Annotated in this window: 48 protein-coding genes, 2 tRNA genes and 1 other RNA gene (1 of these 51 running past the window's edge); 37 read left to right on the top strand and 14 right to left on the bottom strand. The window is 44.7% G+C overall.

Annotated elements, in window-relative coordinates:
* Nucleotides 1-973, bottom strand: partial view of a Gfo/Idh/MocA family protein gene (locus BM243_RS10495; protein ID WP_074912328.1) — the 5' portion only. 20 nt of this gene lie to the left of the window's left edge; the window shows 973 of its 993 coding nt (coding positions 1-973); it begins with the start codon at nt 971-973; the stop codon falls past the left edge of the window.
* Nucleotides 974-1,083: 110 nt separating this feature from the next.
* Between BM243_RS10495 and BM243_RS10490 the strand changes: the two genes are divergently transcribed.
* Nucleotides 1,084-1,458, top strand: coding sequence for a hypothetical protein (locus tag BM243_RS10490; RefSeq protein WP_074912327.1), 375 nt, complete (start codon nt 1,084-1,086; stop codon nt 1,456-1,458).
* Here the strand turns inward: BM243_RS10490 and BM243_RS10485 are convergent.
* Genes BM243_RS10485 through BM243_RS10470 form a run of 4 tightly spaced genes read right to left on the bottom strand, consistent with a single transcriptional unit; the run spans nt 1,455 to nt 3,584 of the window.
* Nucleotides 1,455-1,889: a YaiI/YqxD family protein gene (locus BM243_RS10485; protein WP_074912326.1), complete on the bottom strand. Its 435-nt coding sequence runs from the start codon at nt 1,887-1,889 to the stop codon at nt 1,455-1,457. The two genes, BM243_RS10490 and BM243_RS10485, sit on opposite strands and share 4 nt — an antisense overlap.
* Before the next feature lie 58 nt (nt 1,890-1,947).
* Nucleotides 1,948-2,286, bottom strand: coding sequence for a DUF4234 domain-containing protein (locus BM243_RS10480; protein ID WP_074912325.1), 339 nt, complete (start codon nt 2,284-2,286; stop codon nt 1,948-1,950).
* Between the two features lies 1 nt (nt 2,287).
* Nucleotides 2,288-2,719 (bottom strand): DUF2752 domain-containing protein, encoded by a 432-nt coding sequence (locus BM243_RS10475; protein ID WP_177213508.1) that lies wholly within the window; start codon nt 2,717-2,719, stop codon nt 2,288-2,290.
* On the bottom strand, nt 2,703-3,584 hold the full coding sequence (locus BM243_RS10470) for a 2-hydroxy-3-oxopropionate reductase (protein ID WP_074912324.1): 882 nt from the start codon (nt 3,582-3,584) through the stop codon (nt 2,703-2,705). Before BM243_RS10470 ends, BM243_RS10475 begins: the two co-directional genes overlap by 17 nt.
* A gap of 173 nt (nt 3,585-3,757) precedes the next feature.
* Here BM243_RS10470 and BM243_RS10465 point away from each other — a divergent pair, with 173 nt between their 5' ends.
* The 17 genes from BM243_RS10465 (at nt 3,758) to BM243_RS10390 (ending at nt 20,725) form a co-directional block, all read left to right on the top strand.
* Complete coding sequence (locus BM243_RS10465; protein WP_074912323.1) at nt 3,758-4,246, top strand: DUF4358 domain-containing protein; 489 nt, start codon at nt 3,758-3,760, stop codon at nt 4,244-4,246.
* A 74-nt stretch (nt 4,247-4,320) separates the two neighbouring features.
* Nucleotides 4,321-5,715 (top strand): MBOAT family O-acyltransferase, encoded by a 1,395-nt coding sequence (locus BM243_RS10460; protein ID WP_074912322.1) that lies wholly within the window; start codon nt 4,321-4,323, stop codon nt 5,713-5,715.
* 9 nt (nt 5,716-5,724) lie between these two features.
* On the top strand, nt 5,725-6,843 hold the full coding sequence (locus BM243_RS10455) for a DHHW family protein (protein WP_074912321.1): 1,119 nt from the start codon (nt 5,725-5,727) through the stop codon (nt 6,841-6,843).
* A gap of 177 nt (nt 6,844-7,020) precedes the next feature.
* Nucleotides 7,021-7,470 carry a MarR family winged helix-turn-helix transcriptional regulator gene (locus BM243_RS10450; RefSeq protein WP_074912320.1) on the top strand — a complete coding sequence of 150 codons (450 nt, stop codon included), beginning with the start codon at nt 7,021-7,023 and terminating at the stop codon, nt 7,468-7,470.
* 61 nt (nt 7,471-7,531) lie between these two features.
* Nucleotides 7,532-8,449 carry a VOC family protein gene (locus BM243_RS10445; RefSeq protein WP_074912319.1) on the top strand — a complete coding sequence of 306 codons (918 nt, stop codon included), beginning with the start codon at nt 7,532-7,534 and terminating at the stop codon, nt 8,447-8,449.
* Nucleotides 8,446-9,054, top strand: coding sequence for a flavin reductase family protein (locus BM243_RS10440; RefSeq protein WP_074912318.1), 609 nt, complete (start codon nt 8,446-8,448; stop codon nt 9,052-9,054). Before BM243_RS10445 ends, BM243_RS10440 begins: the two co-directional genes overlap by 4 nt.
* 50 nt (nt 9,055-9,104) lie before the next feature.
* Nucleotides 9,105-10,094 (top strand): ring-cleaving dioxygenase, encoded by a 990-nt coding sequence (locus BM243_RS10435; protein WP_074912317.1) that lies wholly within the window; start codon nt 9,105-9,107, stop codon nt 10,092-10,094.
* Between the two features lie 136 nt (nt 10,095-10,230).
* Nucleotides 10,231-11,187, top strand: a complete 957-nt coding sequence (locus BM243_RS10430) for a DUF697 domain-containing protein (RefSeq protein WP_074912316.1) — start codon at nt 10,231-10,233, stop codon at nt 11,185-11,187.
* 222 nt (nt 11,188-11,409) lie between these two features.
* Nucleotides 11,410-12,165 carry a DeoR/GlpR family DNA-binding transcription regulator gene (locus BM243_RS10425; protein WP_074912315.1) on the top strand — a complete coding sequence of 252 codons (756 nt, stop codon included), beginning with the start codon at nt 11,410-11,412 and terminating at the stop codon, nt 12,163-12,165.
* A gap of 17 nt (nt 12,166-12,182) precedes the next feature.
* Nucleotides 12,183-13,124, top strand: coding sequence for a 1-phosphofructokinase (gene pfkB / locus BM243_RS10420; RefSeq protein WP_074912314.1), 942 nt, complete (start codon nt 12,183-12,185; stop codon nt 13,122-13,124).
* Nucleotides 13,121-13,567 (top strand): PTS sugar transporter subunit IIA, encoded by a 447-nt coding sequence (locus BM243_RS15415; protein ID WP_074912313.1) that lies wholly within the window; start codon nt 13,121-13,123, stop codon nt 13,565-13,567. The genes pfkB and BM243_RS15415 overlap by 4 nt, the downstream gene beginning before the upstream one ends.
* A 36-nt stretch (nt 13,568-13,603) precedes the next feature.
* Nucleotides 13,604-14,959, top strand: a complete 1,356-nt coding sequence (locus BM243_RS10410; protein ID WP_074912312.1) for a PTS fructose transporter subunit IIC — start codon at nt 13,604-13,606, stop codon at nt 14,957-14,959.
* Between the two features lie 422 nt (nt 14,960-15,381).
* Nucleotides 15,382-15,522 carry a hypothetical protein gene (locus BM243_RS15270; protein WP_155953258.1) on the top strand — a complete coding sequence of 47 codons (141 nt, stop codon included), beginning with the start codon at nt 15,382-15,384 and terminating at the stop codon, nt 15,520-15,522.
* 143 nt (nt 15,523-15,665) lie between these two features.
* Nucleotides 15,666-16,883, top strand: coding sequence for an AI-2E family transporter (locus tag BM243_RS10405; RefSeq protein ID WP_074912311.1), 1,218 nt, complete (start codon nt 15,666-15,668; stop codon nt 16,881-16,883).
* Between the two features lie 84 nt (nt 16,884-16,967).
* A complete protein-coding gene (locus BM243_RS10400; protein WP_074912310.1) occupies nt 16,968-17,804 on the top strand; it encodes a PRD domain-containing protein in 837 nt (278 codons plus the stop codon).
* Between the two features lie 142 nt (nt 17,805-17,946).
* A complete protein-coding gene (locus tag BM243_RS10395) occupies nt 17,947-19,935 on the top strand; it encodes a PTS sugar transporter subunit IIABC (RefSeq protein WP_074912309.1) in 1,989 nt (662 codons plus the stop codon).
* 220 nt (nt 19,936-20,155) lie between these two features.
* A complete protein-coding gene (locus BM243_RS10390; protein ID WP_074912308.1) occupies nt 20,156-20,725 on the top strand; it encodes a hypothetical protein in 570 nt (189 codons plus the stop codon).
* A gap of 50 nt (nt 20,726-20,775) precedes the next feature.
* Here the strand turns inward: BM243_RS10390 and BM243_RS10385 are convergent, their stop codons facing one another.
* On the bottom strand, nt 20,776-22,011 hold the full coding sequence (locus BM243_RS10385) for an AI-2E family transporter (protein ID WP_074912307.1): 1,236 nt from the start codon (nt 22,009-22,011) through the stop codon (nt 20,776-20,778).
* A 124-nt stretch (nt 22,012-22,135) separates the two neighbouring features.
* Nucleotides 22,136-23,389, bottom strand: coding sequence for a serpin family protein (locus BM243_RS10380; RefSeq protein WP_074912388.1), 1,254 nt, complete (start codon nt 23,387-23,389; stop codon nt 22,136-22,138).
* Between the two features lie 211 nt (nt 23,390-23,600).
* Here BM243_RS10380 and BM243_RS10375 point away from each other — a divergent pair, with 211 nt between their 5' ends.
* The 3 genes from BM243_RS10375 to BM243_RS10365 all read left to right on the top strand — a co-directional run bounded on the left by BM243_RS10375 (nt 23,601) and on the right by BM243_RS10365 (nt 34,512).
* A complete protein-coding gene (locus BM243_RS10375) occupies nt 23,601-24,143 on the top strand; it encodes a DUF6512 family protein (RefSeq protein WP_074912306.1) in 543 nt (180 codons plus the stop codon).
* 151 nt (nt 24,144-24,294) lie between these two features.
* Nucleotides 24,295-25,377: an NAD(P)H-dependent flavin oxidoreductase gene (locus BM243_RS10370; RefSeq protein WP_074912305.1), complete on the top strand. Its 1,083-nt coding sequence runs from the start codon at nt 24,295-24,297 to the stop codon at nt 25,375-25,377.
* A gap of 303 nt (nt 25,378-25,680) precedes the next feature.
* Nucleotides 25,681-34,512 (top strand): GH36-type glycosyl hydrolase domain-containing protein, encoded by an 8,832-nt coding sequence (locus BM243_RS10365; RefSeq protein ID WP_242943544.1) that lies wholly within the window; start codon nt 25,681-25,683, stop codon nt 34,510-34,512.
* Nucleotides 34,513-34,626: 114 nt separating this feature from the next.
* Here BM243_RS10365 and BM243_RS10360 read toward each other — a convergent pair.
* From BM243_RS10360 to lgt, 4 genes are all read right to left on the bottom strand, one after another.
* A tRNA-Arg gene (locus BM243_RS10360) sits at nt 34,627-34,701 on the bottom strand.
* A gap of 154 nt (nt 34,702-34,855) precedes the next feature.
* A complete protein-coding gene (locus BM243_RS10355) occupies nt 34,856-35,272 on the bottom strand; it encodes a hypothetical protein (RefSeq protein WP_074912304.1) in 417 nt (138 codons plus the stop codon).
* Between the two features lie 17 nt (nt 35,273-35,289).
* Nucleotides 35,290-37,011: a DUF5050 domain-containing protein gene (locus BM243_RS10350; RefSeq protein WP_074912303.1), complete on the bottom strand. Its 1,722-nt coding sequence runs from the start codon at nt 37,009-37,011 to the stop codon at nt 35,290-35,292.
* Between the two features lie 174 nt (nt 37,012-37,185).
* A complete protein-coding gene (lgt, locus tag BM243_RS10345; RefSeq protein WP_074912386.1) occupies nt 37,186-37,968 on the bottom strand; it encodes a prolipoprotein diacylglyceryl transferase in 783 nt (260 codons plus the stop codon).
* 235 nt (nt 37,969-38,203) lie between these two features.
* Here lgt and BM243_RS10340 point away from each other — a divergent pair, with 235 nt between their 5' ends.
* Complete coding sequence (locus BM243_RS10340; RefSeq protein ID WP_074912302.1) at nt 38,204-38,857, top strand: FtsB family cell division protein; 654 nt, start codon at nt 38,204-38,206, stop codon at nt 38,855-38,857.
* A gap of 63 nt (nt 38,858-38,920) precedes the next feature.
* Here BM243_RS10340 and BM243_RS10335 read toward each other — a convergent pair whose 3' ends face one another.
* Complete coding sequence (locus BM243_RS10335; RefSeq protein ID WP_074912301.1) at nt 38,921-39,325, bottom strand: hypothetical protein; 405 nt, start codon at nt 39,323-39,325, stop codon at nt 38,921-38,923.
* Nucleotides 39,326-39,708: 383 nt separating this feature from the next.
* Nucleotides 39,709-40,371 carry a VTT domain-containing protein gene (locus BM243_RS10330; RefSeq protein ID WP_074912300.1) on the bottom strand — a complete coding sequence of 221 codons (663 nt, stop codon included), beginning with the start codon at nt 40,369-40,371 and terminating at the stop codon, nt 39,709-39,711.
* Between the two features lie 382 nt (nt 40,372-40,753).
* Here BM243_RS10330 and ord point away from each other — a divergent pair, with 382 nt between their 5' ends.
* From ord to ffs, 12 genes are all read left to right on the top strand, one after another.
* Nucleotides 40,754-41,785 carry a 2,4-diaminopentanoate dehydrogenase gene (gene ord / locus BM243_RS10325; protein ID WP_177213507.1) on the top strand — a complete coding sequence of 344 codons (1,032 nt, stop codon included), beginning with the start codon at nt 40,754-40,756 and terminating at the stop codon, nt 41,783-41,785.
* 16 nt (nt 41,786-41,801) lie between these two features.
* Entirely contained in the window at nt 41,802-42,101 is a 300-nt protein-coding gene (gene ortA, locus BM243_RS10320; protein WP_347499608.1) for a 2-amino-4-oxopentanoate thiolase subunit OrtA, read from the top strand.
* Nucleotides 42,094-43,518 (top strand): 2-amino-4-oxopentanoate thiolase subunit OrtB, encoded by a 1,425-nt coding sequence (ortB, locus tag BM243_RS10315; RefSeq protein ID WP_074912298.1) that lies wholly within the window; start codon nt 42,094-42,096, stop codon nt 43,516-43,518. Before ortA ends, ortB begins: the two co-directional genes overlap by 8 nt.
* A 22-nt stretch (nt 43,519-43,540) precedes the next feature.
* The gene (locus tag BM243_RS10310) at nt 43,541-43,912 is read left to right on the top strand and encodes an ornithine aminomutase subunit alpha (RefSeq protein ID WP_347499607.1); all 372 of its coding nucleotides are present in this window, start codon (nt 43,541-43,543) and stop codon (nt 43,910-43,912) included.
* Nucleotides 43,909-46,107, top strand: a complete 2,199-nt coding sequence (gene oraE, locus BM243_RS10305) for a D-ornithine 4,5-aminomutase subunit OraE (RefSeq protein ID WP_074912297.1) — start codon at nt 43,909-43,911, stop codon at nt 46,105-46,107. The genes BM243_RS10310 and oraE overlap by 4 nt, the downstream gene beginning before the upstream one ends.
* Before the next feature lie 21 nt (nt 46,108-46,128).
* Nucleotides 46,129-47,502, top strand: coding sequence for a GlmL-related ornithine degradation protein (locus BM243_RS10300; RefSeq protein WP_074912296.1), 1,374 nt, complete (start codon nt 46,129-46,131; stop codon nt 47,500-47,502).
* Nucleotide 47,503: 1 nt separating this feature from the next.
* The gene (locus BM243_RS10295; protein ID WP_074912295.1) at nt 47,504-48,616 is read left to right on the top strand and encodes an alanine/ornithine racemase family PLP-dependent enzyme; all 1,113 of its coding nucleotides are present in this window, start codon (nt 47,504-47,506) and stop codon (nt 48,614-48,616) included.
* Nucleotides 48,617-48,858: 242 nt separating this feature from the next.
* On the top strand, nt 48,859-49,947 hold the full coding sequence (gene serC, locus BM243_RS10290) for a 3-phosphoserine/phosphohydroxythreonine transaminase (protein ID WP_143093584.1): 1,089 nt from the start codon (nt 48,859-48,861) through the stop codon (nt 49,945-49,947).
* A 29-nt stretch (nt 49,948-49,976) separates the two neighbouring features.
* The gene (locus BM243_RS10285) at nt 49,977-50,888 is read left to right on the top strand and encodes a D-2-hydroxyacid dehydrogenase (RefSeq protein WP_074912294.1); all 912 of its coding nucleotides are present in this window, start codon (nt 49,977-49,979) and stop codon (nt 50,886-50,888) included.
* A 15-nt stretch (nt 50,889-50,903) separates the two neighbouring features.
* The gene (locus BM243_RS10280; RefSeq protein ID WP_074912293.1) at nt 50,904-52,151 is read left to right on the top strand and encodes a DUF1015 domain-containing protein; all 1,248 of its coding nucleotides are present in this window, start codon (nt 50,904-50,906) and stop codon (nt 52,149-52,151) included.
* Between the two features lie 190 nt (nt 52,152-52,341).
* Nucleotides 52,342-52,431, top strand: a tRNA-Ser gene (locus tag BM243_RS10275).
* Nucleotides 52,432-52,434: 3 nt separating this feature from the next.
* An RNA gene (gene ffs, locus BM243_RS10270) (signal recognition particle sRNA large type) lies at nt 52,435-52,699 on the top strand.
* Nucleotides 52,700-52,751: 52 nt separating this feature from the next.
* Here the strand turns inward: ffs and BM243_RS10265 are convergent.
* Entirely contained in the window at nt 52,752-54,407 is a 1,656-nt protein-coding gene (locus BM243_RS10265) for a Na/Pi cotransporter family protein (RefSeq protein WP_074912292.1), read from the bottom strand.
* 202 nt (nt 54,408-54,609) lie between these two features.
* Here BM243_RS10265 and dnaX point away from each other — a divergent pair, with 202 nt between their 5' ends.
* The 3 genes from dnaX to recR all read left to right on the top strand — a co-directional run bounded on the left by dnaX (nt 54,610) and on the right by recR (nt 57,328).
* The gene (gene dnaX / locus BM243_RS10260; RefSeq protein WP_074912291.1) at nt 54,610-56,277 is read left to right on the top strand and encodes a DNA polymerase III subunit gamma/tau; all 1,668 of its coding nucleotides are present in this window, start codon (nt 54,610-54,612) and stop codon (nt 56,275-56,277) included.
* Nucleotides 56,278-56,344: 67 nt separating this feature from the next.
* Nucleotides 56,345-56,674 (top strand): YbaB/EbfC family nucleoid-associated protein, encoded by a 330-nt coding sequence (locus tag BM243_RS10255; RefSeq protein WP_074912290.1) that lies wholly within the window; start codon nt 56,345-56,347, stop codon nt 56,672-56,674.
* A 54-nt stretch (nt 56,675-56,728) separates the two neighbouring features.
* Entirely contained in the window at nt 56,729-57,328 is a 600-nt protein-coding gene (recR, locus tag BM243_RS10250; RefSeq protein WP_031576695.1) for a recombination mediator RecR, read from the top strand.
* The last annotated feature ends 343 nt before the right edge of the window (nt 57,329-57,671 follow it).

Raw genomic sequence — 57,671 nt, 5'->3', positions numbered from 1 at the left:
ACACAAGACCGATCTGACTTCTTGCTTCGTCCATGATTTCATGGACTGTCAGTGCCAAGGCCTTGTTGCTCACTGGGGAGAAGGATGCCCCCCTTCGGATGGTTTCCGAAAACTCCAGTGCCTCATAGGCCATATCCTCTTCGTAGGTTTCAGGCCGGAAGACTTCTTTTTCTCCGGACCGTCTGATGAGAGTCAGTTCTGTAGGACTTCCAATACGGTCGATGAGGATACTGCCTTTTTCCCCTTGGATTTCGGAAGGCAGGTAAGAATGACTGATCTTGGAGTGCAGGATCACCGCTTCCATATCTTTATAGGACAGTAAAATGGAACCGGAGCCATCCACCCCTCCTTCCGGAAGGATTGTGGCCTGGGCGGAAATCTTCTCAGGTCTTCCAAAAAGATCCACTGCAATGTAGAGAGGATAGATCCCAATATCCAGAAGAGAACCATTGGAAAACTCCTTCTGAAAGGTGTTCACAAATTCACCAGCTTTATGCCTGTCATATCGGGAAGAGTACTGGCAGTAGTTGCCGATGTATTTCCGAACCTGTCCAATTTCTGGCAGCAGCTTTTTCAGGAGCACATAGGCTGGCATGGTCAGTGATTTCATGGCTTCCATGAAGACCAGATGATTTTTTTCAGCAAGGTCTAGCACTTCCTGCAGCTCTTTTTTGTTGGATGCGGCAGCCTTTTCCACCAGCACATGCTTTCCATGTGTTAGAAAGACTTTTGCCTGTGGGCTGTGCATGGCATTGGGGCTTGCAATATAAGCAGCGTCAATGAGCGGAGAGGAGGCCATTTCCTCTAAAGAGGTAAAGACCGGGACATTCAGATCCATAGAATGAAGAAACTTCTGGGCTTTTTCTTCATCCCGGGAGTAGAGGGCAGTAAGCTCCATAACCCCGCTTTTGTGTGCGCCTTTGATAAAGGCTTCGGTGATGAAACCTGTGCCAACAGTACCAAAACGTATCATAGAACTCAGTCCTTTCGATGTAAGATTGACAATAAACTAAACAAAGGGTTCAAAGGTCATTCATGAGGCATTCAGATTTCCATGCTAGAATGATAGGAGAGGTGAGAATATTGAGTACAGTCGTAAAAATCAACTATCTTCTGGAGATACCGATGAATGATCTGTTCAAAGAAGGATTCTTCAGGTTTCTGAAAGAGCATCATATCCAGGAGGAAGAGATCAAACCCTATCAGATGGAACGCTACCTGAAGTATGCTACGGAAGATGTGCTGAATACCCTGCGGGAAACCTACACGGACTTTCAAGGGAAATTCAGTGTGGATATCCGAAATGATAAAATCACCGGGATTTTCTTTGACAAAGCCCATGTGAACCAGGAAGAGGACGAGCCCTTAAGAAGAGCTCTTTTCGACCGGTTCAGCGAGCTTTTGGGTCATGATGATCTTAGGGTAGACATCAACCTCAGCTGCAATTTAGGCAATTAAGTTTCCTTAAGAAGCTTCAACAGAGCGGATTTGAAGAGTTCATCATCTTCAGCCGTTCTTTTTTTGTGCTTTGTGTAAATTTTCTTGGTCTGCCTCATTTTCTGGTTCACATGCCTGGCATCCAGAAGTCTCATGATATTGTGGTCCGTGATGAGGAGCCCGTTCTGAGTCAGAATCTTGCATTGTTTGGATAAAGCAAGGGCTGCAAGGCCATAGTCCTGGGTAATCAGTAGATCCTCCTTTTTCAGATGGTTGGCGATGTAGAAATCCGCTGCATCCCGGGAGATATCTACGGTGACAATCTCTGCATACTCGCTTTGAAGCTCATGGGCGTAATTTTTCACGACAGTAACAGGGAGGCTCATTTTTTGTGCCAGACGAATGGTTTCATTTACCACAGGACATCCATCCGCATCAATAAAGATTCGCATAATGTTCTCCTTTTGTTTAGATTGAGAAAAAGCGCGGAGAGTTCCTCCACGCTTCTCATTAGTAGCTGCCGGCTCCAGTACCCCTGTCCAGAAGGTCATTATAGGCCACCTGCATCAGGGCTAGGGAAACAAGACTCAGCTGGAATACGGCCAAAAGCAGGTAGATGATGCCTTCATTTCTTCCACCAGCCTTTTCAATCCGCTGACCCATTCGGTAGTTCCAGATGAGAAAGTAAATTCCGCAGGTGAGAATGCTCAGCAGGAGCACAGAAAGTCCGTCTTCCTCCTCCCCATTCATTCTCTGCACATCGTTGTTCAGAGAAACGGTCCAGATGATGGAATAGATTCCACAGGTAAGAATACTGAAAATAATAGCAGTGACGACATTTCTTTTCAAATTAAAACACCTTCCCCAATAAATTTATTATTCGTCCCCACAAAGAGTGCCTATGATAGAGCATGGGCTCTGTATGTGGGAAATAAACAATCATACGGTATATGTATACAAGAAGAAAAAGGATAAAGAGGCCAACCATCAGTTTCTTTTTCTGGAACAGAAACGCATAGAAGAGAACGGGCACCAGAAAAAACAAAGGATGGTACAGAAGTGCACTGCTTAAATCCCCGTGAAAGAGTGCAAGATAAGACCTGGTCATCCCGCAGGTTGGACATGGAACCCCGGTGGTGTTATAGATGAGACAGATGCTTCCAGTCCCATAGGATTCTGAAAGAAAGCTCATTCCGGTGAAGAATCCAAGAAGCAGCAGAAACATCACTGCATGTTTTTTGGAACCCACCGTTTTCTTCCAGGAATCAGGAATTCTTCTCATGATGCATATTCTCAAAATAGGTAAAGAGAGCGCTGTGGTCCATTTCACCAAGACCTTCCTTGCTGAGAGTCTCATACAGGGAAGAGGTGAGATCTGTAATGGGCATATGGAGTCCCAGTTTTCCTCCGGTAATCTGTGCGTTTTTCAGGTCCTTGATATGAAGATCAATCTTAAAGCCAGGTTTGTAGTCTTTCTTTAGAATCTTCGGAGATTTTGTTTCAAGAACAGCAGAACCTGCAGATCCTCCCCGGATGGCATCCAGCACTTTCGTAAGGTCTGTACCGGACTCTTTGCACAGCATCAGCGCTTCGGAAAGGATGGCAATATTTCCGGCCACAATCATATTGTTTGTGAGCTTTGCGGTGTTTCCGCTGCCAAGAGGTCCCACCAGGACATAGGAGCTGCCCATGGCCTTAAACAGCGGCAGGGCTCTTTGAAAGGCGCTTTTTTCACCGCCTGCCATGATGGCCAAGGTTCCGGCAATGGCGCCGAGATCGCCTCCGGACACTGGGGCATCCAGCATATCGATTCCCTTTTCTTTCAGAGCACTGCCCACTTCTTTGGAAACCTCCGGCAGGATAGAGCTCATATCGATATAAAGAAGTCCTTTTTTCGCGTAGTTCACGACCCCTTCTTCGCCGATCATGACAGATTTGACATCTGGAGAGTCGGGAAGCATTGTGATGAGGGCGTCCACTCCTACAGCCGCATCTCCATGGGATATGGCCTCTTCTGCACCTAACGCCACAAGTTCCTTCACGGCGCCCTTAGATCTGTTGTAGACCTTGAGGCTGTGACCTGCCTTCATGAGATTCATCGCCATGGGTTTTCCCATGATACCAAGCCCAATAAAACCAACTTTCACTGTTACACACTCCTTTGTCTTTTTTACTATGAAAATAGTATAACATAGCCTATGGAATATTTTCAGGAAAGAATTTTGTCACTTTGATGTTACGGCATTGTAACCCATGGATGGAAGAGGACACCGTATAATACATCTTGTATCTTGAAGAATAATAAATATTGGAGGATCTTATGAAAAAGAGATTACTGGGACTGGTTTTAGCCAGTATAATGGTACTTGGGCTGACAGCCTGCGGAGAAAAAACAGAAGAAACACCTGGAAACGAAGAAGTGAATGTGAAGGTGGAGGAAATCACCCAGAAGGTCACAGAAAAATTGGAGTATGGCTCTATGATCAAACTGGACGCTGAAACCCTGCAGCAGTTTTATGGACTGGATGCATCCATTCTGGAAGAATATGATGCCAATGTGCCTATGATGAACGTCACGACACAGGAACATTCCGTGTTCAAAGTGAAAGATGTGAAAGACATGGAAAAAGTCATGGCTGCCATTGAAAAAAGAGCGGGAGATGTTCAGAAGAGCTTTGAGCAGTATCTTCCCGACCAGTATGAGAACGCTAAGAACTATTATGCGGAATCCAACGGCAAGTATGCTATTTTCATCATCCATGAAAATTCAGCGGACGCAAAAGAAATCTTCCAGGATTTCTTCAAATAAAATATAGAGAATGAATGAAGAAAAAAGCTTATATGGGAGTATAAGCTTTTTTTCACAGAAATGAGGAGCTCCTGATGGTTTTTTCCAGTATCACTTTTATCTTTTACTTTCTGCCCATCACCCTACTGCTTTACTACACTGTACCGAAGAGAGCCAGAAATGGGCTGCTGCTTCTGGTCAGTCTCATCTTCTATGGTTTTGGCGAACCCATCTACATTACCATGATGATTCTTTCCATCCTTATTGATTACACCAATGGACTGATGATTGAGAAGTTCCGAGAAAATAAGGTGCTGACCAGATTCTTTCTCATAGTGTCCATAACTTTAAATTTGGGGCTTTTGGGCTTTTTTAAGTATGGAGATTTTTTCCTGACCAACATGAATGCTGTGTTCGGATGGGAGATCCCGCTTTTGAGAGTCGCTCTTCCTGTGGGCATCTCTTTCTTCACGTTCCAGACCATGTCTTACAGTATTGATGTCTACCGTGGCAACACGAAAGCCCAGAAGAATCTCATCACCTTTGGCGCTTATGTGTCCATGTTTCCCCAGCTCATTGCAGGTCCCATTGTCATTTACAAAGATGTGGAGAAGCAGCTCATGAACCGCGAGATTACAGAGCGTACGCTGAGAGAAGGGATTGAACGGTTTATCTTTGGACTTGGTAAAAAGGTTCTTCTTGCAAACAGCATCGGGCTGCTATGGGAAGAGGTGAGGTCACTTCCCGTGGGGGATCTGACCTTTGTCACGTCCTGGCTTGGTGCAGCAGCCTTTATATTTCAGATCTATTTTGATTTCAGCGGCTATTCCGACATGGCTATTGGCCTTGGAAAGATCTTTGGGTTTGATTTTCTGGAGAACTTCAATTATCCTCTTACGTCCCAGAGCATCACAGAGTTTTGGCGCAGATGGCATATGAGCCTTGGCAGCTGGTTCCGGGAATACGTCTATATCCCCTTGGGCGGAAATCGGAAAGGGAAGGTGAAGACTCTTAGAAACATCGCCATCGTTTGGCTCCTGACAGGGTTCTGGCACGGCGCTGCCTGGAACTATCTGCTGTGGGGGGCAATTTTTGCGGTTGTTCTTCTTTTTGAGAAGACCTTTCTTCTGGAGGTGCTGTCCAAAACAAACTCCGCAGTAAGGCGCATCTATACCCTGACCATTCTGGGGCTCAGTTTTGCGGTGTTTGCCCTGGAGGACCTTTCTCACCTTTTCGGGTACCTGAAAGCGATGCTTTTCCAGAACGCTTTCAGCGACAGCCTGTTTCCATTTTATGTGTCCCGATACAGTCTGTTGTTATTACTGCTTGCTGTGGCCTCAACCCCATACCCTTACAGAGCCTACCGGAGACTCAAGATGAAAAAAGAAAGCCATGTGATTTTTGCAGCACTGGAAGGCGTTCTTTTTATTCTTTGTCTGGCATACATCGTGGATGGCGCATATAATCCCTTCCTTTATTTCAGATTTTAGGAGATTGCTATGATAAAAAACAAAAGAATCTATCTCATCATTCTGTTGGGCCTTCTGTTTCTGCCTCTTCTAAGCAATGTGCTGCTGGAGAAAAGGATATTCTCGGATCTTGAAAACAGATATCTGACCTCCACAGTGAAGATCGATAAAGACCTTCTGAAATCCGGAGTACTGGCAGAGCGGCTGGAAGCCTTTGTGCAGGACCAGTTTCCGCTGAGGGAGAGTTTCATCAATCTGAAGTCGGATCTTGAGGTCCTGCTTCAGAAAAAAGAGAATAATGGCATCTACTACGGGAAAGATGGATACCTTTTTGGGAAGGCAAAAAACTATCAGGAAACCATCTTCAAGAAGAATCTGGATGCACTGATTGCTGTAAGCGATGAAAGCAGTCTGCCCGTTGGCATCTTCATTGTTCCTCCCTCCCAGCTGGTGCTGACAGAACATCTTCCCAGGTATTACACCCCCTTGAAGGAGGGAAAGTATTACGAAGAGATCATGAAGATACTGAAGCCTACAGGAGCACCCCATGGCATAGAGGTGCTGTCGCCTCATCGGGGGGAAGGGATATATTTCAGAACAGATCACCACTGGACTCAGCGGGGAGCCTATGAAGGGTACAAAGCGCTCATGGAGAGCATGGATCTTCAGCCTGTAAAGCTTGCGTCCTATGAACCTGTTCTGGTGGAAGGATTCCAAGGGACGTTCTATTCCAAGTTCAGAGGAAACATCGCAGGCAGCGAACCCTTTATCTATTATGAAGCAGAGGCAGCTGATCTGAAGGTGTATTATCCGGCCACAGAAGTCCAGGAGGACCGGATCATCTTTGAGGAGAGGCTCAGTACCAGAGATAAATATGCGGCGTACTTAAACGGAAATGATCCCCTCATCGAAATCAGAAATGAGGATGCGCTCTATGACGAAAAGGTGCTGGTGCTCAAAGACAGCAATGCCAATGCCATGTCGCCATTTCTCGTGGACACCTTCAAGGAAGTCCATTATCTGGATCTTCGCTACTTCAATCTGCCTCTTTCTGAGTATCTGGAAGAGAATGGATTTGACCGGGTGCTTTGTATCTATGGTATGGACAGCGTGGGTGAAGATGAAAATCTCATAAAACTAGCAAAATAGAAAGAATACGCTGCACAGTGATAAACACTAGTGTGACAGAAGAGCTTGGCCTGCGCTGAGCTCTTTTTTACTTCAGTTTTTTATGTATGAAATAGGGCTTGACAGAATCTATCAAATTGGGTACAATTATCTCGAATCAAAGATAAATGAATTGAAGATAAAAAGGGGGGGATCCGTATGGGCATAGAGACCAGAAAAGAGGAGGAGATATCCTTGAAACTCTTTGTTGTTCTCACAAGAACCCTGGATGCCATCAAGAAAAGTGTGGAGAAAGACATACGACGTTATGGACTGAACACCACGGAGTTTGCAGTGCTGGAGTTCATCTACAGCAAAGGAGAGCAGCCCATCCAGAAGATTGGAGAGAAGGTTCTTATTTCCAGCAGCAGCATCACTTATGTGGTGGATAAGCTGGAGAAGAAGAATTTCTTAAAGCGAGTGCCTTCACCTGAGGACCGCAGAATTACCTTTGCGTCGATCACGGAGGAAGGAAAGAGGTTCATGGATGATATATTTCCCCAGCATCAGGAAACCATTGCAAGAATCATGGGAGGTCTTCCGCTGGAAGAGAAGGAAGTGCTGTTAACCCAACTGAAAAAGCTGGGATTTCATGCAAAAGAAGCATAAAAAATTTACCACAATATCTCGAATTAGAGATATACGAGTTTGAATTAATGGAGTGAGCACTATGAAAAAAACAAAAGGAATCCATCACATCACCGCCATCGTGGGAGATCCCAGGGAGAATCTTCACTTTTATGAGACGGTTCTGGGCCTAATGCTGGTGAAACAGACGGTGAACTTTGATGATCCTGGTACATATCATCTTTATTTTGGCAATGAGACAGCAGATCCAGGCACCATCATCACTTTTTTCCCTTGGCCTGGTGCCAGAAAGGGAAAAAGAGGTGGCGGACAGGTAGGTACCACTGTCTATGCGGTGCCAGAAGGTTCCTTGTCCTTTTGGGAGAAGAGATTGAGAGGCTTTGGCATCTCATTTCAGTATACGGAGCGTTTGGGAGAACGGTACCTTGGGTTTGAAGATGTCCATGGACTCCATCTGGAGTTTACAGAAAGAAAGCTGCCTCAGAGATCACAGGATGAAAGTGTTGGGATCCTAGGGTTTTCAGGTGCAGTGCTTTTATCCGTAGTCCCAGAGAAGACCATAAGAGCGCTTACAGAAACCATGGGTTATGAAAAAATACAAGAAGATGAGACCTATGTGAGGCTTCGCAGCGAGGCGGATCTGGGAAACATCATCGATGTGGATAAGAGACGCTATGAACGGGGTGAGTTTTCTGTGGGGACAGTGCATCACATCGCCTTTCGATCCCAGGACGACGAGGACCATCTTTCCTGGCAAAGTCATGTGGCAGATAAGGGGCATTATGTGACCGAAGTGAAGGACAGAAACTACTTCAACGCCATCTATTTTAGAGAAGGTGGAGGAATCCTATTTGAGATTGCCACAGATACCGCTGGTTTTTCAGTGGATGAACCTCTTTCCTCTCTGGGCGAGACTCTGAAACTGCCAGTACAGTATGAGAAAAGAAGAGAAGAGCTCACGAAACACCTCATACCGCTGAGAGAGAAGGTGACAAAATGATTGAAAAAGACTTGAGCACTCTATCGGAGCGGGAGGTATACAAGCTATTCACAGGCACCATAGTGCCTAGGCCCATTGCTTTTGTGACTTCCCTATCGGAGAAAGGAGTGCTTAACGGAGCACCTTTCAGCTATTTCAGTATTGTATCCACGGTACCGCCTTTGATTTCTCTTTCCATTCAAAGAAAAAACGGAGTTATGAAGGATACGGCCAGAAATATTCTGTGCCAGAAAGAGTTTGTGGTTCATGGTGTGGATAAGACGAATCTCACTGCAGTGAATGGGAGCGCCGCTTCTCTGCCGCCGGAAGAAAGCGAGATCGAGAAAACAGGTCTCAGCATCAAGAAGAGCAGGAAAATTTCCGTGCCAGGAGTTTCGGAGGCCAAGGTCCGGATGGAATGTATACTCTATGACCATCTGGAGATAAAAGAAGATAGAAAAACCACTGCGGATCTTCTTCTTGGTAAAGTGGTTTATGCGCATCTTTCCGAGGAGATCCATGACGAAGGAAGAATCCGAATGGATGCGTATGATCCTGTGGCGAGGCTTGCAGGAGCAAACTACAGCACTTTGGGAGAGACGATCCATTTGGAAAGACCAGAGTAAAGAATAATATGACAATATGTGATAAAAATGATAATTTGGAGGAATGAACAATGAATCAGTTAAAAGGAATACACCACGTCACCGCCATCACCAGCAGCGCAGAAAAAATCTATGAGTTTTTCACCTATACTCTAGGACTTAGGTTGGTGAAAAAAACCGTGAATCAGGATGACATCCAGACCTACCATCTGTTTTTTGCAGACGATAAGGGGAGTGCAGGAACAGATATGACGTTCTTTGATTTCCCAGGGATTTCCAAAGGAACCCACGGAACAAATGAGATCGCGAGGACCTCTTTTAGAGTTCCGACTGACGAGGCTCTGAAGTATTGGGCAAGCAGGTTTAGCAGGCTGAAGGTTTCTCATGAAGGGATCACAGAGTTCTTCGGAAAGAAAGTCCTCTATTTCTCAGATTTTGACGATCAGAAGTATATGCTCATTTCTGATGAGAAGAATGAAGGAGTTCCATCAGGAACACCCTGGGAAAAAGGGCCCATTCCACTGGAGTATGCCATCACAGGACTTGGTCCGATCTTTATCAGAATTCCAGAGTACAGCTATTTCAAGCAGATTCTGGAGCAGGTCTACATGATGAGAGAGATTGCTGCTGAAGAGGCTTTCCATCTCTTTGAAATGGGTGAAGGTGGAAATGGAGCCAGCGTCATTGTGGAAGAGGATAAAAAATCCGGTTTTGCAAGACAAGGCTATGGTACGGTACACCATGTGGCCTTCCGGGTAGAGGATAAAAAAGAGCTGGAGCAATGGATTGAACGGTATCAGGGATTTGGACTGAGAAACTCCGGATTTGTGGAGAGATTCTATTTTGGTTCCCTCTATGCCAGTGTGGACCGTGGGATCCTCTTTGAGCTTGCCACAGACGGACCTGGGTTCTTGCAGGATGAGCCTTATGAAACCGTAGGAGAAAAGCTGTCGCTTCCACCTTACTTTGAGGGGCAGAGAGAAGAGATTGAGCGTCTTGTAAGGCCGCTGGATACTGTGAGAAGCACCAAAACCTTTGAAAAAGAATATGAGAAGATGTAGTTAATAAGGCTTAAGAAAAGGAGGATGGTACGTTCATCCTTCTTCTTTTTTGGGGATCTTCTTCTTGTTTTTCCATTTATTGTGAAAAAGGCAGAGATTAGATTATACTGAAAGAAAATAGTGAGGATGTGATACATTGGAAGACTTGTGGAGCAGTTTGAAAAAAGGACTGACCTTCCTTTCACTTGCGCTTTTTCTTCTTTTTCTTTTGGTCCTTTTCAATGAAACGGGAGCACTTTACCGGAATGCATACAGCATACACCCTTATATCGGGTACACTGCTTTGGTCCTTGTGATCCTGCTCTTTGGGATCCTTTTGGGCGTTCCACTTTCTCTCTTTCTTTCTTTAAGAAGGAAACCTCAGTTTCCGGAAAGTACTGAAGGGGAAGAATACAGAAGATATCTTCTTCATCTGAAAGAAAGGATGAGAAAAAATCCAGCACTTCTCGAATCCGGGTTTGTCTTTGGAGAGGAAAATCAGATCGTGGAGGATGTCATAAGAGCTCAGGGCATCTTGAGACTGGAGGCTGATAAAAAAATACGGGAAGGGGCATCCTCCGTATTTCTGACCACTGCCATCTCCCAGAATGGGTCTTTAGACGGTCTTTTCATGATGGTAAGCCTCACGAAAATGATCTACCAGGTGGCTAGGATCTACTACCAGAAGCCGACAGCAAGAGAACTTATTTATCTTTACAGCAATGTTTTCGGCACGGTGATGCTGGCAAGATCCATTGAGGATCTAGATCTACTGGATGAGCAGCTGGAGCCTGTCCTTGCAGGGATCCTAGGCGGAAGCCTGGGAAGCCTTCTGCCTGGCACGGTCTATGTGACCAATCTTTTGGTGAATTCTATTACGGAAGGATCCATGAACACTTTTCTTTATCTTCGGGTGGGCGCCATGGCGAAAAAATATTCAGAGAGCCTTGTGAAAGCAGATAAGAAAGAGGTGCGCAGAAGCGCTACCCTGGAAGCGGTGTCTCTCATGGGCAGTATTGTAAGAGAAAATTCAGGGAAAGTTGTCAAAGCCTTCGCGAAGGCAGCCAAGGGAAGCGCAAAAAAGATTTTCCGCGGGAATCGGGAAACAGAATAGACATAGAAGCATCGGAAGACCGGTGCTTTTTCTTTGGAGAAAAGTGAACCTGTGATAGAATGAAAGAAATGAAAGAATTTGCTCGTTTATGCGTGAATGAGGAGAAAATATTTTGGAATTTTCGATGAAAACGTATTGACTAATCATAAACACGCATATAAAATAATCGTAACGAGCATAATCAATCACAAATAATAATAAACGAGCAAAGGATGGAAGATTATGTTTGCAGAAGAAAGACAAAACAAGATTGTGCAGATGGTAGAGAATGGAAGAAGTGTTAAGGTGCTGGAGCTGGCAGAACGTTTTGAGGTATCTGAATCCACCATCAGAAGAGATCTTCAGGAACTGGAAGAGAAGAATCTTCTGAAAAGAACCCATGGAGGAGCCGTAGGTGTTCAGAGAAAAAGCTATGAGCAGAGCTTTCAGGAAAAGAAAGAAGCACACTTTACCGAGAAAGAACGCATTGGAGAATTGGCAGCTTCCCTATTGGAAGATGGGGACAGCGTAATCCTGGATACAGGAACCACAACCCTAGAGATTGCAAAAAGAATCCACCATAAGAAACTCACCGTCATCACCAACGGACTGGATATTGCAGAAGAACTCAGCGGGATAGAAGGCATTGAACTGATTCTGACTGGTGGTGTGTTAAGAGGAAACACCAGAGCCATGGTGGGCACCCTGGCAGAAAATATGCTGAGAGGTTTCAAAGCAGATATGGCATTTATCGGAGCCAATGGAATCACTTTAGAGGAAGGCATCACGACGCCGAACTTTGTAGAGGCCATGACCAAGAAGAGCATGGTTTCATCTGCGACAAGAGTGTATGCAGTGCTGGATGCATCAAAATTTCAGCAGGTGAGTCTGGCTGTCATCGCTCCACTGAAAGAAATCACTGCAGTCATCACAGCAGGAGACCTGGAAGAGGAGCTGGCTGCACTTTATGAAAGTCAAGGGATAGAAATCAGAAGATAAGAAGGAGGCGCCATAAAATGATCATTACCGTAACCTTGAATCCGGCTCTGGACAAGACTCTGGTGCTGAAGAAAGTATCCATGGGAGAGGTCAATCGGGTGGACACCACAAGAAATGACATGGGGGGAAAGGGCATCAATGTTTCAAAGGTTCTGAAGGAGCTGGGGATGATCTCAGCTGCTACAGGTTTTCTTGGGGGCATCCTGGAGGAGATCTTCAGAAAAGAACTGAAGAGCATTGGCATCACAGATGAGTTTCAGAGCGTCACCGGAAGTACAAGAACGAATATCAAGGTGGTTGACGAAGAGAGAAAAGAATACACAGATTTCAATGAGCCTGGTCCAGAGATTCTTCCTGAAGAGCTCTCTGACTTTTATGAAAGATACCATGCTCTGGTGAAAGAAGGAGACCTGGTGGTGCTCTCTGGTGGAGTCAGCCAGGGTGTACCGAAAGAGATCTATGGAATCCTTACCAAAATGGCCAAAGAAAAAGGAGCACGTGTCCTTGTGGATGCAGAAGGAGAAGCTCTGGTTCAGGCCATTCAGGAAATACCGTTTTTGGTAAAGCCTAATGAGAAAGAACTGGCGGGAATTGTTGGAAAAGAATCATTGAGTGTGGATGAGATGATCCAGGAAGGAAAAAAGCTGGTGCAAAAAGGAATTCAGCTGGTGCTGATATCCAGAGGAGCAGAAGGCAGTATTTTACTTACAGGTGCTCATACATATGTGGCAGAGGGCTTGAAGGTTCCTGTGAGAAGTACAGTAGGAGCTGGAGATGCCATGGTGGCGGCACTGACCTTTGGGCTGGAAATGAACATGAGTCCCAAAGAGATGCTGACCTTTGCCCAGGCCAGTGGAGCAGCAGCGGTGATGAAAGAAGGAACCCAGGCTGCGACAAAAGAAGAAATTTATGCACATCTAAAAGAGGCAGAGAGAAAAATAAAGGAGTGGAACAAATGAATACAAAAGAGATGTTTTCGAAAAACCGTGTCACATTTGATCTGAAAGCCAAAGATAAGATGGGAGCCATTGATGAGCTCATCGCCCTTTTGGCAGCTGACGGAAAAGTATCTGATCCTGAAAGGTTCAAAGAAGCTGTCCTAAAGAGAGAAGAAGAGTTCTCCACCGGGATCGGTATGGGCATTGCCATTCCCCATGGGAAAAGTGATGCTGTTCTCGAACCTGCCATGGTTTTCGGTAAGAGCAAAGCAGGGGTAGACTATGAGAGCATGGATGACAAACCTGCCCATCTCTTTTTTCTCATTGCAGTTCCAGTGGAGTCCAGTGACCTTCATCTGCGGGCACTCAGTGAAATCTCCAGGAATCTCATGCATTCAGATGTTCGGGAAAAGCTCATGAAGGCTGAAAGTTTTGAGGAGTTTATCTCTGTCTTCGGTTCCTAATTGCACTTATATATATATTTTTGAGGAGGAGAAACGATGAAACTAGTTGCTGTAACATCCTGTCCTACAGGAATTGCCCACACCTATATGGCTGCAGAGGCTCTTCAGATTGCTGCTAAAGAGATGGGGCATGAAATCAAGGTGGAGACCCAGGGTTCTGTAGGAGCAGAAAATGTCATCACAGAAAAGGATCTTAGAGAGGCGGACGCAGTGATTCTGGCCGTGGACACCAATGTGGACAAGGACAGATTTCAAGGAATGCCTATGGTGGAAGCGTCTGTGAAAGATGCGATCAAAGATGCAAAAGGTCTTATTACCAGGGCACTGGAGGCACAACCTTCTGATGCTGACGTGAGTGAGTATCAGTCCAGTGGAGCGGAGAAGAAAAAGACTGGTGTGTACAAACATCTCATGACAGGTGTTTCCTTTATGATTCCCTTTGTTGTGGCTGGAGGACTGCTCATTGCCTTCTCCTTTGCCTTTGGTATTCATGCAGCTGACGAAGAAGAAACCCTTGCCTGGGCACTGATGCAGATTGGTGGATCCGCCTTTGGCCTTATGGTCCCAATTCTTGCCGGATACATTGCATACTCCATAGCCGACAGACCTGGTATTGTTCCTGGTATGGTGGGCGGAATGATTGCCAATACGGTGCAGTCCGGATTCTTGGGAGGTCTCATCGCTGGGTTCATCGCAGGATACACGGTCGTTCTTCTAAAAAAAGCAATACGACTTCCAAAGAGTTTTGAAGGTCTTATGCCTGTACTTATCTTACCTGTTCTCTCCACACTTTTTGTAGGGCTCGTCATGATCTTTATTCTAGGAGGCCCTGTGAAGTCCATCAATGATGGCTTACTCTCCTGGCTCAATGGCATGAGTGGTACCAATAAAATCCTTTTAGGGGGAATCATTGGTGTGATGATGGCTGCGGACATGGGTGGGCCCATCAATAAGGCGGCCTATGCCTTTGGAGCTGCGACCATAGCTCAGGGACAGCCTTCTGAGGTCATGGCGGCTGTTATGGCAGCCGGTATGGTGCCACCACTGGCCATCGCGCTTTCTACGGTCATTGCAAAGAACAAGTATACCCAGGAAGAACGACAGGCCGGTAAAGTGAACTGGGCTTTGGGTGCATCTTTTATTACAGAAGGGGCCATCCCCTTTGCGGCAGCGGACCCCATCCGTGTGATTCCTTCCTTAATGGCAGGGTCAGCCGTTGCAGGTGCACTGTCGATGATATTCAGCGCTACCCTTGCCGTACCTCATGGTGGGATCTTTGTACTTCCAATACCTAATGCTGTCGGGAACCTTCCCATGTATATGGTGGCGATAGCAGCTGGTTCTGTGGTAGGTGGTCTTCTGCTTACAGTACTCAAGAAAAAAGTTTCATAGTTCTATGGAAGGTCTGTTCTCATGATTTGAGAACAGACCTTTTTCATTTGGTTTGAATGTCTAAGAGATAGAAAATACATGGCTTCAAATGTGAACACGCGTGTATAAAACATCTATTTTGTATGTGCTACATGGATTTAAGAGGCCTATTCACTTCGTTGTATTGACGGAATATGATACCTGGATATTAAATTTTTCACAAAACAATGGGAGTGATGCCACAAAAATAAGTATTGCTATAGATGGGGTTTCCTTGGTATAATGTTTTGTCGGTTGAGATAGACTTATAAATATTTCAAGAAACACTATAACATTATGTGATGTACTCTTAACATTTCATGATATCTATAGTATAATGAATTACGGGAAATAGATTTCACTGAAATGGACGAAATCAATAATTATATAAAGGAGAATGCGTGATGAAAAATAAGGATGAAAAGACAAAGATTCTGTTCACTATGCCTGTGGAACTGAAAGAAGAACTGGCTAAGGAAGCAGAAAAAGATTTCAGATCTCTGAACAACTATATTCTTTGGGTACTTCTGAACAGAAATAAGTAAGAAGAGATGAAAGAGCTGAAAAGAAGTGTATCTTCTTTTTGGCTCTTTTTTTTAGCTGTCTGAGTGAATCTTCAGTATCCTTAAGCAAAATCATGGAAAAGTACGGTATAATTTATATATTATGTGTTTGGAGGCCGATCAGAGTGAAAATCGACTGGAACAGAAAATATTCAACCATAGCTGTCTATGCCTTTCTTGTCATCGCATCCTCAATTCTCTTTTTTCTCATTATGTCGGGACTGGATGGATTCCTGAATGCCATAGGCCGTTATATGTCTATTCTTTATCCGTTTATCTATGGGTTTGTCATTGCCTATGTCATCAATTTTCTAGTGGTATTTGCAGATAAATGGCTGAGTAAAACAGCTCTTGGCAAGCCGGAGCTCCGTAGAAGGAAAGAAGTTCTTTCACTGATTCTAGGATACTTTGCAGCCGCTGCTTTTATTGCGCTGTTTCTGGCATTCATTCTGCCACAGCTTGTGGCGAGTATTACAGGTCTTGTCATGGAACTGCCGAAATATATCACGAACATCAGTAATCTCATTGAGGATCTCAATGAGCGATATACCCTGGATCCAAGAGTGGTTACGTTCCTGCAGCAGCGCTGGGATGAGCTGAGCGTATCGCTCAACAATCTTGTGAAAGAGATCCTCCCTGCAACGGTGGGATTCATCAGAAGCACGGCCACTTCCATCTGGAATGTGTTCCTGGGTATTGTGGTATCCCTGTATCTTCTCAGTGACAAAAGAAAGTTCCTAGCCACAGGCAAGAAAGTCCTGTACGGCGTTCTTGCACCAAGACATGCGGAAAAGACCATAAAGCTTCTCACACGAACCCAAACGATTTTCAGTAAGTTTCTTGTGGGCAAAGTCCTGGATTCTCTTATCATCGGAATCATTGCGTTTGTCTGTCTGAGCCTCTTTAAGATGCCTTATACAGAGCTTGTGAGCTTCATCATCGGTGTCACCAATATCATTCCATTTTTTGGACCTTTCATTGGAGCCATTCCATCCTTCATCATCATACTGTTTGTCTCTCCTGTGAAAGCCCTGTGGTTCCTTCTGTTCATTTTCCTTCTGCAGCAGCTGGATGGGAATTACATCGGACCGAAGATTCTGGGAGAGTCCCTTGGCATCTCCTCCTTCTGGATTCTATTCTCTATTCTCGTGGCTGGAAAGTTTTTAGGGGTCATGGGTCTCATTGTGGGTGTGCCCATATTTGTGCTGGTATACTCCATTGTAAAGGAATATGTGGAACTGAAGCTGGAGGCGAAGGGGCTGCCGGTAAATACAGCCCAGTATGGAGAACCGGGAGTTCTGACGGAGGAGAAAAACAGCAAGGATCTGAATAAAGAAGAGTAAGAGATTCGGAAACATTTACATGAATGATTGACAATGGGATTCCCTCTTCTGTAGAATCAGTGTATTGAAAAGGAGGTGAGGTCTATGAAGAGTTATCTGGTCAAAAAGACATTCAACAACAATGCGGTTCTGGTGAGCCTTGGTCAGAACGAGTATATCCTCATTGGGAAGGGTATTGGATTCAACAAGAAAAAAGGGTCCATTCTTTTGGAGTCGAATCTCATCGAGAATGTGTTCATCCAGGTGGATGAGACCAATAAGAATCAGTACGAGCACCTCCTAGAAACCACTGACGAGAAGATTGTAAGGATTGTGGAAGAGATTGTGTCTATGGCTGAGAAGGAGCTTGGAGAAACGCTCCATGTGAACATCCATTTCGGGCTCATCGATCACATCAACTTTGCTCTATCAAGGATCCGGGAAGGCATAGAAATTGTGAATCCGTTTCTCCTGGAGACCAGGATGCTATACAAAAAGGAGTTTGCCATTGCGGAAAAAGCGGTGGAAATTCTGAAAGAGCAGATGAATATTGAGATTCCTGAAAGTGAAATAGGTTTTATCACGTTCCACATCCATGGCGGACGGATGGGTGGGAAAAAGTCCGACTCTTTGTCCTATGTGAAGGCCATCAGCCAAGTGGTTCCATACATTGAGGATAAGCTGGGACTCACTTTAGAAGAGAACTCCTTTGACAGCGTCAGACTGGTTTCACATCTTCGGGGCCTCATTGAGCGCTGTGTAAAAAATGAAACCATTGAGAATCTTCTCTTGGACAAAATGAAAAAAGATTTTCCCTTCGAGTATAAAATTTCGGAAAATATAGGCTTGCTTTTGAAGAAAAATATTGGTATAGTAGTTCCTGAAAACGAAATCGGGTATATCGCCCTGCACTTATATAAATTAAATCATAGCAAAAAATAGTTCCGTGTAACTGATTCGATCAGGCATGAGTTGATACAAAGAAAGAAGACCAAAGTTTATTTGGCCTTTGCTTTCTGTATGAGCTCATGCCTTTTTTATTCCCGGCGATACACCGTTTTCAAAACAAAAGGAGGAAAATCTAATGAAAACCAAGAAAAAATCCGGCGGATTCTTTGCGATCTTGCAGAAAGTCGGAAAATCACTGATGCTTCCTGTGTCTGTACTGCCAGCGGCAGGACTCATGGTCGCACTGTCCCGTATCATCGAGCAGCTGGCGGGTGCGGAAACTTTAGCAAACAGTCCTGTTCTGGATGTGTTTGTGAAGGTGCTTTTCAGCGGCGGCCTTATTGTATTTGAAAACCTGCCCCTTATTTTTGCCGTTGGTGTAGCCATAGGGTTCACAGCTGGAGAAGCTGTTTCTGGTCTTGCAGCTGTTGTAGGATATGTGGTGCTGATTAAAGTGCTGGATATCATGTCTGCAGCGCAGAACCTTGTAGACCCAATCAACATGGGAGTCTTCAGCGGAATCATCATTGGTATCATTGCTGCGAAAATCTACCAGAGATACTTCAAAACGAAACTTCATCCTGTACTTGGCTTCTTTGAAGGCAAAAGACTGGTGCCCATCATCATGGTCGTAGTTTCCATTCTTCTCGGCGTTGCCCTGGGATTTGTATGGCCTCCCATCCAAAATGGAATCAATGCCCTAGGACAGATGGCGATAGATGCAGAAATCTTTGGATTCCGTTTAGGTGGTGCAATTTATGCCTTTGGTAACAGAGCGCTGATTCCAACAGGACTGCATCATGTGTTTAAGACCCCGTTCACTACACAGTTTGGAACTTATGTGGCAGCAGATGGACAGACTTATGTGGGAGAAATTGCCAGATTCTTTGCTGGAGACCCTACTGCAGGAGCCATCACAGCGGCTGAATATCCCCTGAAGATCTTCGGTCTGCCAGCTGCTGCTCTTGCCATCTACCTGAGAGCACTGCCTAAGAACAAAAAGGCCATCGGAGGTGTGATGCTGACTGCAGCCCTCACTTCCATCATTACGGGTATCACAGAACCCATTGAGTTTGCCTTCATGTTTGTTGCTCCAGTGCTTTACATCGCGCACATCTCCTTGGCCTTTGTGGGTGGACTTCTGATGAACCTCTTTGGTGTAAGACTCACAGAAACCTTCACCTCATCTCTCATTGACTATGTGGTCAGCATTACCACAGGAAATGCGGGAAATCCATGGATGCTTCTTCCTGTAGGTCTTGTCATTGGAGCGCTTTACTTCGCAGCGTTCTACTTCCTCATCAAGAAGCTGGATCTGAAGACTCCTGGCAGAGACACCGACGAAATTCAGAAAGAAGCAGTTCCTGTCACAGAGAAAGCAGTGGAAGTTTTGAAGGCTTTAGGAAGTGCTAATAACATCAAAGCCATTGATGCTTGTATCACAAGGCTCAGACTGGAAGTTTTTGACACCAAGAAAGTAGACAAGAACCGTCTCAAGGCCCTGGGATCCCCAGGAGTTCTGGAAGTGGGACAGAGCGGAATTCAGGTCATTTTTGGCACAGAAGCTGAAGCGCTGAAAGATGAGATCAAAGTCATCATGGAAAATCCTGATTCAGTGACAGTGGTAGGTGTTGAGAGCAAGGCAAAAGAAGGCGTTGCAGGAAGTTCTGTCACAGAGACGATCATGGCTTCTCCAGTGAAAGGAAAGGTGCTGGATCTTTCTGAAGTTCCAGATGCTCTTTTTGCAGAAAAGATGATCGGTGACGGCTTCGCCATAGATCCACAGGAGGGGACCGTTGTTTCACCGGTCCGTGGAGAGATTGCCCATATTTTTGACACCAATCATGCATTGGCTTTCATCACAGAAAGCGGACTGGAAGTTCTTCTTCATATCGGTATTGATACGGTAAAAATGGAAGGACGAGGGTTCAAGAGATTGGCTGAGATTGGACAGAAAGTGGAGATCGGGACACCTCTTATGGAGGTGGACTGGGCACTTGTAAGACAGGAAGCCAAGTCCAGTATCACGGAAGTGGTGGTGACAAACATGGATCAGGTGCATGAGATGAAAGTCATTGCTTCTGGACTTGTGGATCCTTCCCAGGATGTGCTCATCGTAAAATAGATGTTTTCAGGGAGTTCTCAAATGAGGACTCTCTTTTCTTTTTAGTAAACAGTATTTAAAAAGTATTCAAAGAAGAATCTGCTTCATGAATGGTCTGTGAAGCCGTTTATAGTCCTTTTACCGAATCTTTGCCGTCTGTTGATGAAATGGTCATCCTACGTTTTCACTCCTTCTCTATAGTTATGACTAACACTATATTGAGAAATGCAGGAGGTAAGAAATGAATAAAATTGCAGGCATATTTGATACAAAAGATCGGGCGCTGAAAGCCGTGAAGAGGTTGAAAGAATCAGGATTTCAAGATCATGAAATCTCAGTGCTTCTCAAAGAAGGAGAATGGATTGATCCTTTGAAAAAGGAAATTCCCGGTGGTGTCATTGAAGAGTTGCCCATGGGAGACAGAGGAGAGGAAGATACAAGTACAGAAGAATTTTTCCTTGGTATGGGCGCCATTGCAGCACCTCTAGGAGGTCCTGTTCTTGCGGCGGGACCCATTGCGAATGCCATGAATCAGTATGCAAAAGGAAGAAGTCTTGATTTACGGGAGGTGCTGGAGCAGTATGAAGTGGATGAGGATTATACGGAGCTCTATCTGGAACGTCTTGAGAAAGGACATGTTATGGTTCTTGTGGATGAGGATGAAGTCCGCAAGGAAAAAGCGGTTTTAAGCTTTTATGAGGAGGAAGACTATGAGAAGGATGGTATCCGAAGAGGAGATCCGGGTCTTGATCTTCATGAAAAAGAAGTGGATCCCGAGGATCCACTAAAAGACCCACGTAGACTTTTATAGAATCACAGGCAAAAAGAAAAGCTCCCGGATTTTTCCAGGAGCTTTCTTCATTATGAAGCTTCAAAAATAGAAGGATAATGTTTTTTGAACCAATCGAGAATGGCCTCCAGAAGTACTTTAATGACTCCTGCCAGAGGTACAGCCACGAGAAGTCCCACAAGGCCCCAAAGGGCACCACCTACAAGCAGCACAAAGATGATCAGGGCTGGATGAAGACCAACACTGTGACCGACAATCTTTGGTGAAATGAGGTTTCCTTCCAGCTGCTGAATGATGAGGAAAGCGGCAATGACCCAAAGGGCTTTCCAAGGGTCGGTGGTTAAAGCAATGAAGACCGCAGGAACTGCACCCAGGAAAGGTCCGATATAGGGAATAAGATCTCCTATGCCAGCCAGCATACCAAGGATAAGCCAGTACTCAACGCCTAAAATCAGTAAGGCGATGGAGCTGAGCACTCCAATGAAAAATGCAACCAGAAGCTGTCCCCGGATGAAGCCCCCAAGAACTCCATCAATCTTCTCTGAGAGTGGGAACACCCAGCTTCTCCATCTAGGAAGCACCATCTTTTTAGCACCCTTTGCAATCTTATCGCCATCTTTCATGAAATAGAACATGATTACAGGAATGGTCACCAGATGGACAAGACTGGAAGCAAAGGAACCGATCTTCGAGAAAAGAGTGCCGGAAGAGCGGAAGAGCCAGTCGGTAATAGCTTCTACCTCAATATTCAGATACTCCAGGACGCCTTCAAAGGTTGTTGGCATATTGGGATTTGTGCCGATACTTTTTTCATACCAGGCCATGAACTTTTCATACCAGTTCTGGCTAAGGTCAGGCAGCATGGAAACCAGGCTGTTCACTTCTTTTACAATCATCGGGAAGAAGACCAGCGAGAATCCTACTACGGCTAGAATGATACCGATAAAAATGATGGCTGTGGAGAGGGTTCTCGACAGCTTCAGCGTCATGAGCTTCTTGACCAGCGGATTGAAGGCATAGGCAAGAACACCGGCCACTACAAAAGGGACGATGATGGGGATGAGAAGATCCTGATTGTTTAGGATCCACCAGAGCACACCAATTCCCAATAAGACAAAAAAGGTTAATTTCAGCTGCGGGATACCATACCGGAGCTTCTTTTTGTCGTCTACCTGCTTGTTGCCGATTTGAAAGAGGTAATAGATGATGAGAGCTATGAGAATCAGTATACCAAGCTTGATGAGGGTTTCTAAAGCGCTTCCAGCACCTGATAAGGTGAGAAGAAGTGCCGGGGGATTTTCATGCATAGGACCACACTCCATTTCTAACATTCTATATAAGTTCTATCAACTGTAACACAGGAAGTTTAAATTCACATGAATTTTTTGAAAAGTGAAAGGAACCTGAGTGAAGATCAGGTTCCCGAACTGTCTATTTGACATAGAGGGTGGTGCCAATAAAGAGCGGCAGGTAACTTTCTGTATCAAAAACGATATAGAAGAAAGGCCTGTCCAGGAACACCGTTTTTGGAAGATCAATTGCCGCAGATTTTTCATTTACTTCCACCACTGTGGCAGCACCAGCTTTTGTGCCTCTTTCATGAACTTCAATTTTTGCTTTGTGCAGGACTCTGTTGATATAGAGATTTCCACCTGCAGAACCCAGTCCGGATAGATCCGCAAGATCTTCATCAAAAGCGTGTTCCATCCCCATGCTCTTTAAAATATCGGACATTTCCACTGAATACTCTGTGGTGAACTTTGGCATCATGGTCTGAACAGAAGTTTCTATGGGGTTCTCCAGAATCTCACGCAGTTTATCTGGTGTGAGCCCTGAAAGATAGGCGGAGAGATGAAGGTCCTCTGGTGGCAAGATCGCTGCAAAGGCGTAGTTTCCATCTGCATACTTCTTGATGAATCCTTTTGCATCTCCATCTTCCAGGTAGAGCTGCTCTTGTGAATACATCATATCGGCATTCTGGAGAGTTCCGTCATCCGCATGAAAAGATTCTTGACGCACCTCATTTTCTTTATAGATGTTTTCCCACTCTGCATCAAAAGAGAGCGCATTGATGAGGTACATGACGGTGTCGCTGGAAATCTCATCAAGAATCTCTGGGATTTCTCCGTCTGTACGCTCTCGAACCCAACTGTTGATGTCCTTCACTGTGCTGTTATCAAAAGGGGATCGGTAGATTCCGGCATCATAGTAGTTTACTGTGGTCTGAAGAAACTCAGGGCGGATCTGAAACCGGTCTCCATCCCGAAACCATATGGAGTTGGCCATATGGACCTTCAGCTTGTCCTTTTGAGGAAGCTTTGATGTATAGAGGTACAGCAGCTGATTAAGTGATTCCCGATCCATCCCAAAAACTTCCTCCATCTGGGAAAGCGTATCGCCTTTCGCTCCATTGGCGGTCATACCAAGGGAAGTCAGTACGGATAGAGGCGAAATCAGTGTGTTTTCACATAGAAGATTCTTAGTAAAGAGATTGAAGGAGAAGGTCAGCGCTGGCATCGTCGCTTCTTTAGTGAACGAGCTGCTTTTCTCCACCGTTTCTTTTTTCAGATCATCGAGGAGGTTTCCGCCTTCAGCCGAAACGGCTTTTTTGCAGCCAGCAAAGGATAATACGAGACATATACTGAGCAGTAGTCCAAGTGATTGGGGCATCCTGTTTTTTTTCATAAGATATTCCTCCTGCTTCTCTTTTTCATTCATCATACACCACTCATACATGAATGGGTTACAACAGAGTGAAAGTTCAGGTGGTAATAGTTTTTATTTATCGTTAGGTGTTTTTTTGAAAATGTAATAAAACCATAATAATTCTGTGAAATCCAGTACGCATCTTTATTCTATAGTATATGTAGCGATGGAGACAAAAGGAGTGGATATCATGTATGGAGACATGGAGGAAATAAGGGTCATGAGGTTTGTCAGGTCCTATCATATTCTAGGGATCTTTGTGATTGTGATGATTGCTGGACCGCTTCATTTTGCCTATGAATGGTCTGGAGATAACTTTCTAGTGAGTCTTGTTGCTCCTGTAAACGAGAGCATCTGGGAGCATCTGAAAATGGTCTATTGGCCAACGGTGCTCTGGTGGGCAGCTGGCTATCTGATGTACAAAGAAAGAAAGAAGCTTTCCTTCAGAAGATGGCATCAGGCCATGGCCATCAGTGTGATCTTTGGTGTTTCTATTATTGTGGTCTGGTATTATGTGTGGGCTGGTGCCTTTGAAGTGGAAGCTTCCTGGGTGAACTTCTCCTCTATGGTGAGCATTCCCATTGCTCAGCTTCTGGCCATTCATGTCTATAGAGTTTCCAAGCCACGATGGATTTATGCAGCTACGGGAATATTCATTGTAATCTCGCTGTCTCTCATGATGGGATATTTCACGTATTATCCCCCAAACTTGCCCATCTTCATCTCGCCTTAAAAAGAGTTCGGATGCGTTCCATCAGAAGGAAAAAGGAGTGTATGACCGGACATGTTCCATCCCGATTTTCTTAATTCTATCTTAATATTTTGAGTATCAAAGTATACCTCTGTATAATGGGAATGAATCGAATTATGGGAGGAAACAACTATTGGAACTTTTAAATCATCTAAAAATCGGGAATCTATTGCCTAAGTGGCCTATTATACAAGGTGGTATGGGGATAGGGATATCACTTTCTTCACTGGCGGGAGCAGTGGCGAAAGAAGGTGGCATCGGCATCATCTCGGGAGTCCAGATTGGCTATCGGGAAGAGGATTTTTTAAAGAATAATCTCGAAGCCAATAAAAGAGCGTTAAGGGCAGAAATCAGAAAATCAAGAGACATTGCACCTGAGGGAATCATCGGCGTGAATCTTCTGGCTGCCATGACTACTTATGATGAACTTATTAAAACTGCTGTGGAGGAAGGCATTGATCTCATTGTCACTGGAGCGGGTCTTCCACTGGAGCTTCCAGAAATGGTCAAAGGGACAAAAACAAAGATTGCCCCAGTGGTGTCTTCCGGAAAAGCAGCAAAGCTGATTTCGAAGGTTTATGATAAGAAGTTCGGGATTCCTGCGGATCTTTTCATCGTGGAGGGTCCAATGGCAGGGGGACACTTAGGGTTCAAGAAGGAAGTCATGGAAAGTGGAAGCTATATGGATCTGAAGGACATCCTGAAAGAGGTCCTAGAAGAACTGAAGCCTTTTGAAGAAAAATACCAGGTGAAGATTCCTGTGGTTGTGGCCGGAGGTATTTATGACGGCAAAGATATTGCAGAGTACCTGAAACTCGGTGCATCAGGCGTACAGATGGGGACCCGGTTTGTAGCAACAGAGGAATGCGACGCGGATCTTGAGTTCAAAATGGCTTATGTGAATGCAAAAAAGGAAGACATCAGACTGGTGAACAGTCCAGTAGGCATGCCAGGAAGAGCCATCAGAAATACTTTTACCGATAAACTGGACGCAGGCAGGATACCTGTAAAAAGATGCTATAACTGCCTGATACCCTGTGATCCAAAGACTACTCCCTACTGCATTTCAGACGCGCTCATGCACTCAGTTCATGGAGAAGAAGGCCTTGTTTTTGCAGGTGCTAATGCCTATCGGGTGTCTGAAATTTTATCAGTGAGAGAGCTCATGAGGCAACTGGTCGTGGAAACCATAGATGAGATGAAGAAATATGTTTAATAGTTACGTGATAGAATGAAATTCAAGTGACAATCAAATATTGATATAAAGATTGAGTTTTAAATGTCTGAATTTCTACATTATTTTAAAAATAATACAATAAAATTAAAATTATTAGACAATAAATGTTCATAAGTATATTAAAGAAGAATAGAACATTGACTTTTATAATAAATTAAAGTATAATTAAAATAATAAAAAGAACTCGTGGTTAAAAATTAAATCAACAGGTACATGCAGCTAAAGTCGCTTTTTACGAAAGGCGACTTTTTTTATCTTGAAAATCCTAAGGAGGTAGTCCGATTGATCAGACTTGATATAGACTATAGAGTTATCCTAGGTGCTTTGGTTCTGGTGGTTTTGGTTTTTCTTGGCGTATTGTACAGAATTAGAAAAGTAAGGAATATAAAGATCAGAGATGCCTCCCTCAGCGTTGAGGAACTGGTGGAACATGCAAAAAGCATGTCATTGGAGCATTCCGTGGTACCACAAAGAAGCAAACGGAGCTGGCCTATTTCCCGAATGAATGACAATTTTAAATACATCCAACAGACTTATATGGAACTGAATGCGGAAGTGACTAAAAAAACCTCAGTACCTCCTGCTGCTGAGTGGCTGCTTGATAATTTTTATGTGCTGGAAGAACAGGTGAATGGACTTCGAAGAAACATGTCTAAGAAAAGCTATTTTGAGCTTCCGGTCTTAAGAAAAGGTCCATATCAAAATGTTACACGAATCTCAGTACTTATGATGGAGCTGGTCAGCCATACACAAGGCCGTATCGAGGAGGAGGTCCTGCTCCAGTATTTGGACGCATATCAGTCTCATAATGTGCTTTTGGAACGTGAGATTTATGCAATGCCAGTTATGTTAAAGTTAGCACTCCTGGAAAATATCAGGATGATATGTGAGGATATCATAGAAACAAAAAAGCAGTGGAATCTTGCAGATGAAATGGTTGAGGAGTGGGCTTTATTGGACCATACGACCTCCGACGAAATCAGCGCGTTATTTGAGAAAGGCAACAAAGCCGTCAGCAGTATGATAGAGACACCTAATTCCTCTTTTGTGGAACATCTCTTCTATAGACTGAGAAGATCTGGAAAAAGCTATTCTGATGTCCTGCGTTATATAGATGGGGTTCTAGGGAGGTTTGATACTTCAGCAGAACTCTTAGCCCAGAAGGAACACAATGCTCAGGCAATCAGTACGGTGGGGATTGGAAATTGCATTATAAGTCTCAAGTACCTTTCAGGGATGAACTGGACAGAGTTATTTGATGCTGCCAGCAATCTGGAAAAAATACTAGCGCAGGATCCTGATGGCACATATAGTCTTATGGATATTCAATCACGTTTCTATTACAAGAATAAGGTGGAGCATATAGCTAAAATGTTTGGGGTTTCTGAGCTTTATATTGGAAAAGAAGCGCTGTACCTGGCCAGAAGAGCCTTCTCTTCTGAAAATCCTGCCAGTGCTGATTCCGAGAACATGAATCATACCTGGCATATTGGATATTATATCATTGGGGATGGGCTGTCTTTACTGGAAGAAAGGCAGGAAAGAGAAATTAAATACTTCACCAGAATCAGAAGAAGGTTTGTAGCGAACCAGGGTGCGATTTATATGCTCTCTATTGTATCGTTCACAATTCTATTGACACTGATGGCAGTCTCATACTCGAGGACCTATGCAGATTCCAATGATATTTTAATCATGGTTCTCACAGCGATTGCGGTCATTATTCCAGTTTCTGATATCGTCATATCCATAGCCAACTGGATTGTGAACAGAGTAAAAAAGCCTGCAGTATTCCCAAGACTTGAGCTTAAAGAAGGAGTTCCAGATAGTATGCGGACCATAGTCGTAATTCCAGCAATCATCCCCGATAGGAAGAGGGTGCGGGAGCTTATGGAGAATATGGAGAACCACTATCTCGGAAACAGGGAAAAGAACGTATTTTTTGCATTAATTGGTGCGTTCAAAGACTCTGATTATGAGACCATCGATAGTGATGAAAGCATCATAGAGGAAGCGTCATTAAGAATAATGGAGCTGAACAGCAAATACTCAAATGGTGAGAAAGATATTTTTTACTTCTATAATAGAGATAGGATATTGAACGAAATAGATCAAACCTGGACGGGCTGGGAAAGAAAAAGAGGTGCTTTGATGGAGTTTAATGAACTCCTTCTTGGCTCTACAGAGACAAGTTTTTCCTATAGTTCCAATAAATTTCTTCCAGACAATGATATCAGATACGTCATCACACTTGATGCGGATACGGTTCTTCCTTTAGGTATGGCAAAAAAAATGATTGGAACAATGGCACATCCACTGAACAGTCCAGTGATTGACAAAGAAAAAGGCATTGTTACCAAAGGGTATGGCTTGATGCAGCCGAGAATATCTTTTGATAGTGACAGCTCAAACAGATCTGTTTTTTCAAGGATCTATACAGGTCAAGAAGGGTTGGATCCATACGCCAGTGCCATATCTGATGTTTATCAGGATCTGTTTGGTGAAGGAATATTTACCGGAAAGGGCATCTATGATCTTAGAGTGTTCCAGAAGGTATTAAAGGGAACTTTACCTGAAAATGCAATACTGAGTCATGACCTTCTGGAAGGATCCTTTGTTAGAGCGGCTTTGGTCTCAGATCTTGAACTGATAGACTCATATCCATCAAAATATAATTCTTTCATGGCAAGACTGCACAGATGGATCAGAGGAGACTGGCAGCTGGTACCATGGCTTTTCCGAAGTTTACATACAATGGATCATTCAACCATATCCAATCCTTTATCAGTAGTTTCAAAATGGAAAATCATAGATAATCTGAGAAGAAGCCTGATGGCTCCTTCGGTGATGTTTCTTTTCATTGTTGGATTCACTTTACTCCCAGGATCTGGTGTTTTTTGGTTCAGTCTTGGTATTCTGGCTTTGGGTACACCTCTGGGGCTTTCACTCATGGCTAGAATCTTCAGAGAGGGTCTCAGACCTGATACCATCAAAAGATATTTACCAGGATTTTTTGGTATAAAAGCATCCGTATTTCAGTTTTTACTCAGCATCATGTTACTCCCGTATCAAGCAGTGAAGGCAGTAAATGCTATCACAGTAACACTTGCAAGAGTGTTTTTCACCAAGAAAAATCTGCTCGAATGGGTCACATCCTCAGATGCGGACAAAGCGCAGCCGAATTCCCTGGAAAGCTATATAAGATCCATGGGGGCAAGCGCAGCTTCCGGATTGATCATAGTAATACTTACTTATTATTTCAAGCCTGAAAATCTCTTTTTAAGTTCATTATTAGCAGTGGTCTGGCTCAGTTCACCTGTTATTGCTTACCTCATCAGCAGGGATGAAAATAATAAATTAACCAGACTGAACAATGAGGCTTTACTGGAACTGAGAAAAACTTCTAGAAAAACCTGGAGATATTTCGAGGAGTTTTCCAATGCAGGAAACCATGATCTGGCTCCGGATAATTTTCAGGAAGAACCCTATCGAGGCATTGCCCATAAAACATCTCCAACGAATATCGGATTGGGGCTGATGGCTTCACTTACGGCAAGAGACATGGGCTATATAGGCCTCAAGGAAGCAATAGAGAGGATTTCTAAAACCATCACCACCATAGAGAAAATGGAGAAATGGAATGGACACCTATACAACTGGTACGATACGAGAACTCTAAAACCCATGAGACCCATGTATGTATCTACTGTTGATAGTGGAAATCTGGTTTGTTATCTGATCACATTAATAGAAGGACTTCAGGATTACATGGAAAAGCCTCTCCTTGATTCATCATTTGCGCGTGGGATCACAGATACCGTCATAGCGGGAATGGAAGAGCATAGAGAACTTCCTCAGGCATTACTGACCATAAGCTCTTTTGAAAAGCAGGAAATCATTGACCCGACGGCTTGGTTCAGAGCACTTAAGAGATTCACTGAGATTTCACATCAATCTGAATCATCCCGAAAGGAGTGGGCATTGAAGCTTCGGCATCAGGGAGACTCACTGCTGAAGGAAATGGAGCTGTTCATGCCTTGGTCCATGACCTCATCCCTATCGAATAGTCAAGTTACCCATGTTGAAATGAATCCAGTTTTTGTGAAGCTTATGGTTCTCATTGGAACCAATACCCCATTACATGACCTTCCTGAACTTGGGGAACGCATAGTGGGTTGTTGTGATCTGTTGCTGGATGAATTTGCTGAAAGTGATTTGGAATCAATGGAAGGAATTCTTGATTGGTTGAATGAAGTAAAGGAGGCAGCAATAAAATCCATTCAGTTTACCACGGAATTCATAGAACACTATGAAAAGCTGATCTTAAGAATATCAGAGCTATCCGAAGGTACAATGTTCAAGTCCCTATACAGCGAGCGAAGGCATTTGTTCTATATTGGATACAATGTGGAAGAGATGAAGTTGACGAACTCCTATTATGATCTTCTTGCTTCTGAAGCAAGACAGACGAGCTATTTAGCCATAGCAAGAGGTGAGGTGCCACCCAAGCATTGGTTTATGCTTGGGAGATCCCTTACGGTGGTCGACCGGTTCAAAGGCCTTGTCTCATGGAGTGGTACGATGTTTGAGTATCTGATGCCACTGCTTATCATGCGCAGCTACAAAAATACTCTGCTGGATGAAACCTATTCTTTTGCTGTAAAAAGTCAGATAAAGTACGGAAAACAGAGACAAGTACCTTGGGGCAGTTCAGAATCTGCATTTGGCGTCATTGACATCAATCTGGATTATCAGTATAAAGCCATCGGTGTACCATGGCTTGGGTTAAAAAGAGGTTTGGCTGAAGATAATGTCATTGCACCTTATGCTACAGTCCTTGCACTCTTGGTTTTCCCTGAAGAGGCATATAAGAATTTAACTCATTTAAAGGCAGAAGGGATGGAAGGAAGCTACGGGTATTATGAAGCTGTGGATTATACACTTGATCATCTTGAACCGGGATCCCATAAAAAAATCATCAGGAGTTATATGGCCCATCACCAAGGGATGAGTCTCATAGCACTTAATAATTATCTCAACGATGACATTATGCAGAAGAGGTTTGGTGAAAATCCTTTTGTGAAGTCAGCCAGACTGCTTCTGCAGGAAAAGGTCCCTCAAAACTTTATTTTCACAAAAGGAAGCAAAGAGAAAATCCCAGTATCAAAGGTGAAAATATACAATGAGGAGATTTCATGCAGAAAGTTTAGCTCACCAGATTTTGATTTGCCGAAGGTCCATATCCTTTCTAATGGAAACTATTTTGTTGGACTTACGGATCAGGGCACTGGATACAGCAGGACAAAGGACGTTGATATTTCAAGGTGGAGAGAAGATCCGATCACAGAAAACTATGGTGCTTTCTTCTATTTAAAAAATGTTGAAACAGATCAGATCTGGTCTTCAGCCTATGCGCCTCTAAACAAAACACCTGAGAAATATGAGGTGATTTTCACTTCGGATAAGGCTTCTTATAAAAGAACTGATGGAGAGATTGAAACGTTGACGGAGGTTGTTGTGGGATCTGGAGATAACGCTGAGGTCAGAAGGCTGAAACTAAAGAACAATGGAGGTTCTCCATGTATCATTCAGCTCACCAGCTACGTTGAACTTGTAGGTGCATCACACGGCAGTGATGTTGCACACCCTGCCTTCAGCAACCTTTTCATCAGAACAGAATATGATCATGAGCATAAGGTGCTTCTGGCAAACAGAAGAAGAAGGAGCGAACAGGACAGAAAACTTTGGATTGCCAGTATACCAGTAATAGAAGGAGAAACTGTCAGTGAGATCGAGTACGAAACAGATAGACTGAAGTTTATAGGAAGAAATCATCACACAGGAAACCCAGAAGTCATAGAAAGAGGAAAGCCTCTTTCCAATACGGTGGGATCTGTTTTGGATCCGATCTTCAGTTTAAGGACCAGTATTCGCATCAAACCGGGAGAGATCGCCAGAATCTTCTTCGTTACTGTTACTGCAGAGAGCAGGGAAGCTTTGATGGAACTGGTAGTAAAATACGGTAACGCTGAAGCTTGTGATGCTTCCTTCAGATTCGCACTGACAAGAAGTCAGGTGGAAGCGAAGTATCTTAACATAAAAGCCCATGATATGGAGCTTTATCAGGATATGATCTCAGACATTCTCTTTATCAGTCCTAGGCGAAGAGTTTATGAAGAAAAGATCAAGAGCAGTCATTTGGGACAGCCGACATTTTGGCGATATGGTATCTCCGGAGATAGGCCTATGGTATTACTTACAATGGACAAAACCGATGATGTGGAGCTTCTCCATGAGCTCTTGAAGGCTCACGAGTATTGGAGAGTAAAGGATCTTAAAGTGGATCTGGTCATTTTATGCAAAGAAGAATACAGTTATATCAATCCTCTTTACGCTCTGATTACAGAAGCTGTCTATAGTACACAGACTCAGGATTTTATGAATCTTCATCGGGATGTTTTTATATTGAAATCCAGTGATATGACATCGGAGGAGATTGATTTTTTCTATGCTAACGCCAGGATGATCTTTGAAGGAAGTCGAGGGAAGATGAGAAAGCAGTACAGTTCTTTTATTATGAAGGCATTAGGAGAGAAAAGTACAAGTACAAGTGAACTTGGTAACCGTACTGAGGTGAGAAATGCTAGAAAGTCTCAAAATGAAATACCCATGCTGGTTTCGAATTTAGAAACTGAAGAACACAAGGAGCTTCTATTTTACAATGGACTTGGAGGCTTTGGAGAGAATGGGAAAAGCTATGTGATTAGGCTTGAACATGGAAAGAGGACTCCTTTGCCGTGGGTCAATGTGATTGCAAACCCAAACTTTGGATTTATCGTGTCGGAGTCTGGTGGAGGATACACGTGGAGTGATAACAGCAGAGAATTTAAAATTTCAAAGTGGTCTAACGACGCAGTCGGTGATGAGCCATCAGAGATCTTTTATATAGGGGATGAGTCTGGAAACCTATGGTCTGGGGCATCACTCCCCATAAGGGAAGAAGAGCCGTATACCATAGAACATGGGTTTGGATATTCAAAGTTTCTGCACAAAAGCCACGGATTAGATCAAGAGCTTGTACAATTTGTCCCTGTGAATGATCCTGTAAAAATCAGCATGTTTCGTTTTCAAAATGAAAATCTGACACCTAAAATCATTACCGTGACTTTTTACATGAAGCCTTTACTAGGTGTAAGCACAGAGGAAACAGAGATGCATCTGGTCAGCTCTCAGGCATCGGGTGGTTCCCTTCTAATTGAAAACCCTTATAACAGAGAGTTCGCAGGTAAAGTTTGCTTTATTGACACCTCTGATGAGGATAGGACCGTTACTGGAGACAGAAAGGGGTTCTTTGGAAGAGGAGGCATGTTATCACCAGATGCTTTGGTGAGTCCTGGACTCAGTGGAGAAACAGGTGCAGGCTTTAACCCTTGTGGTGCCATGCAGATACAAATAAGGTTGGAACCTAAGGAAACGAAGGAATTTGTTTTTGTTATGGGTATCGGCAACAATCGGGAACAAGCTGATGAACTTGCTGTCAAATACAAGAATTTACTGAATGCAAAGGAGGCTTTGGACCAGGTGAAGCGCTTCTGGCATGAAAAGCTCGGTGCTATTGAAGTCTCGACACCAGACAGCGCCACGAACATTATGCTGAACGGATGGCTTCAGTATCAGGTGATCTCTTGCAGGTTATATGCTCGCTCTGGATTTTATCAAGCTGGCGGCGCATATGGTTTCAGAGATCAGCTTCAAGACACACTGGCTTTGGCGGCAACTTGGCCAGCTATAGCAAAGGAACAGATTATTAAACATGCAGGACATCAGTTTGAAGAGGGGGACGTACTGCATTGGTGGCATGAACCTTCTGGTAAAGGGACCAGAACACGGATATCAGATGATTTTCTATGGCTTCCCTATGTAACTGCAGAATATATCAGTATTACGGGAGACTTTGGGATATTGGATAGTATGGCACCCTATCTGGAGGAAGATCCTTTAGAGGATCATGAGAATGAACGATATTGCCAGCCGCGAATATCCACAGATAAATATTCTCTGTATGATCATTGTTTAAGAGCACTGAAAAATGCCATGAGGTTCGGAGTGCATAAGTTGCCCCTCATGCGAGGCGGTGACTGGAACGATGGCATGAATAACATAGGAATAGACGGGAAAGGAGAAAGTGTATGGCTTGGATGGTTTCTTTTTGATACGCTTCAGAAATTTATACCAATCGCAAGGAAAATGGGGGATGCTCTAATTGCAGACGAATTCACGCACATTGCGGCGGACTTGAAGGATGCTATAGAAAGCAGCGCCTGGGACGGCAGCTGGTACCTCAGAGCGTTCTTTGATGATGGCACGCCGTTAGGTTCTGCGATCAACACTGAATGTAAGATAGATTCACTGGCTCAAACATGGTCCGTGCTTTCTGGAGCTGGCGATAGGGATAGATCAGTAAAAGCAATGCAATCTCTTGAAAATTATCTGGTCATGGAAAACGAAGGGGTTGTGAAGCTATTGACACCTCCTTTTGACAGTGGAAACAGCAATCCAGGCTATATTAAAGGATATCTTCCTGGGATAAGGGAGAATGGTGGTCAATACACCCATGCAGCTGCATGGACAGTGGCGGCGTTCGCTAGGTTAGGAGAAGGCGAGAAAGCGTGGAATCTGTTTAAGCTTCTCAATCCAATCCATCATACCCGAACTGAGGAAGGACTGATGACATATAAGACGGAGCCGTATGTGATGGCTGCAGATGTATACAGTGAGTATCCTCATGTGGGACGAGGCGGATGGACCTGGTATACAGGATCTGCGGGGTGGATGTATAAAGCTGGTCTGGAGAATATACTTGGTATTTACAGACAAGGTGACAAACTGATTTTCAGTCCCAGCATACCCGGAAAGTGGCTTGAGTATTGTGTGCGTTATAGGTATCACCAAACGATATATGAGATTAAATTCAAAAATCCGAACGGTTTACAGACTGGAGTTTGTGAAATCTATGTGGATGGCAACCTAGAAACTGAGAACTATATTACGCTAATGGATGATGGATTTACTCATGAAGTGGAAGTGCTCATGAATGGTGCATTACAAACATAATAATGGATGGCTATAGAACGTAAAGGGGCGCTGTATAATCATTGCTTGTGCAATGGAGTATACAGCGCCCCTGTTTTTTATGGGTGTAATATTCCTTGAATGGTGAAAATAAAATGGTACCCTCAGCGGGAATCGAACCCACAACTAGCCCTTAGGAGGGGCTTGTTATATCCATTTAACTATGAAGGCTTGAACAATAGTTATTGTAATATATTCGGGGTTTGAAGTCAATGAAGGGAGACAAGGAGATTGTGGGTGTCTATGGTCGTAGCATCACAACCTCATAGCCCTATCTCCCTACTATGATCCAAAAACCTTTAATATAGGTCTCACGTAAAGATTTCTAGAGTTTCTCTACTTTTAGGTCGGTAGCGTTTAGGACATCTGCTGGAATCTCCCCAAGAACTTCAATAATCTGAAATACAATGTCACTGCCATGGAGTTCATACTGAAGGAGCTTTCCCTTCACCTTGTTTCGGAAAACAGAATAGGCAGCAAGATCCTCCCCTTCTGAAATTCTATAAATCTGCTTTTCTTTCAAAGGTTCTCTTTCTCTCTCAGAGGGTTCTTTCTCTAGAATTCGTTTCTCCAAAAGAAAACTCAGGTTTTTCTCGAGCAGAAGACCAATGAGGCTATGGGCTTGTCCTTTTTTCAGAACATCCAGGTTTACTATGAGCTTGTATTGAGGATAGAGGCTCATCAATGAGAGAATCTTCTTTTTCTGAAGATCCGATGCAGGTTCATTATGCCATTCTCTCATGAAAATTTACCACCACCTTATGGTTTTTGCCAAAGCTCCTTTGGTACCGCTGTAAAATCCGGGAAAGAAGGATCTGGTTCCCCTATGTAGATATCCCCTGTGTCTCTCTCCACAAAGAAGTATTCTGGAGACGAGAGTTCTTTGTTTCTTACTTCAAAAGCATAAAACATGGCTTCTTCTTCCGTACCAGGTTTTAAGAATCCGATTCCGTTCTGCAGTATGATCTCATTTCCAGGGAAGGTTTCTTCCATGAGCTTCAATGCGGACTCAAAGCTGTGGACCCGCACATACTCTGGCAGGTTCACTTCAAGGGCATGGGTGCTGTTGGGATTTACGGAATCTTTGATATAGAGATAGATTGGGTTTCCGACGTCGTACAGCTCTGCATAGAGCTGTAGTGTTTTGGATTCTTTTGGCTGCAGGACCATAGACTGAAGAAAACTTTCAGGCATCACATACTTCTTCTCACCACGTAAAAGCTCTTCATCCGCCTCATAAAAAGTATACCAGTAAATGGAAGGATATGCTTCATTGATGTCCAGAATATGCCCCAAAGTCTCATAGAGCTCCAGAGGTTCTTCCCCAAGATTTTCCGCGTTTATAGTGAGAAAGACGAAGGTGCCATCGGTCACAGAATCAAATATGGTGGATTCATAATTTGGATCCTCATTTTTGAGGATATTGGTGACATACACATCCTGCACCTTTACTTTGAGCTGATCCACTGTCACCTCCGCTCCTGCGTCATAGACCGCCAAAGCTGATTCAGCAGCAGGATTGACATATTCAAAGACCATCTCTTTTTCAGAGGCGGTATCTCGCAGAGTCTCCTTGATGGAAAAAGAACTGAAATCCATGGAAAGAAGACAAAGCCAGGAATCATGGGACAGTATGGAAATCACCGGCAATTCTTCCAAGACTTCTTTACTGCTGCCATCCAGGTTCATTTTTTTCAGCTCCAGCATGGATGCTTTTTCGGTGGTATTGCCATAGTAGATGACATCATTGGAGATGTGGAAGGATGAGAGCTTTTCCTCCGTAAGGCGTTTCAGGTCTTTCCCGTCCCGATCCATCACAAAGAGCTGATTTTTATCCTCAGACCCATCCATAAAGTAGAGTTTATCCCCATAAAGAATAAAATTTATGACCGATCCATCATGAAGCTTCACAGGATCTTTGCCATCTTGATCTGAAACGAAGAGACTGTGGTCCTCCTGGCGGATGTAATAGAGCCTATTTCCGGAAACAAAAAACTGCTGGATTTTGTCACCAAGAATTCTGGTCACCTCTTCACCACTCCTCTTCATCCGATGGAGTGTATAGGTTTTTTCCGGATCGGTTTCTTCGCCCATGGAGATGAAATAAAGGAAGTCGCCGCTGCACTGGAGACTCAACGCCTTCTCATCCGAGAGCACCGCGCGCTCCCTTCCGTCTTTCTTCATCGTCACAATGGCATTATTTTCTGTTCCGCTGAGAAAGTACAAAAGGTCTCCGGAAATGTTAAGAGAATAAGCAATTTCATCACTGACAGGGATGAGACCATCACCGCTCTGATCCATCTTGTAGAGCTTGTTTTGGTCACCGAAATGATTGAAGTAGATGGTATCTCCGTCACCGACCAGAATGCCGCCGTTCGCTAGATTGCCGCTGGTATTTCCGGAAAGGACAGTGCTTTTCTGAGAGGTGCCACAGCTGAAGAGAATCACAGAGAAACAAAGGAAGAGAGCGGCTTTCTGCATTTTTCTGAACCTCATTTCAAACACTTCTTCTCATATTATTTTTAAGGAGTCTTCCTGCCTTCAGTGTAGCACCTTCTTGTGAAATAACCAGAATATATATCTGAATATTGTGAAAATAAATCTGAAGAAAACAAAAAGGACCCGGAAGATTCCGGATCCAGTGATAGCAAGAGTTTATGCGTTTCTTGCCCGCTTCTTGGTGACATAGATCATAATGACGCCAAAGAAGATGGCCACCAGAGATATGAGCTGAGCCTGTCTCATGCCGAGAAACATCAGACTGTCTGTTCTTAAGCCTTCAATATAGAAGCGGCCGATGGAGTAAAGAATCATGTAGGCATAGAGAATGATGCCGTGCTCCTTTTCTTTCTTTTTACCGAACCAGATCATCAGCACGATAAAAACCAGCACATTCCAGATGGATTCATAGAGGAATGTGGGATGATAATAGGTGCCGTTAATGAGCATACCGTTTTGGATAAATTCCGGGAACTTTGAAATAAACGCTTCTGTCACAGGGCCACCATGAGCTTCCTGGTTCATGAAGTTTCCCCATCTGCCAATGGCTTGGGCAAGAATGATGGCAGGCGCTGCCGCATCAGCCATATCGAGTATTTGTGCCATGTTCTTCTTTTTGATGAGTTTATAAATGAATACACCTAAAGCTGCTCCGATGAGCCCACCGTGGATGGCAAGACCACCGCTTCGGAAATCCAGCATTTCCATAAAAGAATCATACTGGTCCAGCTCAAAGATGACATAATACACTCTGGCTCCAATAAGGGCTAAAGGAAATGCGTAAAGGAAAGCATCAGTGACATCATCAAAGCTGACTTTTCCGGCACTTCTTTTGGCATTGAAGTAAACAACAACGAAGGCGACAAGAACGCCTATGGTAATGAGCACACCGTACCACATGATCGGTGTACCAAATAATCTGAATGCAACTGGATCCATAATAGGTACCTCTTTCATTTTAAATTTTTCTCCATTATATCACAGGAAACCTAAGTTTTCTTTAACTCAAATCAGACAAGATTGCCCACGAAAGCACCACCCTCATAAATGGGGACAGTCCACGGGTGCTTTGCAGCTTCCGTAAATGTGAATTAAACAAATTGTCATATCTACAGATGGAATTTTGTTATAATATAGGTACAGAGACAATTTGAGACGAGAGGGAGGAGTACTGATGAAAAAGAATATGCTGAAGATTGTTGCCATCTTGATGTCCCTGACACTGTTGGCTGCATGTGGCAATAAAGAAAATGGATCTGCTGGAGTGAATGAGGATACAGTAAAGCAGCTGGAGGAGAAGATCGTTTCTCTGGAAGCGGACAATGCGGCGCTGAAGGAAGAGAATGAAGCATTGAAGGTGGAGATTGAAGAGCTGAAAGCTTCCGGTTCTGGAGAACTTATTGAAGAAGAGGAAGAGGAGCTTCCTGTTTTTGGGGCCGAAGAAGACGGCACCATGACTCAAGTAATCAGTGTTGTCGTGAAGACGGATGAGCCTCTTTTAACCAAAATGCAGATGCTTGGGGATAAGCTTGGAGAGGAAGTCTTTGGTGGACTGACCATGAAGGCTCTGGAAATCAAGGAAGAGGATGGAAAAAACATCCTTTATGTGGACCTTATTGAAGGATCTGGAGAAGTGGGTGCCAAGAGCTGGATTTATGATTACTTCCAGGGTTCCACTGGCGGAAATATGACAGAAACAGCCTTAACTGAAACCTTCCTTCAGAGAGAATATGCTGGAGTTTGGGTGGATGGTGTTCATTTCACTTTAGATGGTGAGAAGATCGAATTTGATCATGTACCGAATCTTTCGGATACGATTCTAAGATAAGAGACTGAAAATGAAAGGAGTTTTGGAGCACATGCTGGACATGTGGTTCCAAAACTCCTTTTGTTATTCTTTTTCCAGTTCCAGGATTCTATTGTGCATGTCCTTGGACAGGGGGTACTTTGGAGAGTTCTCATCTCCAGTGTCCTGGTTTTCGATGATCAGAACTTCTGCATCCTCGCAGAGCGTATGGGTATGCCATACCCCCTTCTTCACATTATAGACCTCATGCAGTCTCATCTCGGTCTTCACGATATCACCTGGGATTTCTTCGCAGCCTGCGGTGTACAGGGCGCATTTGCCACTCAGCAGCACAAATACTTCATCGGTATAGAGGTGCTTCTGCAGATGGTTGAGGTTTTCCGGAAGAAGATCTTCACAGGGTCTTAAAACTGCGACTCTCCAGGACTCAAAATCCACAAGAGGATGGTATCCGGAAGGGGGAAAAGGTACAATTTCGATATCTTTCATGAGTATTCAGCCTCCATTTTATATCAGTTCAAGATCCATAGAATTCATGAAGGGCTTTTTTAGAAAGTGCCTCAAGATCCGCTTTCCTAAACTTTAGTATGCCTTCATGAGATAAATCCGGTTCTCTTTTATCAAGCCAAATCCGCCTAGGATTCTCTTAGAGGATGTTTCGTAGGCAGGTAACTTCTTTTACTTTGTAATTAAGAAGAGATAGGGCTTTTCTTATCTATTTAATCTTAAAGGACTTTACGGAGAATGGCAATAGAGTGGATGCTTTCCCTTCCCAGAACCCATCTGAAGCCAGCAGCGGAGAATGGAGATAAGGCAAGCTTTAAAAATGAGGGACCTCAATGTGATAGAGGTACCTCGTTTATTGATCAGTTTTACAGATTTTGCTTTTTAAGAAATCGGCTTCGGAAAAAGAAAACGCCAGCTGGAATCATGGAGATGAGAAAGACAATCCCCATTAGATAAATGAAGTTCCCTTCAAGAAATTCCATATTGCCCACAAAGAATCCGATCATGACATAGAGAACAGTCCACATGGCATTTCCAATGAACATGAAGAAGGAGATATCCAGGAAATTTACATTCGTAAAGCCAGCGATGAAAGGAGTAAGAGTTCTGGCAACGGGGATAAATCTCGAAATGAGAAAGGCCCTTCTACCCTTATGGGTGAAGAAATGATGAACCTTGTCAAAATTCTCTTTGTTGATGAACTTAAAAAGAGAACGGTCTTCAAAACGACTTCGATGGTACTTTTCCCCCAGATACTTACCAATCTTGTAGTTCAGCATATCACCAAGGAGAGTAGCCACATAGAAGCCCACCAGCAGCGCAACCACATTGAGGTCATCTGTTGAGGCAAAGGCGCCAGCGCCCACAAGCAAAGAGTCCCCAGGCAAAATGGCCAGAATCACTGCACCTGTTTCCAGAAAAATAATGAAAAACAGAATCAGGTAAGCGCCTATGCCAAAGTAGTCAATGAGATCCGTAATATGTGTATCCAGTTTTGTGAAAAAACTGATGAGTTCTGAAATCTCCATGGGATTCTCCTTTTTTCTTTAGTATCCTCATTGTACTGGAAAAAACCTTTTCAGTGGTGACCTTTTGCTTAAAAATGTTTGTCCATTTTCTAAATGTTTCAACATGTGATAGAGCACAGTGCAGGAAAACCAGGAAATCTCCTTCTCCTGTGGAACATAGACCAGATATGTGCACAGGGGGGTTACAAAAGAGGCTTTAATTTGTTATTCTATAATTAGATGAATAAAAAGGTTTACATTGCATAAACGGTATATCACATAGTTAATAATGATATTAATTCATAACAATACATAAATATAAATTGAAATCATCGTGGAGTTCCTGTGAACTCCACATTCTTAACTGATGTGCAATGAAATCCTGCATGAGGGAGGAATAATCATGGAAAAAATCAGAGTGGTACAGTGGGGCCTCGGTAATATGGGCAGAGGTATGGTGGAGATGCTTTTTGACAAGGAAGGTATTGAAGTGGTAGGTGCCATTGAAAAAAGAGTGGAAGAAACCACAGATTTAGGTGTTTTTTTAGGCAATGAAAAGCTGGGCATTCCGGTGATGAACGATCCGGACGCGCTTCTTGATCTGGTGAAGCCGGATCTTTGTATCTTGGCCATTCATTCTTTTGTGAAAGGTGTGGTGGAAGAAATCAGGCTTCTCACAAAGAAGAACATACAGGTGGTGACCATCGCGGAGGAAATGGCTTTTCCTTTTGTGACAGAACCGGAGCTTTCCAAAGAAATTGATGAAATGGCAAAAAGAGCGGGTGTCACAGTGCTGGGGACCGGCGTCAATCCCGGATTTGTGCTGGATACTTTGATCCTTCAGCTTTCCTTAGGGGTACGAAGAGTGGACCACATCTATGCAAGACGCGTGAATGATCTGTCTCCTTTTGGAAAGACTGTCATGGAAGAGCAAGGGGTAGGTCTCAGCAGAGAAGCCTTCCTTCAAGGAGTAGAGGATGGTTCTGTATATGGACATGTGGGATTCTTGCAGTCCATTCCTATGATCGCAAAGTCCATAGGCCTGACCTATGATGAGATCGTGCAGTCCAGAGAGCCCATCATGACCACCGTGGACCGAAAGACCAAAGATGTGTTTGTCAAAGCAGGCATGGTGGCAGGATGCAACCATACAGCCGTAGCCCTGAAAGACGGAAAACCTGTGATTACGCTAGAGCATCCTCAGCAGGTGCGTCCAGATCTTGAGCACATCGAAACAGGAGACTACATTGAGATCCACGGAGATCCTGATGTGTCCATGGTGATCAAACCAGAAGTGCCAGGGGGCATCGGCACCATTGCAGCAGCAGTCAATGTGATTCCCCATGTGCTGAACGCCAGAAGCGGACTTCTCACCATGGCGGATCTGCCTGTGACCCATGCCATCATGGATGATTTCACAAACCATTTGAGATAGAAAGAAGGAAATGGATATGAAAAAAGGAACATGGGTGGAAATCCATGACATCATTCTAAAGCCGGAAGAGCGTACAGGCATGATTCCGGAAGAAACGAAGAAAGTGCCTCTGGAGATGCGGATGAAAGGGTATCTTCTGGAGGACGCAAAGGAAGGAGAGCGGGTGCAGATTGAAACCCTCACGGGAAGAGTCGTAGAAGGTACGCTTCTATCAGAGAATCCCACCTATACCCATACCTACGGAGAGACCTTCATACCGGAGCTTCTTGCCATCGGCAGAGACTTAAGAAAAATGCTGGAGGTGGATCATGAGTAGAGACATGAGCTATGAAGCGGTCATGGGCCGAAAAAATGAGATCATGAAAAAAGCGTTGGGCGTGGACTATGAAAAGTATGAGCTTTCCCAGCTGGCTTTTGACTATGATGCCATGATGGAAGATGTGGATGTATCTATAGAGGAAGTGAGAAAAATTCAGGAAGAAGTTTCAGTAGGGCATACGCCACTGGTGGAGCTGAAGAATCTCACGGCCTTGGCGAGAAAATTCTCCAAAGAAGGCTATGGGGCAAGAATTTTCATAAAAGATGAAGCCGCCAACCCATCGGGCAGCTACAAAGACCGAAGAGCCTCTTTGTCCGTCTATATGGCAAAGAAGCTGGGCTATAAGGGCGTAGTCACGGCTACTTCTGGAAATTATGGCGCTGCTGTGGCATCCCAGGCAGCAAAGCTTGGCCTGAAATGCATTGTGGTTCAGGAATGTTATGACTCCCAAGGCATCGGTCAGCCGGAGATCCTGGAGAAAAGAAGAAAATGTGAGGCTTTGGGCGCGGAAGTACTATCTCTTACCGTGGGACCGGAACTTTTCTATACCTTCCTCTCTATATTAGAAGAGACAGGATATTTCAATGCTTCTTTATACTCCTCCTTCGGGATCCGTGGGGTGGAAACCCTGGGCTATGAGATTGCGGAAGAAGTTTATGAAAAGTACGGAAAATATCCGGAAGTGGTTCTGGCCACCCATGCCGGGGGAGGAAACCTCACGGGAACTGCCAGAGGATTAAAGGCCGCAGGGGCAAAGGAAACCAAGGTTGTAGGCGTCAGTGTGGACCTCACGGGTCTTCATATGGCTTCGGATGTGGATTTTAACAAAAAATCCTTCACCACAGGCCATACAGGATTTGGGATGCCTTTCACCACCTTCCCGGACCGGTCTGATGTGCCAAGAAGCGCAGCAAGACCCCTCCGCTATATGGATGAATATTATCTGGTGAAGCAGGGCGAGGTGTTCTATATGACAGAAGCATTGGCCCAGCTGGAAGGAATAGAGCGTGGTCCTGCAGGGAATACTTCTCTCACGGCAGCCTTTGCCATGGCGAGAGAATTGAAGGACACCGATATTCTGGTGGTGCAGGAGACGGAATACACCGGAGCTGGAAAGCATCCTCTTTCTCAGCTCTCCTTTGCCAAGGAGCGTGGGATAGACCTCTTTTTCGGAAATCCCGAGGATGAGGTGCCTGGAAAGAATATCATCCTGCCCAGGGGTCCGGAAGACATTCTCCTGCGACCTGTCAGTATGGAAAAACTAAAAAAATCCCTTATTAAAAATTATGTGGCGGCAAAGAAAATAAATCTTGTGACAGAACTGGATATTTTCTATCTCATGGAAGAGACCAGGACTTCCTATGAGTTTGTCAAGCTGGAGCTTCAGCTGCTTGGATGCACCCTGGTAATCTAGCATAAAGATAGGAGAAAAATATATGGCAATGAAAAGAACCGATGACTATATGGAGAGGAGAAAACATTTGGAAGGACTTAGTGATGAGGAGCTGAAAAAACGGTTTTTCTCACTGGCGGAGCAGATTGTGGACCCCATGATCGAACTTTCCAAGAAAAGCACCACCCCTTCCGTGGAGCGGTCTGTGCTTCTTAGAATGGGGTTCTCCAGCCTGGAGGCCATGGATCTTGTGAACCACGTACTGGATCTCGGACTCATGGGAAAAGGTGCAGGAAATGTGGTGCTGAAGGTGTCTGAGAGACTGAAAAGAGACTATCTTTCTGTAGGCAGAGAAATGGCAGAAGGAAAGCATCTGGATCTGGCAAAAGAAGTGTTCAAGGGGGACAGAAGATGAAGCTTGTGAAGAATGAGAAGCTCCAAGTGGAAGAAATTCTGAAGGATCTTCAGCACTATGCACCCAAAAGACGGGGCTGGCACTGGAGAGAACCTGTGGAAAATCTTAAGATGGGCGAGTTCACCTATCAGGAAATGAGTAAGCCTCTTGCGCAAAGTGAGAGCCTGCCCTCTGCAAAGTATTTCGGAAACATCGACCCCCAGCCAAGACCAGTGATTACAACAGAAATCGCCTCCGGCCGTTTTGAGGATGACATCCGAAGAATGAGAATGGCAGCCTGGCATGGAGCGGACCACATCATGGTCATCCGTACTGCCGGTCAGAGCCACTATGATGGTCTCATCGAAGGAACCCCCCAGGGCATTGGCGGGATTCCCATCACCAGAAAGCAGGTAAGAGCTCAGAGAAAAGCGTTGGATCTCATTGAAGAGGAAGTGGGAAGAGAAATCAACTACCATTCCTATGTGTCTGGTGTGGCAGGTCCTGAGATTGCCGTGATGTTCGCAGAAGAAGGGGTCAATGGCGCTCATCAGGATCCTCAGTACAACGTGCTCTATAGAAACATCAATATGATCCGGTCCTTCGTGGATGCGGGATATGCAAAGTCCGTCATGGCCTTTGCCGATATGGCCCAGATTGATGGTGCCCATAACGCCAACGCCACGGCAAGAGAAGCCTATAAGGTGCTTCCTGAGCTCATGGTGCAGCATGGCCTGAATTCCGTGTTTTCCGTGAAGTCAGGAATGAAGAAAGAGAACATCTGCCTCAGCACCGTGCCACCCACAGCGCCTCCGGCCCCTTCCCTGACATTGGATCTGCCCTATGCAGTGGCCCTTCGGGAATTTTTTTCCGAGTACCGCATGAGAGCGCAGCAGAATACAAAATATATGGAATCTGACACCAGAGAAGCCACGGTGACTCATGTGCTGAATCTTCTCATTTCAGAGCTCACCGGCGCAGACATCCAGTCCACCATCACACCGGATGAGGGAAGAAATGTGCCCTGGAACTACAACAATATCGCGGCCATCTCTACTGCCAAGCAGGCCTTCCAGGGAATGGACGGACTGTTATCCATGGTGGAGCTGAAAAAAGAAGGGTTCCTGCCGGAGAAGGTCCGGGAAATCAAGGAAAGAGCAGTGCTTTTCATGGAAGAGATCCTGGAGGCCGGCGGATATTTTAAAGCCGTGGAAGATGGATTCTTTGTGGATTCCGGATACTATCCCGAGAGAAATGGAGACGGCATTGTGAGAAAGATGGATGGAGGCCTTGCGGCGGACACCGTCTTTGAAAAAGAGGAAGACTATTTTGCCCCAGTCAGCGCCTTCTTCGGATACAACCATGTGCCGGAAGGCCTTGAAAAACCCTCCGATGCCATCGGTGGGGACACCTTGGAGATCCGTGAGAAGATTGTTTATATTGATGAACTGGACCCAGAGGACAATGTGGAGAAGAGACTGGAAGAGAACAGAAAGTACTTTACGAGAGAACACATAAAACCAGAAGTGGAATGGGCTGGAGATGGTGTAATCTTGCAGACCATGATGCTCCCTGTGGATGAAATGACCGCAGAGGCCGCTGCTGTTGAGATCGGCAAGAAAATGGGGCTGCTGGATGTGGAAGTGGTTCATAAGGAAGTGCTCCAGGAAGCAGAGGGCACATTAGTGGAAATCAAGGGAAGAGTTCCCTTCTCGTTGAATGCCAAAGACCTGACCATCCAGAAGAAACCAGAGATCTTAAGTGATGAGGAGATCCGAAAGGACATTGAAGCGTATCCCATGAAGATTGTAGCCGGAACCTTGGGGAACGATGAGCATTCTGTGGGGCTTCGTGAAATCATAGACATCAAACATGGCGGCATTGAGAAGTACGGCATTGAAAGCATCTATCTTGGCACCTCTGTGCCCGTGGAAAAACTGGTGGATGCGGCCATAGAGTCCAATGCAGAGGCCATCCTCGCCAGCACCATCATCAGCCATGACAACATACATTATAAAAATCTCAAGAAACTCTGTGACACGGCTGTAGAAAAGGGTGTCCGGGACAAACTCATCATTCTGGGCGGAGGCACCCAGATCATTCAGGAGCTGGCTGTGGAGTCTGGCCTTGATATGGGCTTTGGACGAGGCACCAAAGGTGCCCATGTGGCTACGTTCCTGGTGAAAAAGAGAAGAGAGATGCGTGGAGAAGAGTAAAGAAAAAGGAGGAGGAAGTAGATGCATGTAGATGTACTGGTGGCAGAAATCGGCAGCACCACCACGGTGGTGAATGCTTTTCACAACATCCATACAGAGGAGCCTTCTTTTCTTGGACAAGGACAAGGGGTTACCACGGTGGAGGAAGGGGATGTCACCATCGGACTTCTCTCTGCCTTGGAGGACCTGAAAAAAAACCTGAGCGTGGAAGATCTGACTTATGATAAATTTCTCGCCACCTCCAGTGCGGCGGGAGGCCTCAAGATGAGTGTCCATGGACTGGTCCATGACATGACCGTGAAGGCTTCCAAAGAAGCAGCCCTGGGTGCAGGAGCCATTGTGAGACTCGTTACCTCAGGAAGGCTGAAGCCATCAGATCTTCGCAGGATTGAGGAGCTGAAGCCCAGCATTCTCATGATTGCAGGAGGCCTGGACCACGGAGAGCGGGACACAGCCCTTTATAACGCAGAAAAGATTGCACAGCTGCCTCTTGCCATGCCCATCGTCTATGCAGGCAATGTGGACAACCAGGAGGACATCATGGAGCTGTTCAAAGGGTATCCAGGGAAAGTCTATATCACAGATAATGTATATCCTCAAGTAGATGTGCTGTCTGTGGAGCCTGCAAGAAAGGTCATCCAGGAGGTTTTCGAGGAGCATATCATCCATGCCAAAGGGATGGACAAGGTTCACGAGCTGGTATCCGGCAGAATCTTGCCAACTCCAGGAGCGGTGATGGAAAGCGCCAAGGTCCTCAAAGAGGTGTTAGGCGATGTGATGATCATTGATGTGGGCGGAGCCACCACGGATGTCCATTCTGTGACTCAGGGCTCTGAAGAGATCTCAAGAATCCTGCTGGCGCCGGAACCTGAGGCCAAGAGAACCGTGGAAGGGGATCTGGGCGTCTATGTGAACCGGAAAAATCTTATGGAGAGAATCGGCATGGATAAGCTTAAGATGGAGCTTTCTGTGGAAGAAGAGGACTTTATGAATCTTCCTCCCATCCCCAAAACAGAAAAAGAGAAGCGGATTATCCTCCGCCTGACAGAAGAAGCGGTATACACCTCTGTGGATCGCCATGCAGGTGCTGTGAGAAATCTTTTTGGTGAATCCTCCGGAAGAAAATCTGTGGCGGAAGGAAAAGATCTCACGGAGATCAAGTACATCATTGGGACTGGCGGTGCACTGACTAGACTTCCGGGAACAGAAAAAATTCTGGCTGGAATTCATGAACAGGGAAGAGGGCAGAAACTCTTTCCAAAGAAGGAAGCGGAAGTGCTTCTGGATCGAGACTATCTTCTGGCATCACTGGGTGTCCTTTCTTTGGAATACAAAGAAAGTGCGAGAAAACTCATGCTGAAGAGTCTTGGCCTTAATGGAAGGGAGAATGCATAACATGTACCCATGTATGGAAATACACTTAAAGAAGATAGAAAGCAATGCAAGAAAAGTCCATGAGATCTTCAAGCCCTATGGAATCAGCATCATGGCTGTGACCAAAGGCTTCACCGCAGAGCCCAGAATAGCCGAGGCTATGCTTCGCGGGGGACTGGAGTACATCGCCGATGCCAGAATCAAGAATCTGAAGAAACTGAAGAATCTTCCGAGGCAGAAAGTGCTTCTTCGGCTGCCCATGATGAGTGAAGCGGAAGATGTGGTGCGTTACAGCGACTACAGTCTGAACTCCGAAATAGAGACACTGAAAGCCCTGGGAGATGCAGCGAAAAAACTGGGCACCATCCATAAAGTCATCATCATGGTAGATCTTGGAGACTACAGAGAAGGCATCCGCTCCCAGAAAGTAGGGCTTTTTGTAAAGGAAGCCGTAGAGATCGAGGGTGTGGAGATTCGGGGATTCGGCGTGAATCTCACCTGTTTTGGCGGCGTTATTCCGGAACAGACCACCCTGCAGAGACTGGTGGACATTTCAGAAGAGATGCGCATGAAGTATGAGCTGACCCTAGACATCATTTCTGGAGGAAGCTCTTCCAGTGTGTATCTGGTGGAAGAGGAAAATGGATTCCCGGATGGCATCAACAATTTAAGGCTGGGTGAAGTGATTCTTTTAGGAAAAGAAACAGCATTTGGCAGAAGGTTTGATGGCCTCTGCGAGGATGCCTTCATTCTGAAGACCCAAATCATTGAGCTGAAGGATAAACCTTCCGTACCCAAGGGGAAAATCGGCAGAGACGCTTTTGGCAATGTGCCGAAGCATGAGGACCGGGGCATCATCAGAAGAGCCATCGTGGCCCTTGGCAAGCAGGATGTGGATCCTTCCGGACTGATCCCCATGAATGAGAATCTCAGCATCCTTGGAGCAAGCTCAGATCACCTCATTCTGGATCTTTCCAAAGATCCTACGGGTTATCAGGTAGGAGACATTGTAAAGTTTTACGTGAAATATGGCGGTATGCTGAATGCCATGACTTCGCCTTATGTGGACAAGGTGTATATAGAGGATGATCAATTGGACGAAGACGAGGAACTTCTTCTGGTGGAAGACATCTGAGCTTCGAGAAAGAATGAGATTCCCATGGGTTCCAATGTGAATCTCGAAAAAATAAAAGAATCAATTCAGTAGAGTGAAAATGATTACAAGGTTATATTCAGAGTTTTTTTTCACAGGATTCTCTTTTCTATGAATTTAAAAATGTACTGTTTTTGGACAACAAAATTTGGTTTACCAATATTTTTTTAGATGACATAATGAGAGTAGAAAGCCATGAACAAAGTATGAAAATAAAAGGAGCGATCACATTGTCAAGAATTTTCAATTTCTCCGCAGGTCCATCCATGCTGCCCGTTTCCGTACTGGAAAAAGCAGCCAGTGAGATGCTTGATTACAACAACTCCGGTATGTCTGTCATGGAAATGAGCCATAGAAGCAAAGTCTATGACAAAATCATCAAGGACACAGAAAGAAAGCTCAGAGAAGTTATGGGCATTCCAGACAACTACAAGGTGCTCTTTCTTCAGGGAGGCGCGACGCTCCAGTTCTCCATGATTCCGATGAATCTTATGACCAAGAACAGGAAAGCGGATTACATCGTATCTGGAAGCTTCTCCGGAAAAGCGTATAAGGAAGCACAGAAGTATGGAGAGGCTCACCTGGCAGCCACAAGTAAGGCGGACAATTTCAGTCATATTCCAACCCAAGAAGAACTGAATCTTTCTCCAGATGCGGACTATCTCCACATCTGTGAAAACAACACCATTTTTGGCACCACTTATAACTACTTGCCAGAAACCAATGGAGTGCCCATCGTTTCCGATATGTCCTCCTGCATCCTGTCAAAACCAGTAGATGTGGAAAAGTATGGTGTCATCTATGCGGGCGCTCAGAAAAACATGGGACCAGCGGGTCTTACCGTGGTCATCATCCGTGAGGATCTTGTGGGAGAACCTCTGGACAAGACCCCAGTAATGATGAGATTTGACGAAATGGTAGCCAATGACTCCATGTACAACACACCACCAACCTATGCCATCTATATTCTAGGACTTGTTCTGGATTGGGTGGAATCCATGGGTGGTCTTACCGGTATGGAAGCACACAATACAAAGAAAGCAGCACTGCTTTATGATTACCTGGATCAGAGCAAACTCTTCAAGACCAATGTGGTGAAGGAGAACCGTTCTCTGATGAACGTGACCTTTATGACAGGAAATGAGGAGCTGGATGCGAAGTTCGTGAAGGAAAGCGCAGAAAGAGGATTCTCAAATCTCAAGGGTCACCGCTCTGTTGGTGGCATGAGAGCCTCCATCTACAATGCGATGCCAATGGAAGGTGTAGAAGCCCTGGTTGCATTCATGAAGGAGTTTGAAGAAAAGAACGCGTAAACAGATTAGATAATAGGGGGGATATCATCATGATAAGAATATTAGCTGCAGACGGCATGGAAGCCAGTGCCATCAAAAATTTGGAGGAATCCGGTTTTGGAGTGGTCAATGAGCATTACGAACTGCCTGAACTCATGGAAAAGATCAAGGAATTTGATGTGGTTGTGGTCAGATCCGCAACAAAGATCAGAGAACCTCTCATCGATGAAGCGCTGAAGACCGGAAGACTGAAGCTTGTCATCCGTGGCGGGGTAGGCGTGGACAACATTGATGTGAAATACGCGGAGGAAAAGGGCATTTCTGTAAGAAACACACCCAACGCTTCCAGTGCATCTGTGGCAGAACTTGCCATAGGACATATGTTCAACATTGCAAGACATATCCACAGTGCCAATGTGACCATGAGAGAAGGAAAATGGAACAAGAAGCACTATGAAGGCATTGAACTTTCTGGTAAAACATTAGGGCTCATCGGCTTTGGCAGAATCGCCAAAGAGGTGGCCAAAAGAGCAGATGCCCTTGGCATGAAGGTCATTTACACCAACAGAAGCGGACACAAGCCTGAGAATGATCCATTCCGCTATGTGACCATGGAAGAGCTTTATAAAGAAGCAGACTTTATTTCCCTCCATATGCCAAAGCTTGCGGACAGACCTTATCTCATCGGCAAGGAAGAAATCGAAAAGATGAAGGACGGCGTGTATCTTGTGAATACAGCCAGAGGCGGACTCATTGATGAAGAAGCCCTTTGTGATGCTTTAGACCGTGGTAAAGTCACAGCGGCAGCCGTGGATGTGTTCAAGGAAGAACCTACAAAGAACGAGAGAATCTATACCCATGAAAAGATTTCTCTGACCCCACATACAGGAGCATCTACCGTAGAAGCACAGCTGCGCATTGGTGAGGAGATCATCTCCATCATCAAGACATTCTTTGCATAGAGAAGGAGAGAAAAAATGGCGATAGTAAGACCTTTTCGTGCAGTAAGACCCCATGAGACTTTAGCAGACAAGGTAGCTGCACTGCCCTATGATGTAATGAACTCTGAAGAAGCGAGAGAGATGGTGAAAGACAATCCTTACAGCTTTCTCCATGTGGACAAGTCAGAAGTGGATCTTCCTCCTTCCATTGATCTTTATGACCAGAGAGTCTACGACAAGGCTAGAGAGAACATTGTGAAGTTCATCGAAGATGGCACTCTTGTACAAGAGGCAGATAAAGCCCTGTATATCTACACCTTGGTCATGGATGGACATCCCCAGACTGGACTGGTTTCCCTTGCATCCATTGATGACTACCAGAACAATGTCATTAAAAAGCATGAGTTCACCAGAGCAGAAAAAGAAGCCGACCGAATCCGTCACGTGGATGTGACCAACTTCCATACGGGACCGATTTTTCTGACCTATGTGTACCAGGAGGAAATCACAAGAATCATCGAAGACTATAAGAAAAACCATGAGCCACTGTACGATTTCGTCGCAGAAGATGGTGTAACGCATACCGCCTGGGCGATTCTTGATGAAAATATCATTGAAGAGCTGAAAAAGAGATTTGAAAAAGTAGAATCACTCTATATCGCCGATGGCCATCACCGTGCGGCTTCTGCTGTCCGGGTGGGCATGATGCGAAGAGAGAAGAATAAAGATTTTACTGGAGAAGAGGAGTTCAACTACTTCCTGTCTGTGATTTTCCCAAGCAATGAACTGAGAATCATGGATTACAACCGTGTTGTGAAGGATCTCAATGGCTGCGACAGTGAGCAGTTTATGGAAGCTGTAAAAAAAGACTTCACCGTCACAGCATATGAAGGAGAAGGGCCTTACAGACCAGAGAGGAAGCACACCTTTGGTATGTATCTGGACGGCAGATGGTATAAGCTGGAAGCCAAAGAGCATATCATTTTCGATGAGGATCCTTTAAAAAGGCTGGACTGTAAAATCCTTCAGGATCATCTGCTGCATCCAGTTTTAGGGATCGAAGATCCAAGAGTAGACAAGAGAATTGATTTTGTAGGTGGAATCCGGGGGCTGAAAGAACTGGAAAGAAGAGTGGAGAAAGACATGAAAGTAGCCTTCTCCATGTATCCAACCACCATCATGGACCTCATATCCATCTCCGATGCAGGGATGGTTATGCCGCCAAAATCCACCTGGTTTGAGCCTAAACTGAGAAGTGGTCTGTTCCTTCATGATCTGGAATAGATAAAATAAAAGCTGAAGTCCAGGGCTGTGATCTCACAGCCCTGAGATTTTGGCCATATCTTATTTCAGAACAGTTCTTCCATGGGGGATGAAGTTCCTGTGAAAAAATCCATTTTAACTATTGACTTCAGTAGTCTTTTCCTTTAAAATTAACTTTGTTGCTTATGGAATACGTGAGCAATTGATATGTGGAGAGGTGGCCGAGTGGTCGAAGGCGCACGCCTGGAAAGTGTGTATCGGGGAAACTCGATCATGGGTTCAAATCCCATCCTCTCCGCCATTACCGTGCTAGACGGGGAGTTAGCGGTGCCCTGTAACCTGCAATCCGCTACAGCAGGGTGTAATCCCTAACCGAGGCTTGATCTTTCAGGGTCTGACCCTTAAAAGTGACGTTGATAAGTGGATCCCACGCAATGGATGTCTATGAACCTCGTCAGGACCGGAAGGTAGCAGCGATAAATAGAATTATTCGTGTGCCGTGGCAAATCTGCTTTGAGTTTACTGTTCGGGTAACGCTTGAACGGTTACTGTCAGAGTTGGGTGCACGGTTTTAAATGAAAAATAGAACCCTTTGCTTAGTGATAAGCAAAGGGCTTTTTGTTATAGAACTTCCAATGGAGAAGAGGAACCTTGAAACTCATAACAGGCCAGTTTCTTGATCTGGAAGAGATAGTATTTGATTCTCTCCAGGGTGGAGAGGATCTCCAGATAGACAAGAGAAGCCTCAATGGAGCACTGGTCTTTCTCCAGCCTCATAATATGATCGTTATTTGCTTTGGCCAGGAGTTCGTCAAAGTGGATCCATGATTCTGTAGCCAGTGGGAGATCACAAGGAACATCCTTAGAAAGGTGAAGGGCGGTTTCCTCATAGAGTCCCTGAAGTGAAAGGGAGAGGTTTTCCACCTCACTCATGGCATCCGGGGTGAAGTAGCACTCCTTTTCCAGTCTTTCCACTGCCAAAACCTCCAGATGATCCGTGAGACTACCCATACGCTCGAGATATTTTGCTCCTTTTATGATGCCTGGAATCATGATGGACTGAGTTTCCGTCAGAGAACGTTTATAGAGTTCCATCATGTAGAGGGTCAGCTCTTTCTGAGTTCGAGTGATTTCTTTCCGGATGGGCGATGTATCAGAAATGCTCCTATCGCTGGTGATGTGGTTTAGTGCTTTTACGTTGTTATCCGTTACTTTTTGAAGAGTCAGTGTAAGTTCTCTAATACTGGCACCAAGAGATGCCACAGGGGTATCCAGGAGCAGAGGATCGAGGATGGTCTGAACTTTCCCTTCGTCTGAAGTGCGTTCTTTCACAAGGAACATCAGAAGCTGCACAAAGTACTTATTCAGTGGAAGAAAAATCAGCGCCACGATGATGTTGAATATCGTATGGGAGTTTGCGATCATCACCTGAATGCTATCAGATCCTTGGATGTTCACAGTAAAATACTCGATGAAAGAGACGAAAGGATTGAGGAAGGGCAATGCGATGAGAACACCAATGAGATTGTGAAGCGCATGTCCCCAAGCGGTTCTTTTTGCATTGATGTTTCCTTTTAACGAGGCGATGAGGGCTGTGATGGAAGTGCCGATGTTGTCCCCCAGCATCAGGATGATGGCTGTTCTAAGGTCAATGAGTCCAGAGTTTCCAAGGAGGATCACAATCCCTACAGTGGCTGCACTGCTGTGGACAAGTGCCGTGGTTACAGTGCCTAAAAGGATGCCGAAAACAACATTGGATGCATAGTGTTCAAAAAAATCTCTGATGAGCTTACTTTGCTCCATATAAGGAATCCCTTCATTAAGGATTCTAAGACCCAGAAGAAGAAAGCCTATGCCCATGAAAGCCTGCCCCAGACTCTTCAGCTTCACCTTATGAGCAGAGACGTAAAGAATATAGCCGATGCCTAAAATTGGAAGTGAAAGAGTGATGATGTTGAAACTGAAGCTCAAAGCCATGAACTGTGCTGTGATGGTAGTTCCGATGTTTGCGCCATAGATGATACCAATGGCTTGGGAAAGTCTCATAATACCAGAATTGACAAACCCTACACTGAGGACAGATATAGCCGTACTGCTTTGAACAGCAGCGGTGAGGAAAATTCCTGCTAAAAAAGCTTTCCAAAGTTTTCCGGTGAATTTTTCAAGGATCTTTTTCATCATAGAACTGGACATGTTTTCCAGGCCTTCTCCCATGAGATCCACTCCATACATCAATAGAGCGGTACCTCCGACGATACCAAAAAGAAAGTCCATCATAGAATCCCATCCTTTTTCATAGTAAAAGCAGTTTGTTCTATTCAGCACAAACATACCACTAAATGACTGAATATTCAATCTTGCGAAAAAGTAACAAGTGGAAACAGGAGATTCTTCAGTTACTTTTCCTGATTCTATGAAAATTATTTGGAACTCATGTATAATAGTAAAGGAAGTATTTGGAAAGCAGGTGAGAAAAGTCATGGCATATACAGCGCTCTATCGCGAATGGAGACCAAGGGTTTTTCGGGATGTCATTGGTCAGGAACATATCACAACGACACTGAAAAACGAGATCAGAACCAGCCGAGTAGGTCATGCCTATCTTTTCAGCGGAACCAGAGGAACAGGTAAAACCACCTGTGCGAAAATCATGGCCAAAGCACTGAACTGCCTGGATCTTCATGAAGGAGAACCATGCAATAAATGTGCCATGTGTGTGAAAATAGATCAAGGGCTTTCTCTTGATGTGGTGGAGCAGGATGCTGCCACCAACAATAAAGTGGATGACATCAGAGATCTTGTGGATGAAGTGCAGTACCCTCCTCATGAAGGGAAATATAAAGTCTACATCCTTGATGAAGTGCATATGCTCTCTACGGGAGCGGTGAATGCCTTCCTGAAGACATTGGAAGAGCCTCCGGAACATGTGGTCTTTATTCTGGCAACCACAGATCCACAGAAACTGCCTGTAACCATACTTTCCCGTTGTCAGCGTTTTGATTTCAAGAGGATCAAGTACACTGAAATCGCAAAAAGGCTGAGAGAGATTGCAAAAGATAAGGGCATCTATGCAGAAGACAGATCCCTGGATCTTATTGCCAGAATCTCCGATGGCGCCATGAGAGATGCTCTCTCCATCATGGACCAGGCCATCAGCATGGGTGATGGAAAGCTTGAGTATACAGACGTGCTGGATATGCTGGGTCTTTCAGGGCAGGAGAATCTTTTTAAGCTGTCAGAGGCGATGCTCAGTAAAGATGTGAAAGAATCCATCAGGATTCTGGATGAAGTGGTGGATGGAGGAAAAGATCCTTACAGCTTCACCAAGGACCTTATTCTTCATTTCAGAAACATTCTGCTGGCGAAAATCATGCCGAATCCTGAAGAAGTCATTGATCTGTCGAAAGAAGACATTGAGATCATCAAAAGGCAGGGAGACATCGCTTCCAATGAAGTGATCACGAGAATCATCAGACTTCTCCAAAAAGCCGAAGAACAGGCGAAATTCAGCAAACAGTCCAGGATCTATCTGGAACTTGCCATCATCAGCCTTACAAAGAATGAACTGGATATTTCTTCAGAATCCATGCTGGGAAGGCTTTCCGTCATTGAGGATTTCTTAAGAAGAGGAGATTTCAATAAAGTCAAGGCGGAATCTTCAGAGCAGGCAGGGTCTCCCCGGGGACAAAGCCCTGCATCTGTAAAACCAGCATCGCCATCAGCTCTGGAGAAAAAAGAAGAGCTTAAAGTGATGAAAACAGCAGTGAGAATTGAAGAAGAGATTTTCAATGATGACTGTAAAGTGACGCTGGATATGGTGAAGAGAAACTGGAAAGAGATCATGGAAGCGCTGAAAGCCAGAAGACAGATGATCGTCCAGGCATCCATCATCGTCGGGCAGCCGGTGAAATGTGACCGAGGCGTCATTGAAGTACGATTCGGCAAGGAATACGGATTCAGCAAAAAGCGTCTGGAAAAGAAAGAGAACAAAGAGATTTTGGAAGATGCCGCAGCGACCATCTTAGGTGAACCGGTGAAGTTCCGATTTACAGTGGAAGGGGAACGGGAAGAAAGAGCCTCAACCCAGGAAGATGGGGATTTTGAAGAGAATCTCAAAAAACTTGGCATCAATATTGTAGAGGAATAGCGGCCTTGAAACTGAGGCAGAGTTATTGTAAAGTAAGTAAAGAAAAGAGATTGTAGGAGGTATTATTATGGCAAAGGGATTCCCAGGTATGGGAGGCAATATGAACAACCTGCTGAAGCAGGCGCAGAAGATGCAGAAGGACATGGAAAAGAACCAGAAAGAACTGGAGTCTAAGATCTATGAGGCATCTGCTGGCGGCGGAGCAGTATCCGTAAAACTTACAGGCAAGAAGAGACTGGAGTCTGTGACCATTGATAAGGATGTTGTGGATCCAGATGATGTGGAAATGCTGCAGGATCTTGTGCTTTCTGCTGTGAATGCTGCAATGCAGATGGCGGATGAGGACGCTGAGAAAGTGATGGGCAAGCTCACAGGCGGCATGCCAGGATTATTTTAACAAACAGGATGAGGGTGCATGTAAGGTGCATCCTTCTTTTTAGGAGGAATATTCATGGATTTTTATCCAGTGGCCATTGAGAAGCTCATTGAAGAGTTTGCAAAGCTTCCCAGTATTGGCAGCAAGACAGCGCAGAGACTGACGCTGCATATTTTGAATCTCCCAGAGGATGAAGTCCGTGAGTTTGCAGATGCTCTGGTGAAAGCTCGAGGAACTGTGAAGTACTGCGGGATCTGCGGAAACTATACAGAGAAGGATCCTTGTGCCATCTGTGGGAATCCCAACAGAGACCATAACGTCATCTGTGTGGTGGAACAGCCCAAGGACATCATGGCCATCGAAAGAGTCCGTGACTTCAACGGTGTATACCATGTGCTTCATGGAAGCATCTCTCCCATGGCAGGGAGAGGACCTGAGGACATCAAAATCAAAGAGCTGGTACGAAGAATGTCCGGAGAAATCCAGGAGGTTATTGTGGCCACCAATGCAACCATAGAAGGGGAAGCTACGGCCATGTATATTTCCAGAGTGCTGAAGCCCCTGGATGTGAAAGTGACTAGAATCGCTTCGGGTATGCCAGTAGGAAGTGATCTGGAGTATGCGGATGAAGTGACCTTGGCTAAATCCTTTGAGGGCAGAAAAGAGATTAAGTAATCGAAGAAATTCTGATAATTTAAAATAAAGTCATACCAAAAATTTAAACACCCCACTTAAGAGTGAAGCAGCAATAACTGCCTCGCTCTTTTTTTACCCCTTCCTTTCCCCATTCTTCTCCTTCTCCCAAGCCTCTATCCATTGATACAAGCTCATTTCCCACCCTTTTCCCATACATCTATCCGAAATTGTCTCTTATCCTATCATTTCCCGAACTGATGCGTGCTACGAATCTGCTCAAAGTATTGATTTAACTGTGTTTAGACAGTTAAACTCCTGAAGAAAAATCGGGTAAACGAATAAAACTAGGAGAAATGTGTGAGTGAATGAGTGGGATAAATAT

The sequence above is a fragment of the Proteiniclasticum ruminis genome (assembly GCF_900115135.1).
Taxonomy (GTDB): domain Bacteria; phylum Bacillota; class Clostridia; order Clostridiales; family Clostridiaceae; genus Proteiniclasticum; species Proteiniclasticum ruminis_A.
The sequence above is the reverse complement of the archived record's forward strand: the minus strand, read 5'-3'. Positions and strand labels throughout refer to the sequence as shown.

Excerpts from the sequence above, each read along its gene's own strand:
- BM243_RS10485 (WP_074912326.1), bottom strand. The coding sequence starts at position 1,889 with ATGCGAATCTTTATTGATGCGGATGGATGTCCTGTGGTAAATGAAACC.
- BM243_RS10475 (WP_177213508.1), bottom strand. The coding sequence starts at position 2,719 with ATGAGAAGAATTCCTGATTCCTGGAAGAAAACGGTGGGTTCCAAAAAA.
- BM243_RS10465 (WP_074912323.1), top strand. The coding sequence starts at position 3,758 with ATGAAAAAGAGATTACTGGGACTGGTTTTAGCCAGTATAATGGTACTT.
- BM243_RS10460 (WP_074912322.1), top strand. The coding sequence starts at position 4,321 with ATGGTTTTTTCCAGTATCACTTTTATCTTTTACTTTCTGCCCATCACC.
- BM243_RS10455 (WP_074912321.1), top strand. The coding sequence starts at position 5,725 with ATGATAAAAAACAAAAGAATCTATCTCATCATTCTGTTGGGCCTTCTG.
- BM243_RS10450 (WP_074912320.1), top strand. The coding sequence starts at position 7,021 with ATGGGCATAGAGACCAGAAAAGAGGAGGAGATATCCTTGAAACTCTTT.
- BM243_RS10445 (WP_074912319.1), top strand. The coding sequence starts at position 7,532 with ATGAAAAAAACAAAAGGAATCCATCACATCACCGCCATCGTGGGAGAT.
- BM243_RS10440 (WP_074912318.1), top strand. The coding sequence starts at position 8,446 with ATGATTGAAAAAGACTTGAGCACTCTATCGGAGCGGGAGGTATACAAG.
- BM243_RS10435 (WP_074912317.1), top strand. The coding sequence starts at position 9,105 with ATGAATCAGTTAAAAGGAATACACCACGTCACCGCCATCACCAGCAGC.
- BM243_RS10425 (WP_074912315.1), top strand. The coding sequence starts at position 11,410 with ATGTTTGCAGAAGAAAGACAAAACAAGATTGTGCAGATGGTAGAGAAT.
- pfkB (WP_074912314.1), top strand. The coding sequence starts at position 12,183 with ATGATCATTACCGTAACCTTGAATCCGGCTCTGGACAAGACTCTGGTG.
- BM243_RS15415 (WP_074912313.1), top strand. The coding sequence starts at position 13,121 with ATGAATACAAAAGAGATGTTTTCGAAAAACCGTGTCACATTTGATCTG.
- BM243_RS10410 (WP_074912312.1), top strand. The coding sequence starts at position 13,604 with ATGAAACTAGTTGCTGTAACATCCTGTCCTACAGGAATTGCCCACACC.
- BM243_RS15270 (WP_155953258.1), top strand. The coding sequence starts at position 15,382 with ATGAAAAATAAGGATGAAAAGACAAAGATTCTGTTCACTATGCCTGTG.
- BM243_RS10400 (WP_074912310.1), top strand. The coding sequence starts at position 16,968 with ATGAAGAGTTATCTGGTCAAAAAGACATTCAACAACAATGCGGTTCTG.
- BM243_RS10395 (WP_074912309.1), top strand. The coding sequence starts at position 17,947 with ATGAAAACCAAGAAAAAATCCGGCGGATTCTTTGCGATCTTGCAGAAA.
- BM243_RS10390 (WP_074912308.1), top strand. The coding sequence starts at position 20,156 with ATGAATAAAATTGCAGGCATATTTGATACAAAAGATCGGGCGCTGAAA.
- BM243_RS10385 (WP_074912307.1), bottom strand. The coding sequence starts at position 22,011 with ATGCATGAAAATCCCCCGGCACTTCTTCTCACCTTATCAGGTGCTGGA.
- BM243_RS10380 (WP_074912388.1), bottom strand. The coding sequence starts at position 23,389 with ATGAAAAAAAACAGGATGCCCCAATCACTTGGACTACTGCTCAGTATA.
- BM243_RS10375 (WP_074912306.1), top strand. The coding sequence starts at position 23,601 with ATGTATGGAGACATGGAGGAAATAAGGGTCATGAGGTTTGTCAGGTCC.
- BM243_RS10355 (WP_074912304.1), bottom strand. The coding sequence starts at position 35,272 with ATGAGAGAATGGCATAATGAACCTGCATCGGATCTTCAGAAAAAGAAG.
- BM243_RS10350 (WP_074912303.1), bottom strand. The coding sequence starts at position 37,011 with ATGCAGAAAGCCGCTCTCTTCCTTTGTTTCTCTGTGATTCTCTTCAGC.
- lgt (WP_074912386.1), bottom strand. The coding sequence starts at position 37,968 with ATGGATCCAGTTGCATTCAGATTATTTGGTACACCGATCATGTGGTAC.
- BM243_RS10340 (WP_074912302.1), top strand. The coding sequence starts at position 38,204 with ATGAAAAAGAATATGCTGAAGATTGTTGCCATCTTGATGTCCCTGACA.
- BM243_RS10335 (WP_074912301.1), bottom strand. The coding sequence starts at position 39,325 with ATGAAAGATATCGAAATTGTACCTTTTCCCCCTTCCGGATACCATCCT.
- BM243_RS10330 (WP_074912300.1), bottom strand. The coding sequence starts at position 40,371 with ATGGAGATTTCAGAACTCATCAGTTTTTTCACAAAACTGGATACACAT.
- ord (WP_177213507.1), top strand. The coding sequence starts at position 40,754 with ATGGAAAAAATCAGAGTGGTACAGTGGGGCCTCGGTAATATGGGCAGA.
- ortA (WP_347499608.1), top strand. The coding sequence starts at position 41,802 with ATGAAAAAAGGAACATGGGTGGAAATCCATGACATCATTCTAAAGCCG.
- ortB (WP_074912298.1), top strand. The coding sequence starts at position 42,094 with ATGAGTAGAGACATGAGCTATGAAGCGGTCATGGGCCGAAAAAATGAG.
- BM243_RS10310 (WP_347499607.1), top strand. The coding sequence starts at position 43,541 with ATGGCAATGAAAAGAACCGATGACTATATGGAGAGGAGAAAACATTTG.
- oraE (WP_074912297.1), top strand. The coding sequence starts at position 43,909 with ATGAAGCTTGTGAAGAATGAGAAGCTCCAAGTGGAAGAAATTCTGAAG.
- BM243_RS10300 (WP_074912296.1), top strand. The coding sequence starts at position 46,129 with ATGCATGTAGATGTACTGGTGGCAGAAATCGGCAGCACCACCACGGTG.
- BM243_RS10295 (WP_074912295.1), top strand. The coding sequence starts at position 47,504 with ATGTACCCATGTATGGAAATACACTTAAAGAAGATAGAAAGCAATGCA.
- BM243_RS10285 (WP_074912294.1), top strand. The coding sequence starts at position 49,977 with ATGATAAGAATATTAGCTGCAGACGGCATGGAAGCCAGTGCCATCAAA.
- BM243_RS10280 (WP_074912293.1), top strand. The coding sequence starts at position 50,904 with ATGGCGATAGTAAGACCTTTTCGTGCAGTAAGACCCCATGAGACTTTA.
- BM243_RS10265 (WP_074912292.1), bottom strand. The coding sequence starts at position 54,407 with ATGATGGACTTTCTTTTTGGTATCGTCGGAGGTACCGCTCTATTGATG.
- dnaX (WP_074912291.1), top strand. The coding sequence starts at position 54,610 with ATGGCATATACAGCGCTCTATCGCGAATGGAGACCAAGGGTTTTTCGG.
- BM243_RS10255 (WP_074912290.1), top strand. The coding sequence starts at position 56,345 with ATGGCAAAGGGATTCCCAGGTATGGGAGGCAATATGAACAACCTGCTG.
- recR (WP_031576695.1), top strand. The coding sequence starts at position 56,729 with ATGGATTTTTATCCAGTGGCCATTGAGAAGCTCATTGAAGAGTTTGCA.